Here is a 40,910-nt window from a genome sequence, read left to right as displayed (position 1 = left end):
TTATATAAATTTTATATTTATTTTTAAACGAGCATCGATTTTTATTGCACAGATGGACAGTTATGTGTAAAAAAGTGCAAAGTTTCGAGTGAATTACCACCAATTTAAGTTAAACTCCTTAAAAGTAACCTTCTTACATATTAAGGCAGGGAATAGGACCAATGAAAAAACTGCTTCCACTATTCATCAGCGCAGCATTAGGCAGCCTGAGTTCTTCAGTATGGGCGGATACTCTTACTGAAATCTATAATCAAGCCAAAGAAAATGATCCTCAGTTACTGAGCTCTGCAGCTCAACGTGATGCTGCATTTGAAGCGGTAACATCTAGCCGTGGCGATCTGTTACCACAAATCAACCTGACCGCTGGTTACAATATCAACCGCAGTGATATTGATGCACGCGAAAGTGATAAGCTCACAGCAGGCATCAGTTTCTCTCAGCAGCTTTATCAACGTTCAAGTTGGGTTTCTTTAGACACGGCAGAAAAGAATGCACGCAAAGCGGATTCTGCCTATGCGGCCACCCAGCAAGGTCTGATTTTACGCGTTGCACAAGCCTATTTTGAAGTGCTTCGCGCCAAAGATAACTTGGCATTTGTCCGTGCAGAAAAAGCGGCAGTGGCTCGTCAATTAGAGCAAACGAAACAACGTTTTGAAGTCGGTCTTTCTGCAATTACTGACGTGCATGACGCACAAGCGCAATACGATGGCGTGCTTGCTGATGAAGTTTTGGCAAAAAATAGCCTCACTAATAGTTATGAAACCTTGCGTGAAATTACCGGCCAAGAACATTCTGATTTAAGTGTGTTGGATACGAATCGCTTTTCAGCCAGCAAAACAACACAGCCGATTGATGCTCTGCTTGAAGAAGCCCAACAGAAAAATCTCTCTTTGCTGACCGCTCGTATTGCTCAAGATGTCGCGAAAGATAATATTTCATTAGCAAGTTCAGGGCACTTACCCTCACTGACTCTTGATGGCGGCTACAAGTACGGCGATGAAAGTAATAATAACAGCGGCTCTAAAGGCGATTATAACGATTTTAATGTCGGTATTAACCTTGCGGTGCCATTGTACACTGGCGGAAAAACCACTTCGCAAACCAAACAAGCTGAATTTGCGTACGTTGCTGCAAGCCAAGATTTAGAAAAAACGTATCGCAGCGTTGTGAAAGATGTACGCGCATTTAACAACAACATCAATGCCTCTATTGGCGCTTTACGTGCTTATGAGCAGTCAGTTATTTCAGCGAAATCAGCACTGGAAGCGACCGAAGCAGGGTTTGATGTCGGTACGCGAACTATTGTTGATGTGCTTGATTCAACGCGCCGTCTCTACGATGCGAATAAAAATCTCTCTAACGCACGTTATGACTATGTACTGAGCGTACTGCAATTGCGTCAAGCGGTAGGCACATTGAGCGAGCAAGATATTTTAGATATCAACGCTGGCTTAAAAGCAGACAGCTAAAAAAGTAAAAGCCGCTGAATTTTCAGCGGCTTTTTTGTAGCGATTGGCTCATTTGATACAATCAGCCAAAGGATGCGGCGCGATGTTAGCCTCTGCCGCCTTTAATCGCTTCAATAATTTCTGTGGTTGAGCAACCATCTTCAAAGTTCAACACTTTGACTTCTCCACCCGCCGCAATCACTTCTTCACCACCGGCGATATCTTCAGGTTTATAGTCACCACCTTTCACCAGTAAGTTAGGTAGTACAGCCGCTATCAAACGCTGTGGCGTATCTTCAGAAAAAGGAACCACCCAATCGACAGCGCCCAATGCAGCCAGTACCGCCATACGGCGATCCGTAGTATTGACTGGGCGACCTGGGCCTTTTAAACGCTTAACCGACTCATCCGTGTTAACGGCAACAATCAGGCGATCGCCCAATTTGGCTGCGTGGTTAAGATAAGAAACATGTCCTGCATGCAAAATATCAAAGCAACCATTGGTCATCACCACCTTTTCGCCCTGAGCTTGAGCTACTTTTACCGCATCAATTAAGGCTTGTTCACTGATGACACCATAATCAGTATCTTTGCTACCGTGAACCGCTTCCGCTAGTTCAATGGTTGAAACGGTTGAAGTGCCCAATTTCCCAACCACAACACCCGCCGCCGCATTGGCTAATGCACACGCTTCATCAAGTGGTTTACCTGCCGCAACTGATGCCGCCAGCACTGAAATCACCGTATCTCCCGCGCCCGTTACGTCATACACTTCTTTGGCTAATGTTGGTAAATGGAATGGCTTCTGATTGCGTTGTAATAGTGTCATGCCATGTTCGCTGCGAGTCACCAACAGCGCGCCAAGATCAAACTGTTCAATCAAGGCAAAGCCTTTTTCTACTAGCTCTTGCTCTGTTTTTACTTTGCCTACGACCTGTTCAAATTCAGACATGTTAGGTGTGAGCAATGTTGCGCCACGATAACGTTCGAAATCGGCTCCTTTAGGATCGATAAAAACGGGAACGTTGGCTGCACGTGCTTTTTGGATCAATTGCTGCACATGCTCTAATGCACCTTTAGCGTAATCGGACAAGATCACCGCTTTCACTTTCGGTAACGCCAGCTCCATGCGAGATAAAATCAGTTCTGGATCGGTGTTCTCAAACTTATCTTCGAAATCCAAACGGATCAGCTGCTGGCCTCGGCTTAGCACGCGTAATTTTGTAATGGTTGGATAATTTGGCAGAGCAACAAAATCACAACTCACTTTCAACGCTGTTAACGTTTCAGTCAGAACCTTCGCTGGCTCATCCACGCCAGTTAAACCAACAATGTGCGCATGACCGCCCAGCGAAGCAATGTTCATTGCAACGTTTGCCGCACCGCCTGGACGTTCTTCGCTATTCTCGACCTTTACTACAGGAACGGGGGCTTCTGGTGAGATGCGACCGGTTGGACCATACCAGTAGCGATCAAGCATCACATCGCCAATAATCAATACACCTGCATCATTGTAGTCAGGTAGGATTGGTTTCATTGTGGATCTCCAATTTTTGTTATTGCGCTGAGTGTAACACAGCTCATTGAGTCTCTAAAACACTCAACCTAGCCACTGCTGCCAAGCGTTTGTGACTCGTTTTCGCAGGTCAACAAACTTACTTTCGTCAACATCCGCATCCAAGTTAAGCAAGTTTCGATGATGGATCTGATTGCGCATTGAGGTATAGGCATCGGTGAGAGCCAGCGCTTGTTCTTCCTCCATAACGCCTTGGTTCAGCAGTGACTCAAAAATGCGTACGTTGTCTGACCAAAACGTCAATTTTGGCTTTTCATGGCTAAAACGCAGCACTAGATATTGAGCTAAAAACTCAATATCAGTGATGCCACCAGCATCTTGTTTAAGCATAAAACGGCCACTTTTCTTTCCCCCCAAATGATCGCGCATTTTTATCCGCATCGCGACTACATCCTGCTTGAGCTTGGTTTCATCTCTTGCCAATGACAAAATCTCATGGCGGGTGCGATGGAAAGCCTGTTGCAGTGGCTCATCACCATAAATCATTCGAGCTCGAACTAAGGCTTGGTGTTCCCACGTCCACGCTTCATTGCGCTGGTATTCATCAAACGCTTCAGCGGGGCTAACTAATAAACCGGACGCTCCAGACGGGCGCAAACGAGTATCAACTTCATACAAAATACCAGAAGCGGTACGAGTAGCAAAAATGTGGATCACGCGCTGGGCTAAGCGCAAATAAAACTGACGGCCATCAATCTCTTTTGCGCCATCGGTGTAACAATCCACCGGGCAGTCATGGAGAAACACGATATCAAGATCGGAATTGTAACCCAACTCCCAGCCCCCCACTTTGCCATAGCCAACGACTGCAAACCCTTTACCATCCCTCTCTTTTAAATGAGTGGGTTGGCCGTATTTTGCACTGACTTGCTGCCAAGCTTGGTTGATCACAGCTTCAACGATGGCTTCAGCAAGGTAGGTTAAGTGATCGCTCACTTTCATCACAGGCAACGCACCGGCAATATCAGCAGCAGCAATACGCAAAATGCAGATCTGCTTAAATTGGCGCAATCCTTCCATTTGCTGCTCCATATCCTCTTCGGGAATACGAGCAAGAAAATCACGCAGTTCAGTTTTATAAGCAGACAACTCGATTGGATTATAGAGATGCTGCGGGTCGATAAGTTCATCGAGTAAAATGGGGTAACGACTAAGCTGTTCCGAAATCATCGGGCTTGCGGTACATAAACGCACCAGCTGCGTCAATGCCGCAGGGTGTTCATCTAGCAGCTCAAGGTAAGTGGTTCGAGTCACAATTTTGTACATCAAATGCAGCACACGAGGTAAACCAAACTGCGCATCTGGGTGAATGAAAATCGCTTGGAACAGTTTTGGCATCAACCGGTTTAATACATCTCGTCCGCGTGGGCCCAGCGTTTTTTTCGCCAAATCCTCTTTAAATTGGATCAATACATGCGCCATGCCGGCAGGATCATCACAGGTAAGCTCTTGTTGAAAAATCGTTTCAAGCACATCTGGCTTGTGCGCCATATCCCACAGCTCGTGAAAATGTTTAGCAACGCAGTGGTCATCTTCTTCTTCATCATCGCCAATCAGAGTTGCAAATACTTGATGTACTTTGGTCATGTGTTGATGCGTTTCGTGAAGCAGCGTTACCCAGTCAGTGCATTGCATAGCAACAGCTAAGCGAAGTTGATCCAGTTCATTGTCTGGCAAGGTTTGCGTCTGCTTATCGGCCATCGCTTGCAATAGGTTCTCAAGGCGGCGTAAAAACAGATAAGCTTGTCGTAAATCGGCCACTTCTTGCGGTTTGAGCAGGGCAAGTTCTTCTATTGCAACCAGTGTTTCTAATAGTCCACGCTGACGTAAACTGGGTTCTCGTCCACCACGAATTAACTGAAATACTTGTGCGATGAATTCAATTTCGCGGATCCCGCCTGCGCCTAATTTGATGTTGTTATGCAGCCCTCTACGTCTCACTTCGCTGCTGATCATCGATTTCATACGGCGCAGAGATTGAATGGCGCTAAAATCGATGTAGCGGCGGAACACAAATGGTCGCAGCATTTGACGCAGCTCTTGATACTGCGGATACATTTCCCGCCCCATTACTCGAGCTTTGATCATCGCATAACGCTCCCAATCACGACCTTGCTCTTGGTAATAATCTTCGAGTGCCGCATAGCTCATCACCAGTGGGCCACTTTCACCAAAAGGACGCAAACGCATATCAACTCGGTAGCAAAAACCGTCAAAGGTATGTTGATCCAACGCTTTAATGATTCGCTGGCCTAAACGGGTAAAAAATTGCGCATTCGCGATGCTGCGGCGAGCGCCTTGTGTTTCACCGTTTTCAGGATAAGTAAAAATGAGGTCGATATCCGACGAGAAGTTCAACTCACCGCCACCTAATTTGCCCATACCGATGATCAGCATAGGTTGTGCTTCACCTTGGTCGTTAGTTGGCGTTCCCCACTCGAAGCAGCAAACAGCGTACTGCCACTGGTAAGTCTCAAAAATGAGTGCTTCCGCCAGTGCTGAAAGATGTGCAAGGCTCTCTTCTAACGTCCAACTGGCGGTGAAATCTCGCCAAGCGATGTATACCATTTCCCGGTTACGAAACTGACGCAAAATACGATGCCCTGACATTTCATCTTTGCACTCTTCTAGCTGTATAGCGAGATCGTCTCGGTAATGCTCTAGCCTTGACTCTCCCGCCAACATTTCCGGTAATTGCATACACAACCATTCATCTCGCAATAATGCTTCATTGATAAACTGGCTCATCCCGACCACATACAACAGCTGTTTTTTCAATGGCTCGGACCACTGTGCAATGCTCGGTTGTTGCTCTAGCAAATGTTGATAGGTTGTGTGCGCAAAAGCGTGAAGTGATGAAGGCAGTAACATGAGACATCCTTGTGAATTGAGACCAATGCAGTCGCTAGAAGGCTATTTATAGCAAACTTATATCAATAAAAAACGCCCAACAACAAGAATTGTGGGCGTTGATTGAAGGATCGAATTTCTACAGAGTTAGACTTTGAACATCGTGATTTTCCGATCTAACTCTTCAGCGTTGCTTTGCATGATCTCTGATGTTTCAAGCAACTCACCAACCACTGTTACTGAGGCTTCAACAAGCTCCCTCACATTGGTTAGATTTTGGTCCATTTCCTGAGCCACGCTAGTTTGCTGCCCAGCGGCCGTTGCGATTTGGATATTCATGTCATTGATCCGTTGCACTTGATTCACAATACCATCTAATTCAGTGCCCGCATTCGTAACCAGCTCAACTCCTTCAGCCGCTTCAACTACACTTTTTTCCATTAAATCAACAGCTGAATTGGCACTATTTTGTAATTGAGAAATCATCTCTTGGATCTCAATCGTCGCTTTTTGGGTGCGCTGCGCTAAGTTACGCACTTCATCGGCCACCACCGCAAAACCACGCCCAGCTTCACCAGCCCGAGCTGCTTCAATGGCAGCATTGAGCGCGAGTAGGTTGGTTTGCTCGGAAATACTTTGGATGGTTCCAACAACACTGCCAATCGCAACAACTCGTTCTTCAACTTGGTTGACGGCTTGCGCTGATGCCGCGATATCCTTCGATAGCTCACTCATCTTAGTGATGGTGCCTTTAACAAAACGCTGACCAGTTTCTGCTTGACCTGACGCTTGCTCGGTTAGTGCTGATGCATTTTGTGCATGCTCTGCGACCGTTTGCACCGTGGATGTCATTTCACTCATGGCGGTGGCCAATTGGTCAATTTCGTTAAACTCTTCTTGAGCCGAATCTTTGGTTTCTGACATGCTGATGGTCATGACTTCAGTAAGTGACGAAAGCTCTTGTGAGGCATCCACTTGCATCTTAATGACGTCTTGCAACTGGCGGCGGGTTTTCTCAAGCTCTCGCGCAACGTCGCCGTACTCATCTTTACATTCCATATTAATCGGTGTGGAAAGATCACGACTTGCCATCAACTTAATTGAATCACTTAAATATTGTGTTTGGCGCAGCATGACTTTGGCTGCGGCGAGTAAAAGCACAACAAAAACGATGATCATGAATGCCGTTTGCCATACTACTTGAGTCAAATAAGCATCATAGTGTTGCTGAGCGATTTCGGTATTCTGAGTTGCTGCAAGCAGTGATTCGTAAAAAGTACGAGCATCCCAAAGCTGCTTTGCGATGATCAATACTGTACTAAACACCATCAGCATAACCATTTTAGGAACGAGACGAATATCGGTAATCAAACGTTCCCATGGCTTAAATGCCATTGTTGCCATTGTCAGTTCTCCACTATGTCTTATATGTTGAAATTTCGGTAAGTAAGCAAACTCAAAAACTAAAAAAGCTATTTATTTTGAGCTTCGTATGAAAAAAGATGATATCAAAGATGAGACAAATCCAATGTGTTTATTGTTGCTGATCCACTCACTCATGGCATTATTTGTGATCTCAGGCTTGTTGTTCATCCCTGTCAATCATGATACCTGTTAGGTTTCTATCGACCCTGATTTTTTGAACTGTAGTCGTTTCGTTGTGCAACCTGTTGGAGATTTGATCTCATCCACAAATTAATTGCAATTAATGAAACTAAATGAGCAGAGATATAAAAAAGAGACACCGCAGTATCTCTTTTTCATTTTGGCTGTGAGCCATGTTGATTAGCGACTTTTACGCCAATAAGGCTCGGCTTCAATGCCAATTTGTCGCGTCTGCTCCATCGCATGAACAATGGAGTTTTGTTGGCGAATCAGCCATCGCTTGAGTTGTTCTTGTTCGTCTTCTTGCAACTTGTCGATCAAATTCTCTAGCGGCTTGAGCATTAATAAATCATCTATTCCTTGCAGTAAATCAGCCCAAGGGAGACGGAAGTTTTTGCGTTCTTCAATATCATAAAGGCTCGCAAAACCGATGCCAGTGTAGAGATTACGCATTAAACGATACTGCTGATCAATATACTCTTGAGGGCTTAGCTCAACTTTAGGAGGAAAAGCTTCCATTAACTCGGCCCATGTGCGATCCAACTGCTTCACCGAAAACGAACCGACGTTACGCGCCATTTTTTCTCTGGCTTTATCGTCCAAGAAGGGTTGCCATCCACGGCTCAAAATCCAACGACTGAGATCAAGCAGTAACCCAGTATACCGCGCCGAACTGAGCAGCTTTAAATTTTCTTCCCGATTAGGTAGTGCCTCTTGCTGCTCTTTTAACTCGGCGATGATAAATTTACGAGCGTCCAGTTTACGCAGTGCGTGGCCTTTATCTTCAAGCAGATTTGTTAGGTAGTCATGAGTTTTTAACCACGATAACTCTTGCTCCAACCATTTTAATTCCTGACGTAAAATAGCGCTGGCGCGACGTGGCACAATGCCGCCATAAATGCTCAAGATCTGGCGTAAAAAACTGGTGGCGTGGCTTATCTCATGTAACGCCGGAATTGAATCGCGCTCGGTGTAGATCTGTTCATGGTGATGCCAATGGGATAATGCATGCTCTAGCGAGTGAATAAAACACTCTTCCACGCTGTCAGTACTGATTGTATTGACCAAGGTTAAGGCGTGAACTTCATCACCTTGATAACCAGACGCAAGACGATAGCCTCGCGCCGCTTTACTCAAGTTACCCAGACGCATACCACCGTGCTCACAAAACTGGCGAGCTAACGTAAACAAAGCATCCGTTTGCCCCGATTTCAACTCCAGCTCCACTTCGCAGATAGGTTCTTGTTTTTCACCTGCAACGACAAAGCCTTGATCGAAAGCCACTTCAACTTGGCTGCCATCGGCCATGCCAATCAACCACTGCTCGCGTGTGAAGTTGGTCGAAAATAGAGGCATCAGTTCAGATTGTAAGGTCGTAATATCTTTACCTTGTGGCCAGATATCTTCCGGATGAAGCGTCAAGTTCGGTTCATTGCTGTTGTGCTCAGCATTGTATTCTGGTCTTTGGTGCAACCCTGCAACGACTCGACCCGCCGTTTTAACAGTTTGAACATACACATCATCAAAGCGACGAATACGAAGCCCTGTGTCGTGTTGACGCAACCAGTTGTCAGGTGTATCGAAGTAAGTGTTCCCTAACGCTCGACAACTGTGCTGAAGTACTTTGATTTCAGAGATCTTGTAGCGCAAAATTTCCGAAAATTCTGGTGAAACAAAAAACTTCAGTTCTATCTCGGTTTCCATAACTAACCCTTTCAAAGCAGATAGCGAAAGAATATGGCCTAATGCACAGTGGGGCAAGTAACAAATATCACCGGAATGATGATCTAAAACAGTTTTAATGAGAGATTTAATGGGTTAACATGCGCGCCTTTATAGCCATCGCTCAACATTTCGCCATGAATGGTATATGTTATTTTAAGGTTATATTTTTTAGGTTGAACGACCATGCCAGTAAATACAATTATGGGGTTATTTGCAAAGTCCCCTATAAAGCCTTTGCAGCGCCACGTTGTGTGTGTGAATGAATGTTGCTCTCACTTAGTCAATTTCTTTGAAGTTTGTTCAAAGGGTGACTGGGAGAAAGCAGGTGAAATTCGAGCCCAAATTTCTCATTTAGAGAAAGAAGCGGACGTACTCAAGCGTGAAATTCGTCTTAAACTACCACGCGGTTTATTTATGCCTGTCGATCGTACTGACATGCTAGAGCTGTTAACTCAGCAAGATAAACTAGCCAACCTTGCAAAAGATATTGCAGGCCGTGTCTACGGTCGTCAATTGATCATCCCTGAGCCTCTTCAAGAAAACTTCATTGCCTACGTAAAACGCTGCCTTGATGCAGCAAATCAAGCGCAAAAAGTGATCAATGAGCTCGATGAGTTATTGGAAACAGGATTTAAAGGTCGTGAAGTCACACTGGTGGCGGAAATGATCAATCAACTGGATGTGATTGAAGATGACACCGATGCGATGCAGGTTCGACTCCGCCAACAATTAATGGCTATTGAGTCGAAAATGAATCCGATCGATGTAATGTTCTTGTACAAAATTCTAGAATGGGTGGGCGGCATTGCCGATCAAGCTCAGCGCGTTGGCGCTCGTCTTGAACTAATGCTTTCTCGCTCTTAAATCAGTAAGTTAACCAAATAACGAAGAGCAAAACTTGATCCATCAGCTTAGGCGTTGATTATTTTCTCCGCTGATGGTTTTGACTCGCTTCAAGAAAATGAGTCCAGTTATGCTCCGCTTGTTATCAAAAGACTAGGTATTACGATGGATATCCTTGCGAACTACGGCACTGTCCTGATTCTTGTTGCAGCCGCTTTTGGCTTCATGATGGCGATTGGTATTGGTGCAAATGATGTTGCTAATGCAATGGGAACTTCAGTAGGCTCAAAAGCGCTAACCGTAAAACAAGCTATTATCATTGCGATGATTTTTGAATTCGCTGGTGCATATTTAGCGGGTGGTGAAGTAACCGAAACCATTCGTAACAGCGTCATCGAACCCGCACTTTTCGCTCACCAACCCGACGTTCTTGTTTATGGCATGATGTCTGCGCTTCTCGCCGCCGGAACATGGCTATTGCTGGCTTCATACATGGGTTGGCCTGTATCAACGACTCACTCTATCATCGGCGCCATTATCGGATTTGCCTGCATATCTGTCGGCCCAGAAGCGGTTGATTGGGCCTCAGTAAAAGGCATCGTAGGCAGTTGGATTGTCACCCCAGTCATTTCTGGTTTGTTCGCCTACTTAATCTTCGTCAGTGCTCAACGATTGATTTTCGATACTGAAAATCCACTGATGAATGCCAAACGCTTTGTTCCTATTTATATGTTCATCACCACTATGGTGATCGCACTGGTTACCATCAAAAAAGGCCTTAAACATATAGGCTTACACTTGAGTACCGGTGAAGCATGGTTATGTTCTGCGGCGTTATCAGGCCTTGTTATGGTCGGTGGTTACTACTATATCAAGAGAAAATTTGCTAACCGCGAAGAAGACCATGGGTTTTCCGGTGTTGAGAGCATCTTTAGCGTATTGATGGTGATCACTGCGTGCGCAATGGCTTTTGCGCATGGTTCAAATGATGTAGCGAACGCGATTGGTCCTCTGTCTGCGGTGGTTTCAACTGTTGAAAGCTTGGGTGCTGTCAGTGCTAAAAGCTCAATTGCTTGGTGGATTTTGCCGCTGGGTGGTTTTGGTATTGTGGTTGGCCTAGCTACCCTTGGTCACAAAGTGATGGCGACGGTCGGTACGGGTATCACTGAACTGACGCCAAGCCGTGGCTTTGCCGCTCAGTTGGCAACAGCGTCAACGGTCGTATTGGCATCAGGTACTGGCCTTCCAATCTCAACCACACAAACACTTGTTGGTGCGGTATTAGGGGTTGGTTTTGCTCGTGGAATTGCGGCATTGAATCTAGGTGTGGTGCGTAATATCGTTGCTTCATGGATTGTTACCTTGCCAGCAGGCGCTTTACTTGCGGTCATTTTCTTCTATGCCCTGCAAGCAATATTTGGCTAATACAATAAGTCAATAGATTGTAAGTGCAATGTCATTAATTGACTCAAACGCACAGAAAGGGAGGCTTAGCCTCCCTTCTTTGTTGCACCAATCAACGAAACTTCTTAATATTTGTCGAAAGCATTTTAATACCTCATTTGATAGCTAAAGGACTTATCGTGAAAAAACTGATCTGCATGGTTTTACTGACCATGTTGGCTGCGCCAACGTTTGCGCAAGACCGCTATATTGCGGACAAACTCTTTACTTATATGCATTCAGGTCCAAGTAACCAATTTCGCATTCTCGGTAGCATCGATGCAGGAGACAAAGTAAAGCTGCTTGATGTTAATAACGATACTGGTTATAGCCAGATTGCCGATGAGAAAGGCCGCACGGGTTGGGTTGAAAGCCGTTTTGTCACTCGCCAAGAAAGCATGGCGATGCGTTTGCCGAAATTGGAGAGTGAGCTGGCCGAAGTGAAAAGTAAATTGGCCAATGCAAAGCAAAATGCAGACAGTGAAAAAGCCGGATTGGCCAATTCATTAGAGGCTCGCAATCAACAAATTTCAGAGTTAGAACAAAACTACAGTGATATCAGCAAGCAGCTCACTGATTCACAAACTGAAATTCGCGAACTACGCGCTAAGCTGGATACTCAGAAAGAGGATCTACTGCTTAAATACTTTACTTACGGGGGCGGCGTAGCGGGTATTGGTCTGTTACTTGGACTAATTTTGCCACACATTATCCCACGCCGTAAGAAACACCCTTCTGGTTGGGCATAGTCTCCCTAACTGACTGGATCTATCACTTGAAAAACGGTCACCAGAGAAAGGTGACCGTTTTTTTATCCTTTCCAATCATAAAGAGCTGGGATTTCAATCAATTCACCATCGAAACGTATCAAGGTTGATTGCGGATTGATCTCGACTAATTGCACGCCATTCACCACATCATCGCCTACCTTTCGCTCTACGCCATTAATTTTTACCCATCGTTTATCTGTGCGACTTGAATAAACGTGAGTCTGGAAATTCAGCGCTGGGATACGTCCTGAAAAGGTATCAAGATGTTCTGTGAGCAGAAGATGACCTTTTGATGTGTCTCCTACCAGTACGACTTGATCTTTGCCTTGAATCGCCAACTCAACTCGTTGTACCAATTCCGGGGATAATTGACTTAAGTCGAGATCATTAAGGCCAAACTCCTGATCTGCGTTTTTATCTCGCGGCTCACGAGTCGTCAACTGGGTACCATGTAAAGGAGTAAATGGCGGCGTAGAGCTTGTCTCGGTAAGTGTTTTCACTCGTGGTGTATTGGTTTGTAACTCACCAAAGTCAGGGTATTCCAGAACTTGGTAAGCCCCCTCTTGTTGCACAACTTGTGGCGCATTGTGCTTCAATTGTTCTAGCTCATCGATTCGAGCTTGGTATGAATGATAAACAAGATAACCGCAACAAAGCAGCGATGGAGCAAACAACGCGGTAAGTGATGATTTCGAGCACCATGAAGATGGCAAGGATTGATTAAACACTGCTACATGAGAAGAGTGAGGCAAGCTTTTGCTCTGGTGGCTCAGCTCTGATTGCTCTAATGCTTTAAGCACTTGCGACATTATCCTTGCTCCTTAGTAATAAGAAGACGAGGTGCGTTGTGTTGAGTCAATAGCTCAAGCCGACTTATAGTGCGAGCCCCAGCAATACCATCGCTGTCCATTTTCTGCCAGCGCTGGAAAAACGCTACTTTGCGCTTTACCTCACCATCAAATTGTTGATGCCCTGTGGCTTGCTCTCCAAGTAACTGAGACAATTTTTGGTCAAGCAGTTCAACATCATCTCCTTGCATGCCCTGTTTCAACGTTCGAAGTAAATCGTGCTGCCAAATGTAGTGATATTCTCCTGTCCATACGTCATTGAGCTGACTTTGGTTAATTTGCACATGCTTTCCTGCCATTAACAATTGCACCTGCTCAGCATTGATCTGGTACAGCACCGCATAAGCTTGTGTTTGCTCCGCAGCTAAAGTGAGCACCACTGGCAAATTTAACTGCTTTAATTGGTTGAAATCACCCTGCATACGCTGACATTGAAAGCGTCCTTGTGCTTGAGCATCACAAAAACTATCGGCCAAAGATGCGCTGTAACCCCACACTTTATAAAGATCGCTAATGGCCGCTTCCAATGCCTTCGAGCGTTCTAGATCTTGTTCCAATTGAGCACTGATCACCACTTGAGTGATCGGTTTAGGTAATTCAGGGGAAGGCAACGCAAAGCGCATCATGCGATCAATCCATGGCGGGCTAAACCACGCAATGAACACAGCTAACACTAAGCCCGCAATGAGAGGAGAGCGATACGATATTGAAGACGGTACGAGGCGAGCATGAGGCGACTGATAGACCGAAGACTGAAAATTCATGACCTCTTGACCCGCGGTACGCACTAATTCAAATGAGAGCACTTTCACGCCCTGCTGATAGGCTAACTTGAAACTCGCATCGCATACTAAGTTAATTAAACGCGGAATACCGTGGGTCTGTTCCGCTATCCATTTGATACTTTTCTGATCAAACCAATCCTTGTGACCGCCGGCTAACGCTAAACGAAAGTGGATGTACTGCTCTGTCTCTTGAACATTGAGAGGCAGCAAGTGATAACGACCGGTAATACGTTGCGCAAGTTGGCGTAATTGAGGTAATTGCAATTTTTGTTGTAACTCAGGCTGACCAATCAATAAAACCTTAAGTAACTTACGGCTCTCCGTTTCAAGGTTAGTCAGTAGTCGCAACTGTTCCAGTACATCGGCGGCCAGATGCTGCGCCTCATCTATCACTAATAGCGTCTGTTTCCCTTGCGCGTGGTTATGCAGTAAATGATGATAAATTACTTGGCTAAGCGCCTTTAAACTCCCTGAAGATGGGTAAGACAGCGCAAACTCATCACAAATCGCTTCAAGCAACTCGATGTTCGAAAAAGTTGGATTTAAAATAAACCCCGCCTGAGTACTATCATCGAGTGCCGCAAGCATCGCTCTTGCGATGGTTGTTTTGCCAGTCCCCACTTCGCCAGTTAATAGCGCAAAACCACCACCATCACCCAGCCCTGCTTGTAAATGTTGCATCGCTTCACGATGACGATGGCTCAAAAATAGGTAACGAGAGCTCGGTACAATTGAAAATGGCGGCTCGGTAAATCCAAAAAATTCCTTATACATTCTCTCGTCTCTATCATTTCACTGTGATGAAAAGTACCATTACTAACATCAATCGCCAATGGCGTTTCAGCATATTTAAGGTAATCCGGTGCAAGTATACTTAGTTGGGGGCGCGGTACGCGATCAGTTGCTCCATATTGATATCTATGACAAAGATTGGGTTGTAGTAGGCAGCAGCCCAGAGCAAATGCTGGCCACTGGTTTTACTCCTGTAGGAAAAGATTTTCCCGTATTTCTTCACCCGAAAACGAAACAAGAGTATGCCCTTGCTCGCACTGAGCGCAAAACTGGCGCTGGCTACACAGGCTTTGCCTGCTACTACGCACCTGATGTGACTTTGGAAGAAGATCTCGCCCGCCGCGATCTGACTATTAACGCCATCGCACAAGATAACGCTGGTAAGCTTATTGACCCCTATGGCGGCCAGCGCGATCTGCACAATCGCCTACTGCGCCATGTTTCTGATGCCTTTATCGAAGATCCACTACGCGTCCTTCGCGTGGCTCGTTTTGCGGCCAAATTCGCACATTTAGATTTTACCATTGCCGATGAAACCATGGCACTGATGAAACAAATAACGCAATCAGGTGAGTTGCAACACTTAACCGCCGAGCGCGTATGGCAAGAGTGGCAGAAATCACTGGCCACTCAGCATCCAGAAATATTTCTTTCTGTTTTATATGAATGCGGTGCACTTAAAGTGGTATTACCCGAACTGGATCGCCTGTTTGGTGTTCCTCAACCGGAAAAATGGCATCCTGAAATTGATACCGGAGTACACACCTTGATGGTTGCAGCGCAAGCGGCGAAGCTCTCTTCATCGATAGCGGTTCGTTTTGCAGCGCAAGTGCATGACTTAGGCAAAGGAGTCACACCTAAAAGCGAATGGCCCAGCCATAAAATGCACTGTCACACAGGAATTAACATCATTAAAGCCTTGTGCGAGCGGGTGCGTATTCCAAATGAGTGTAAAGAGTTGGCACTGCTCGTCTGCGAGCAGCACACCAATATTCATCGAGCGGCAGAATTAAAACCCAGCACCAAACTCAAAATACTCGATAAACTCGATGCATGGCGCAAGCCTGAGCGCTTGCTGGACGTTTTACTTTGTTGTCAGGCCGATCATGCGGGTCGATTAGGCTGCGAAGAGACCCCTTATCCGCAACGCGATATTTTTCTCAAAGCTTATCAAGCGGCACTGAGTATCGATGTACAACAGGTGATCCGTGATGGCTTTCAAGGGAAAGCGATCAAAGAAGAACTGGATAAACGACGGATCGCAGCGATTAGCGCGGTGTAAATCTTTCTCTTCTCAACTCGCAATTCAAAATGCGAGTTGCGATAGCAGAAAAAACAAAACGCCCTGCATTGCAGGGCGTTCTTTAAAGTAATGATGCTAAGCTGTACCCCGTGGGATTAAGCTTGGCCTTTCACTTCTTTAAGACCGTTGAAAGGAGCACGACCAGCTAGCGCTTCTTCAATACGGATTAGTTGGTTGTACTTAGCAACACGGTCAGAACGGCTCATAGAACCCGTTTTGATTTGACCTGCAGCTGTACCTACTGCTAGATCAGCGATAGTTGCATCTTCAGTTTCGCCAGAACGGTGAGAGATTACCGCTGTGTAACCTGCGTCTTTAGCCATCTTAATTGCAGCTAGAGTCTCAGTTAGAGAACCGATTTGGTTGAACTTGATAAGGATTGAGTTAACGATACCTTTCTCAATACCTTCTTTAAGGATCTTAGTGTTAGTAACGAATAGATCGTCACCCACTAGCTGAATTTTGTCGCCTAGAAGTTCAGTTTGGTGTTTGAAACCAGTCCAATCAGACTCGTCCAAACCGTCTTCGATAGAAACGATTGGGAATTGCTCAACAAGGCCCGCTAGGTAGTGGTTGAACTCTTCTGAAGTGAACGTTTTGCCTTCACCTTTCATGTTGTAGATGCCAGCGTCTTTGTCGAAGAACTCAGATGCTGCACAGTCCATCGCTAGAGTGATGTCTTTGCCTAGCACGTAGCCAGCCGCTGCAACTGCTTCTGCAATAACTTCTAGCGCTTCAGCGTTAGATTTTAGGTTAGGAGCGAAACCACCTTCGTCACCAACGGCAGTGTTGTAGCCTTTAGACTTCAGAACTTTAGCTAGGTTATGGAATACTTCTGCACCCATACGTACTGCTTCTTTAAGAGTTTTTGCGCCAACAGGTTGGATCATGAACTCTTGGATGTCTACGTTGTTATCTGCGTGCTCGCCACCGTTGATGATGTTCATCATTGGTAGAGGCATAGAGAATTGGCCAGCAGTACCGTTTAGCTCAGCAATGTGCTCGTATAGAGGCATGCCTTTCGCAGCCGCAGCCGCTTTTGCGTTCGCTAGAGAAACCGCTAGGATTGCGTTCGCACCGAAGTTAGATTTGTTTTCAGTACCATCAAGGTCGATCATCACTTGGTCGATAGCTGCTTGATCTTTAGCATCTTTACCAACTAGAGCATCAGCAATTGGGCCGTTTACAGCTGCAATCGCTTTAAGAACACCTTTACCTAGGAAACGTGATTTGTCACCGTCACGTAGCTCAAGAGCTTCGCGAGAACCAGTAGATGCACCAGATGGCGCAGCTGCCATACCTACGAAACCGCCTTCTAGGTGAACTTCAGCTTCTACTGTTGGGTTACCACGTGAGTCGATGATTTCGCGACCTAGAACTTTAACGATCTTAGACATTAATGTTTCCTCTCGTTGAATTTAAATGTCAAAACTATAAAGGGCAGCAGCACAACAATTGCAACTGCCCGTATCCTTGTTACTTCTCTGATTCACCGCGTTGGAACTCACCTGCCGCTTTAATAAAGCCTGCAAATAGTGGGTGACCATCACGAGGGGTTGACGTGAACTCTGGGTGGAACTGAGCTGCTACAAACCATGGGTGAGCAGGGTTCTCAATCACTTCAACTAGCTTCTTATCAGCAGACAGACCTGATACTTTCAAGCCAGATTTTTCGATCTGCGGACGAAGTTTATTATTAACTTCATAACGGTGACGATGACGTTCATGAATGGTTGCACTACCGTAAAGCTCATACGCTTTGGTGCCTTTCTCTAAGTGGCATAGCTGCGAACCAAGGCGCATAGTACCACCAAGATCAGACTTTTCAGTACGCTCTTCTACGTTACCTTCGTCATCTACCCATTCGGTGATCAAGCCTACCACAGGGTATTGAGTCTCTTTGTTAAATTCTGTTGAATGCGCACCTTTCATACCCGCAACGTTACGTGCGTATTCGATCAGCGCCACTTGCATACCTAAACAAATCCCTAAGTAAGGAACTTTGTTTTCGCGGGCATATTGCGCAGCAAGAATTTTGCCTTCGATACCGCGATCACCAAAACCGCCAGGTACGAGGATTGCGTCCAAACCAGTCAGCACTTCCGCACCTTTGGTTTCAACGTCTTGAGAATCGATGTATTTGATTTTCACGCTCAAGCGGTTTTTCAAACCTGCGTGTTTCAGTGCTTCGTTAACCGATTTGTAAGCATCAGGCAATTCAATGTATTTACCGACCATCCCGATCACCACTTCAGCGGTTGGGTTAGCCTCTTCGTAAATCACTTGTTCCCATTCAGAAAGATCCGCTTCCGGTGCTTTAATACCAAAACGGTTACAAACGATATCATCCAAACCTTGAGCTTTGATCAGTTGAGGGATCTTGTAGATAGAATCAACATCTTTCATCGAGATAACGGCTTTTTCAGGCACGTTACAGAACAAAGCAATTTTCTTACGTTCGTTCGCTGGGATAACGCGATCGCTACGACAAACCAAAATATCAGGCTGAATGCCGATAGAAAGCAGCTCTTTAACTGAATGTTGAGTCGGTTTGGTTTTCACTTCACCAGCAGCGGCAAGGTAAGGAACTAAAGTCAGGTGCATAAACATCGCGTGTTCACGGCCCACTTCAATCGCAAGCTGACGAATCGCTTCCATAAATGGCAATGACTCGATATCACCAACGGTTCCGCCTACTTCAACGATAGCGACATCGTGACCTTCAGAGCCTGCGATAACGCGATCTTTAATCGCATTAGTGATGTGTGGAATAACCTGAATCGTTGCACCTAGGTAGTCACCGCGGCGCTCTTTACGCAATACATCGGCATAAACACGACCAGCAGTAAAGTTATTGCGCTTGGTCATTTTGGTACGAATAAAACGTTCGTAGTGACCAAGGTCAAGGTCAGTTTCAGCGCCATCTTCCGTGACAAACACTTCACCATGTTGAGTTGGGCTCATTGTGCCTGGGTCAACGTTGATGTAAGGGTCAAGCTTCATCATAGTCACTTTAAGACCACGAGCTTCTAAAATCGCCGCAAGAGATGCTGCCGCAATACCTTTACCTAGAGAGGATACAACCCCGCCAGTAACAAAAATGTAATTTGTCGTCATGTTTAACCTGAAATTGGTTGAATGAGGGAAATGGATTTCTTCTGGACGGGATAAAAATATACCAGAAGCCCTTATTCGCTACAACGTGAAATCTATCACACTGTCATTTTTTATTTTTTGCTTCAAATCAAAGAGCACCGCTTGATATGGCTTATCACACCACTCAAATGAGTCAAATTTGTCTCAATGGGTGGGTTTTATTGTGGATTGCCAACACAGGGTATTACTTCGACTCCAAGCGCTTCACTTCATTCCACATCGCATCCAATTCTTCGAGAGAAAAATCGGTCAAGGTTTTGTGCTGACGTGCCACCAGCATTTCAATGCCTTTAAATCGACGTGAAAACTTTCGATTTGCTTTATTTAACGCCACTTCTGGATCAATTTTTAAGTGCCGAGCAAAGTTAACGGTGGCAAATAATAGATCGCCCATTTCATCCTCTACTCGAACCGGATCAGGGTTAATTTGCAACGCCTCTTCCATGACTTCTTCGATCTCTTCTTGGACTTTATCAACCACTGGGCCGATAGAATCCCAATCAAAGCCATATTGGGCACACTTTTTTTGAATCTTTGTAGCACGTAAAAGAGACGGAAAAGCGTGTGGTATTGAGTCTAGAATACTTTGATCTTTTTTTCCTGCTTGTACCTTTTCTTTGGCTTTTTCAGCTTCCCAATTGGCGTTGATTTGCGCTTCATCCTCAAACTTGGCACCCGCAAAAACATGAGGATGGCGGCGCGTAAGTTTTTCATTCACCGTTTCAACAACTTGCGAGAAATCAAACAACCCTTGCTCTTTCGCCATTTGACTATAAAAAATAACTTGAAATAGCAAGTCACCTAATTCTTCTTTGAGATTAGGCCAATCTTGGTTGTGGATCGCTTCCACCACTTCATAGGTCTCTTCGATTGTGTAAGGAACAACCGTGTCAAAAGTTTGCTTGATATCCCAAGGACAACCTGTTTTTGTGTCACGCAACTGTGCCATGATCTGTTCCAGTTGTTCGATTGGGTGGCTCATTTATCCGCTCCTTACATCAATATTTAAAATAAAAAAGCGAGCAGTCATTGCCACTCGCCTTTGAAAACCCAAGGCGCTTGCGTCGCGATTTAATTGCGATTCACGCCAATAAGAGTGTTACTGTGATATGAAATTTAGCCTAGGCGTTTCACCAACATTACATCTTTGATCTGCTCTACTCGCATTGATACTCGTGACAGCGCTTCGATGTTGCTCACTTCAAGATCAAAATCCATGATGATCAACTGTCTTTTGTAGTCACTACGACTTTTCATGCTGATGACTTTCACTTTCTCATTCGCAAGCAGGGTAGTAATGTCTTTGAGTAACCCACCTCGCTCCATCGCTTCAACGCGCAAAGTCAAAATATAGGTTCCAACAAACCCGCGCCCCCAAACGGTATCAATGATGCGTTCAGGTGCGTGATGGCTCAGCTCTTCTAGCTGTTCACAGTCACTGCGATGGACTGAAATACCACGCCCTTGAGTAATGTAACCTTTGATCTCATCACCCGGGATAGGTTGGCAACAGCGCGCTAGGTGTGTCATGAGGTTATCTACCCCTTCCACTACAACGGCATCTTTGTGCGCTCGATGTGGCTGAGCTGGACGAGTTTGCGCATCTTGCAATTTTTGCAGTGCTTGTTGATCTTCTTGCTCAGCGGTCGGCTTATTCACCAAAGCATTGATGTGATTGACGATTTGGTTGATTCGCAAATCACCACTGCCAATGCCGACGTACAGCTCGTCAGGCGTATTGACGTTAAAACGTTTGAGCGCGTATTTATCGGCATCTTTTAATGTGGCACCGATTTTGGCCAATTCTGATTCGAGGATCTCTCGTCCGGCTTCAAGGTTTTTCTCGCGGCCTTGTTTACGGAACCAAGCGTTAATCTTGGCGCGCGCACGGCCTGAATGAACAAACCCCGTTGCTGGATTTAGCCAATCACGCGACGGATTCGGCTCTTTCTGAGTGATGATTTCGACTTGATCACCCATAGATAATTTATGAGTAAATGGAACAATACGACCCGCGACTTTGGCACCGATGCAGCGATGCCCCACTTCAGAGTGAATATGGTAGGCAAAATCGAGCGGCGTGGCTCCCATGGGTAAATCAACCACATCACCACGAGGTGTAAAGGCGTAAACGCGATCATCAAACACCTGGCTACGCAGCTCGTCGATCATCTCACCCGAATCAGACATCTCTTCTTGCCAATCAAGAAGCTTACGCAACCAAGTAATTTTCTCATCGTAACCGCTGCGGGCAACCGTTGCGCCCTCTTTATATTTCCAGTGCGCAGCAACCCCAAGTTCAGACTCTTCATGCATCTGCTTAGTACGAATTTGAATTTCGATGGTTTTGCCTTCTGGCCCTAAAATCACCGTATGAATGGATTGATAGCCATTCGGTTTCGGATTCGCAACGTAATCATCAAATTCGCTAGGCAGGTGTTTGTATTTGGTATGAACAACGCCCAAGGCGGCGTAACAGTCTTGCAGTTGATCAGCAATAATGCGAACTGCACGCACATCAAACAGTTCATCGAAAGCCAACCCTTTCTTCTGCATTTTGCGCCAGATGCTATAGATGTGTTTCGGACGGCCACTCACTTCGGCATTGATATGAGAAAGCTTCATCTCGGCGCGCAGATCTTCGACAAAATCGTGAATATATTGTTCACGCACGATGCGGCGCTCGGAAAGCTGCTTAGCAATTTGTTTGTAGGTATCGGACTGCTGGTAGCGAAATGCGTAATCTTCAATTTCCCATTTGAGCTGACCAATGCCCAAGCGGTTTGCTAAAGGGGCATAGATATTGGCGCACTCTTTAGCCGCTACACGGCGAATTTCGTCAGGTTCATCTTTTACTTCACGTAAATTACAAATGCGCTCCGCTAATTTGATCACCACGCAACGAAAATCATCTACCATCGCAAGCAGCATGCGGCGAACGTTATCCACCTGCTCTGAAGCTTCACTGCCTTGCAAGGTAACATTTAACTGACCGAGTGCCGCCATCTCTTCGACACCATCAATCAGCTTCACTATGCCTTTACCATAGGTCTCTTCTAATACTTCACGGTCAAAAAGCCCACTACTGACGATAGGAAAGAGCTGAGCCGCGACTAAAGTGGCGCGATCCATCGATAAGGTAATCAGGATTTCGATCATTTCACGGCCGCGCCACAGCAGTAGCGGTCCTTTGGCATGACCTTCTAATAACGTTTCACACTGACGATATACGTCCGTCAGTTTAGAAGCTGTGCTTTTATCTTGATGTAAACTCGCAATCCATTTATCTAGCTCAAACTGTTCGTCTGGATTCAAGTGTGCGCTTCGTACCGCAACCATCTGATTCGTCCTAGTTTTATAGTTTGTGGTATTCGACTAACTTCGACTGAGTTAGTTCTCTGTCTACCGACTTTTTACAAATAGCGCCATCGATTCTAAATGACTGGTGTGTGGAAACATATCCAACATGCCAAGTTTTACCAACTTATAACCTTGGCTGAGTAAACTTTGACTGTCTCTTGCCAGTGTTGCCGGGTTACAAGAAACGTACACCACGCGCTGAGCGCCGAGCTTAGCCAATTGGTCGACAATGCCTGCCGCCCCGGCTCGCGCTGGGTCGAGTAGTACTTTAGCAAATTTTTGCTTTGCCCACGCTTGCGTTGACATATCTTGTTCCAAATTTGCTTGGTAGAACGTGATATTGTCGATTTGATTGCGCTGCGCGTTTTGTGTCGCTTGCTCAACCATCTCATCCACACCTTCAATGCCCACCACCGATTGAGCGTATTGGGCCATCGGCAAACTAAAGTTCCCTACGCCACAAAATAGGTCCAACACTCGGTCATCCTCAGTCAAGGCTAACCATTCCAATGCTTGAGCCACCATTTTTTGGTTTACTTGACGATTGACTTGAATAAAGTTGGAGGGCAAAAATTCGATAACTGATCCGGTTTCACAGTAGCTTGCCATCTCTCCGTGAAGACGTTCGAGCTGATCGCTTTCTGGCATCACATACAAAGTGAGATGATGCTGCTGAGCAAACGCCAGCAGCGCCGCGTGATCTTCACTTGGCAGCGGCTGAAGATGGCGCAACACCATCATCGCGCCTTGATCACCCAGCACCAATTCAACATGGCCAATCGCTTGCTGAGATTTAAATTGCGTTAACAGCGCTTGGATAGGTGTAAGTAGCGTGTTGAGTTGTGGTTCTAGCACTGGGCAGTCCGTCACGTTAACGATTTGCTTGCTCTGCTTTTTGCGAAAGCCAAATTGCAGCTGTTGCTGCTTTTTGTCCCACAACACGCTGATGCGGGCGCGGCGGCGATAGCCTTTATTGGCGCAACTTATTGCGGGGCTCAATGCCAACGTTTGTCCGGCGAATTTACTCATCAATTGCGAGAGTGTTTGCTCTTTGTGCGCCACCTGCGCACTGTGCTCTAAATGCTGCAGATCGCAACCACCACATTGACCGTAATGGCGACAAAATGGCGTCACGCGTTGTTCACTGGCCGTTAAGACTTTAATCAACTGACCGCGAGAGTATTTACTTTTGCTTTCAGTTAGCTGCATCAGCACTTGCTCACCGGGCAGCGCGCCATCAACAAAAAGCAGTTTATTGTGTTGATAAGCGATACCAGAACCTTGATGATCAAGACGTTCAATCAATACCGTTTGATGTTTTGTTTCTAATTGCGCTTTCTTTTTCGGTTGGAAAAAACGTGCCATGCTCTGTGCCTAAGTAAAATTAAATCGATGTTTTTTGCCCTAGCGTCACTATTTAGTGCGGGGATGATTGTCGAACTTACTCGACTTGATTAAGCTAGCCGTCAATTAAACGATTTTCGTACAGGCTTGCTCATCAAATTGCGGGCTATTTTCCCATATCCACACCACGATGTTTAGACAATAATGACCAGATATGGCTTACGCGCGCGCGTTATTACTTTAACCTTAGCTCCAACCTTAATTATCGGCTTGTTGCTCAGTGCTTTTTTCTCATTCAATCGCTACCATGATCTGGAGAAACAGGTGATCAATGCGGGGGCAAGCATCATTGAGCCCTTGGCTATTGCTAGTGAAGACGCCTTAAAAAACCAAAGCCGTGAGTCGGTGCGCCGCATTATCAGCTACGCGCATCGGAAGAACTCTAAATTTGTCCGCAGTATTGCGGTGTTTGACGCCAACCACGAACTGTTTGTCACCTCGAACTTCCACCCTAACTTTGAAAGCTTAACTTATCCAAAAGAGAAACCCATTCCGATTTTAAGCAGCTCAAATCTCACCGAGAACACTTTAATACTGCGCACGCCAATTTTGGCTGAAAACCGTCTAACCGAAGGCATAAATGCCAATACATCAACGCCTGCGCTCGGCTATATCGCGATTGAGTTGGATCTCTCTTCATTGCGTTTACAACAATATCAAGAGGTCTTTTCCGCCTTTTTAGTGCTTGCGCTTGGGCTAGGTTTATCGGGAATGTTCGCATTCCGGCTCCTGCACGATGTGACTCGCCCTATCTCACACATGAAAAACATGGTGGATAGAATTCGTCGCGGCCACCTTGATGTGCGGATCGAAGGCAAAATGCACGGTGAGTTAGATTCGCTCAAAAAAGGGATCAACGCGATGGCGGTATCGCTATCGGAATATCACGTCGAAATGCAGCACAGTATCGACCAAGCCACCTCGGATTTGCGAGAAACCTTAGAGCAGTTGGAAATCCAAAACGTTGAATTGGACATTGCCAAAAAACGCGCCCAAGAAGCCGCGCGCATAAAATCAGAATTTCTTGCCAACATGTCCCATGAGTTGCGTACGCCGCTTAACGGTGTCATTGGCTTCACCCGCCAAATGCTCAAAACCCAGTTGACGAATAGCCAAGCAGATTACTTACAAACCATTGAAAAATCGGCCAATAACTTATTGAACATCATCAATGACATTTTGGATTTCTCCAAGCTAGAAGCCGGTAAGTTAGCGCTGGAAAATATTCCGTTCGAGTTTCAAGAAAGTTTGGAAGAGGTGGTTAACCTCCAAGCGACCAGTGCTCATGAAAAAGGATTGGAAATCACTCTTAAAGTGGATCAAAAAATCCCAGCAGGCTTGGTAGGTGACCCACTTCGTATCCAACAAGTGTTGACCAACCTTGTCGGTAACTCGATTAAGTTCACCGAACGTGGCAACATCGACATCAGTGTTGAATTGCGCTCACAACGCGACAATGTGGTTGAGCTGCAATTTATGGTGCGCGACACCGGCATTGGTATTTCAGAGCGCCAACAAGCACAGCTGTTCCAAGCCTTTAGCCAAGCCGATGCCAGTATTTCTCGTCGCTACGGCGGCACTGGACTTGGTTTGGTTATTACTCAGAAATTGGTCAGCCACATGGGCGGAGAAATTAGCCTCACCAGCCGCCTTCACCAAGGTTCCACCTTCTGGTTTACGCTGCGTCTTAATACCACTGAAATGCCGATGAGCGACTGGCTTGACCCACATATTTTGAGCAATAAACAGCTGTTGCTCGTTGAACCCAATATGCAAGCCGCCTCCATCATCCAGCAAATGTTGGTGCAGGCAGGGTTGAGCGTCACATATCGAGCGGTGATGCCAGAAGAAACGGATCGCTTCGATTATGTATTACTCAATTTAGCCCCAAGTAGAGAGACTGATTTGAATTTGGTTGAGCAGTGGGTCACAAAGGCTATTCAGCTTGCCGACAACGTGATTATCGGTACACCAAGTACCGAGCTCGCACTATCCGATTATTTAATGCAGCATCATCCAGTGCAATGCATTACCAAGCCACTGTCGCGTAAAAAATTGCTGCAACTGTTAATCGCGCACCAACCAGTACAGCCTGCCATTCAAGATCTACCGATCACACTCGATACACTGCCCCTGAAAGTAATGGCGGTGGATGATAACCCTGCCAACCTCAAACTGATCATGGCCCTGCTGCAAGAACGTGTTGAAACCGTCATCGCTTGTACGAATGGCCAAGAAGCGGTCGAACAAGCAAGCCGCCAGAAATTTGATATGATTTTGATGGACATCCAAATGCCACAGATGGATGGGGTCACCGCTTGCCAGGAAATTAAGAAAACGGTACTCAATCACCAAACGCCCGTGATTGCGGTAACGGCTCATGCAATGATCGGAGAGCGCGATCGTCTGCTGAAAGAAGGAATGGATGATTACCTCACTAAGCCGATTGAAGAGCACATCTTGCAGCAAGTGTTAGCACATTGGAACCCCTACGCCAACCGTAAACAGTTGGAGAAATTACAACTCACAGAACAAGTTATACCGTCGCCGTCACAGGAAGCTGAGCAGCCTAATCACACCATTATCATTGACTGGCAAAATGCACTCAAACAATCAGCCAACAAGGAAGATTTGGCCAAAGAGCTGTTACAGATGCTAGTTGATTCGATTCCACAGGTGAACCAAGTCGTCAGTATGGCGTTGGAAGACGATGAATACCCTACACAAGATCTACTGCACCATATTCATAAACTGCACGGCAGTTGCTCATACAGTGGCGTACCCCGCTTGAAAAAAGTGTGCGCGGCGCTTGAACAGGCATTGCGATCGGGCAAATCCATCAGCGATGTCGAACCGGAATTATTCGAGCTACAAGATGAGATGGACAAAGTGATCGCTACCGCTAAACCGTATTTAAGCGAATGACCAATTTAACCGAAGAGACAATTTAACCTAATGAAAAAAGGGGCTTGTGAAAAAAGGGGCTTGCCGCTCAGCCGTATTTGCTTGTCAGCAAGCAGAGAAGATCGACAGGTTAAGACTCTAAAATCACCGTCGCCACCGCATAATGACGCTCATCAGAAATGGTTAGGTGAATGTGATTCACACTGGCTGTGGCAGCCAACTGCTTAGCCTTACCTGATAGTGTTAGCACGGGTTTTCCGTTGGCGTCGTTGGTGACGGTAAAATCCTGAAAGCTAACGCCATGCGCAATACCCGTACCAAGCGCTTTAGATGCCGCTTCTTTAGCGGCAAAACGTTTCGCTAAATAGCGCCCTTTTTTCTTGAGCGAATAGAACACCGCCAATTCATCTTGGGTTAGCACCCGCTCGGCAAAAGCATCGCCACTGCGTGACAATGCTTTTTCTATGCGTTCAATTTCCGCAATATCAGTCCCTAAGCCGATAATCGCCATCGGTAGACCTTATTTGCGAGCCGCTTGCATGATGGCTTTCATATCGGCGACCGATTTTTCCAAACCATCAAATACAGCACGCCCGATAATCGAGTGACCAATGTTGAGTTCGTAAATTTCAGGCAGTGCAGCAATGGCAGCTACGTTGTGGTAAGTCAAACCGTGACCAGCGTTCACCGTAATGCCCAAATCACTCGCATAGCTCGCAGCCGCCGCAATTTTCTTTAACTCATCTTGCTGATCCGCTTCGGTTGTTGCATCGGCGTAATGACCAGTATGCAATTCAATAAACGGTGCACCGCAAGTTTTAGCTGCGTTAATCTGCTCACGATCAGCATCAATAAACAGAGAGACTTTGATGCCTGCAGCGGTCAGTTTTTCGGTTGCCGCTTTCACTTTGTCAAGCTGTCCTAATACGTCCAGCCCACCTTCCGTCGTTAGTTCTTCACGCTTTTCAGGCACTAAACACACAAATTCAGGTTGGGTTTGCAGAGCAATATCAATCATTTCGTCGGTAACGGCCATCTCGAGGTTCATTCGAGTTTGCAACGTCTCGCGTAAAATACGCACATCGCGATCCTTGATATGGCGTCGGTCTTCACGTAGGTGAATGGTAATGCCATCGGCTCCGGCACGCTCTGCCATTTCAGCAGCATGCACGGGATCTGGGTATTTAGTACCGCGGGCATTTCGTAACGTGGCGATGTGATCGATATTAACGCCTAAGTAAATTGCGCTCATTTTCCTATACTCCGTACTCTGGAAAAACTAGACATGGGCAGGAAAAGCTCCCTGCTTTTTAAAGGTTTGCCGCCAAGATACGGCTTTAACGCTATGCGTGTAAAGCGTTTTGCCGCTTGAAGCTGCTCTTTACTGACAAAGCGCCGCTCACTAATGGCAATCAACTCATCGCCCATAAACGTGAGGTTATCGCGCCTGACAGAAGCGATAAAACCTTTTTGCTCGCGATAGCGATAAGTCATGCGAGGATCGATGGCTTCTCCCGTTCCGGCGCAATGCAAGAAATCAACGCCATAACCCATTGAAGCTAGCAACGCGAGTTCAAAACGGCGCAGTGCTGGTTCTGGATTTTCACACTGAGCTAACTCGGTGAGTGCATGCAGATAATCATGGAACAGACCTGGGCAAGGCACTTCTTGCGCAAGCACGCGGCCAATCAGCTCATTGACGTACATGGCAGAATAGAGATGAATACCACTGAGTGGTAAGCCAAGGCTAATCGGTTCAGCTTGGCGTAAGGTTTTCATTGAACCGTTGCCTGACCATTTGAGCAATAAGGGGGTAAAAGGTTGCAGTGCACCTTTTAAGTTCGATCGTTTACTGCGTGCGCCTTTGGACATTAAGGTGACGCGGCCATACTCCTCACTAAACACATCAAGGATTAGGCTCGACTCGCTATAAGGACGTCGATGAAGGACAAAACAGCGCTGTAAACCGTCTGACATATCAGCACTCAAAGGTGAGCGATGTTCTCGCCCACCTCGAATAGAGGTTATAGATCGTCAATATAACCAAGGCTACGAAGGGCACGTTCATCATCTGCCCACCCGGATTTCACTTTCACCCAAGTTTCTAGGTAAACCTTGCGACCAAACAACTCTTCCATATCTAAACGCGCTTCACGGCCGATGGTTTTGATTTTTTCACCACCTTTGCCGATCACCATTTTTTTCTGACCGCTGCGTTCAACGAGGATCAACGCGTTAATATGAAAACCATCGGTTTCAGGGTTATAGTCAAAACGTTCAATTTCAACGGTTACTGAATACGGCAGCTCTTCACCAGTAAAGCGCATCAGTTTTTCACGCACAATCTCGGAAGCCATGAAGCGCTGTGAGCGATCAGTCACATACTCTTCAGGGAAGTGATGCGTGGCTTGAGGTAAATGCTCACGCACATGTTTGCGCAATACATCGACGTTTTTGCCATGTTTTGCCGCAATCGGCACGACATCAACAAATTCCATTTTCTTCGATAGCTCTAGCATATGCATCATTACATCGTTACGATCTTTCACGTTATCGACTTTATTGACACACAACACTACAGGGAAATTAGCATTGCGTAACTTGTTGAGCACCATTTCATCATCGGCGGTCCACTGAGTGCCATCGACTAAGAACAGCACTAAGTTAACATCACTGAGTGAACTACTTGCCGCACGGTTCATCAAGCGGTTAATCGCACGCTTTTCTTCGATGTGTAACCCCGGAGTATCAACGTAAATCGCTTGGTACGGCCCCTCTGTATCGACACCCATAATGCGGTGACGAGTGGTTTGAGGCTTGCGCGATGTGATGGATATCTTTTGTCCCAGTAAGTTATTCAGCAGGGTTGATTTCCCGACATTGGGGCGACCCACAATGGCGATAAAACCACAGTGCTGCTCACCACTTTCCGGAGTTGCTTCATTGCTGTTGGTGTTTGATGCGAAGTACGCATCCAAATCAAATTCGTTATCAGCCATTTGTCAGTTGCTCTAGTGCAATTTCAGCCGCCGATTGTTCAGCTTTACGACGACTGGTGCCTTTACCAATTACAGGAGTTCCCATTCCCGCTACATCACACGATACCGTAAACTCTTGGTTGTGTGCTTCACCTTTAATATTAGTCACTGTGTAGATAGGCAGTTGCTTTCTTCTACCTTGCAGAAACTCTTGTAGGCGAGTTTTTGGGTCTTTTTGCGATACGCCCGGCTCAATGGCGTCAAGGCGCTCTTGATACCAGCTCAAAATAATACGTCGTACTACTTCGGTATCGCTGTCTAAATAAATCGCACCAATGATGGCTTCTACGGCATCAGCAAGGATTGAATCACGGCGGAAACCACCACTTTTCAACTCACCTGGACCTAATTTTAAGTAATCTCCTAGGCAAAATTCTCTGCCCAGTTCAGCCAATGTATGACCACGCACAAGCGTAGCGCGCATACGACTCATATCCCCTTCGTTAATTTTAGGGAAACGGTGGTACAGCTCATCAGCGATGACAAAACTTAAAATTGAATCGCCCAGAAACTCAAGACGTTCATTGTGCTTACCATTTGCACTGCGATGTGTCAGTGCTAAGGAAATAAACTCGGGATCATTAAATGAATAACCGAGTTTAGTTTCTAATTTACTAATTGGAGAATTCATGCTCTCTCGATGTAGTGATGGCTAGCCAAAGCTAGCCTAGTTAATGCCACCAATGCGGTTAAAACGCACACCAGTTGGGATCCACGAAGGTAAAACGCTATCGGCACCACGTTCAAATTCAAAACTTATCCAAATACCGACCGCTTTACCGACTAAGTTTGCTTCTGGAACAAAGCCCCAGTAACGGCTATCAGCACTGTTGTCACGGTTATCACCCATCACAAAATACTGACCTTGAGGAACAACCCATTCATTAACGCCATGGCGTGGCTGATAAGCATCAACACGATCACGACGCAATGGATTGATCAAAATCTGGTGTTCAACCTGACCTAACTTTTCATTCACTTGAATTAAAGGGATGCCATTTTGGTTGAACTCACTCTCTTCAACATTGGACAGTTTGACCTGTTTACATTCTGTTGAACCTTGAGCTTGAATACAAATCTCTTTGTTGCTGCTATAACGAACTGTGTCACCCGGCATGCCGACCACGCGCTTGATGTAGTCAATGCTTGGTTGCGGTGGGTATTTAAAGACCACGACATCACCACGCTCTGGTTTACCAGTTTCGACCAGTTGAGTACGCCATACTGGGTCTTTCAAACCGTAAGCGTATTTCTCAACTAAGATGAAGTCGCCCACCAGCAACGTTGGCATCATTGAGCCAGATGGAATCTGAAAAGGTTCGTACACAAAAGAGCGTAGCACCAGCACAAAAGCAATCACAGGGAAGATGGAAACACTGTTTTCAATCCACCAAGGTTGCGCGGAAATTTTGGCGCTGAGTTTGTCATCCAAGCCGTTGGTTTGCGCTTCAATAGCGGCCATCTTCTGTTGACGTTTTTTCGCCCACACCAACTTCTCCAGCACCCAAACTATGCCGGTCACTAATGTGACGATCACCAAGATGAGTGAAAATGTATTCGCCATGGAGTTCCCTTATCTAAAAATACGAAAGTGAAAGAGCCGAAACTCTTTCACTTAAATGGTGACTGCTGCATGCATAAGAACAAAGCAATGCTTAATCTTTACCTACGTGCAAAATGGCAAGGAAGGCTTCTTGTGGCAACTCAACATTACCAATTTGCTTCATGCGCTTCTTACCTTCTTTCTGTTTCTTAAGCAGTTTTTTCTTACGGCTAATATCACCACCGTAACATTTCGCCAGTACGTTTTTACGCAGCTGCTTCACGGTTGAACGAGCAATAATGTGGTTACCGATCGCCGCTTGAATCGCAATATCAAACATTTGGCGAGGGATAAACTCTTTCATTTTCTCAACCACTTGACGACCACGCGTTTGCGAATTGTCTTTGTGAGTGATGATGGCTAGCGCATCCACTTTGTCACCATTTAGCAAGATATCCACACGGACCATGCTTGAAGCTTCAAAGCGTTGGAAACCATAATCAAGTGATGCATAACCACGAGAAGTTGACTTCAAGCGGTCAAAGAAATCAAGCACCACTTCGGCCATCGGCACATCATAAGTCAAGGCTACTTGGTTACCGTGATAGACCATATCAACCTGCACGCCACGTTTTTCAACGCACAACATAATGACGTTACCCAAATATTCAGAAGGGGTCAAAATGTTACAACGCGCAATCGGTTCACGAATCTCTTCAATGTCGTTCACCGCAGGCAATTTAGCCGGGCTATCAACATAAAGCATCGTGCCATCGGTCTTCTTCACTTCATAGACTACCGTTGGCGCAGTGGTGATAAGGTCAAGATCGTATTCGCGCTCTAAACGCTCTTGAATAATCTCCATGTGGAGCATACCCAAGAAACCACAACGGAAACCAAAACCAAGGGCGGCCGAACTTTCTGGCTCATAGAATAACGAGGCATCGTTTAGGCTCAGTTTACCTAACGCATCACGAAAGTTTTCGTAATCATCAGAAGAGACAGGGAAAAGCCCCGCATACACCTGCGGTTTCACTTTTTTAAAGCCTGGCAATGCTTTTTCACACGGATCTTTCGCGCTGGTCAGTGTATCACCCACAGGAGCGCCGAGAATGTCTTTAATACCACAAACCACCCAGCCCACTTCACCAGTGTTCAACATGGTTTTGTCGACTTGTTTTGGCGTAAAAATACCTAAACGGTCAATACCCCAAGTTTGGCCTGTGCTCATCACTTTAATCTTGTCATTTTTCTTCAGCGCACCATTTTTCACTCGCACTAAAGAGACAACACCTAAGTAGTTATCAAACCAAGAATCGATGATTAACGCTTGCAGCGGCGCAGCAGGATCGCCCTCAGGAGCCGGAATACCAGAAACGATTTTTTCTAGCACTTCATCCACGCCAAGGCCTGTTTTCGCAGAGCAGCGCACTGCGTCAATAGCATCGATGCCGACGATATCTTCAATTTCTTCCGCTACGCGTTCAGGCTCTGCGGCTGGCAAATCAATCTTATTTAGGATTGGGACAACTTCAAGGTCCATTTCAATGGCGGTATAACAGTTAGCCAATGTTTGCGCTTCAACGCCTTGACCAGCATCCACCACCAATAGAGCACCTTCACAGGCGGCTAAAGAACGGGAAACTTCATAAGAAAAGTCAACGTGTCCAGGAGTATCGATAAAGTTGAGCTGGTATGTCTCGCCATCGTTTGCTTTGTAATCGAGCGTCACACTCTGTGCTTTGATGGTGATGCCACGCTCACGCTCAAGGTCCATAGAGTCTAGAACTTGAGATTCCATTTCACGATCACTTAATCCACCACAAACTTGGATCAAACGGTCAGATAGGGTCGACTTACCATGGTCGATGTGGGCGATAATCGAAAAGTTACGAATGTGCTTCATAGATTTGGGATGACTAAACTCTTGAAAAAAGGGACATAAGAAAGCCACATCAAGCGGCGTTTCCATAAAGTTGGCCGATTCTACCCAATTTCGGTAGGGTTCGCATCATAAATTAGGCGATAGGTTCACCAAGGACTCGGACCAAAACCACCTCTTGCTGCGATCGTTTTTCAAGAACCACAGAACAACGTTTGGCAATTCCGATCCCCAGCACGATAAAAACAGCGGCCATGATGATCACGATGCCCTCACCTAAACCGAGCCAAGGGGCCAAGAGGCTCTCACCCAGCCAAGCGCCGAACATCATCATAAAAAGCGGCACCAAATACACTAAGGCTGCCGATTGAAGCAAGCTTTTTTCGGGGAAACCGATTTCAACCGTCTGGCCTTGCTTCACTGGTTTTTTCGTATCGAGTTGCCATAACAGCGCTTTGTTACCAATCGCTTTCGATACGATCCCAGTACCACAACTTTTGGAGGACGAACAACTGCTGCAACTGGTCTGCTGCTGACAACTGAGTTCAACGTGAAACCCTTTAGCATCAGGTTGAACAGCGGTGACTGTTGCTAACGCCGTCATCATGGTTTGGTTGCCTCTGTTGAGGGCGCCGCAGGCTGGACAAACGTCACCGATTGAGCAATGCGCTGCGCCGTTGCCGGTGGAATATCACCGACCACTGAGATTTCATTGTTTCCTTTCACCACACTATGCAGGGTACGGCGGCCTTGACGAACCAGTTGGCCTTTCAGCGAATGGTTGTCACTATCGGAAATATAGACAGAAAAACTAAATAGCCCATCACTGAACATCTGGCTCTCGACCAAACGCTCAGTAATCGCCATACGATAACGGTTAAGCTCTTTAGGTTCAAAACCTTCTGGTTTCCAACTCACTTGCCAAAAACTTTCGGTAAGGTTGCCTTTCGGTAACGTCAATACCTCGGGTAACTCAACGTCATTTAGCCCTTGCATCGCCTGCGCTAATTTGTCGCTAATGGCGTAAGAGATAGTGCGATATTGCTCAAGCACCTCGCCGTCGCGATCGACTAAATCAGCTCGCAATGGCAAGTTACTGGTTTCATCTACCCACAAAATATAGGAATAGCGTAAGCCATCTTTCGGCACCACTCGCACCACTTGGCAAGCCGTACCCGCTTCACGTGCACGGCCAACTTTGACGAAATCGTAGTAACGGCCTAATTCAGTGACATTGCTGGTTAGCATCGGAATCGTCGGCGCAACCATAGTGCTTGACTCAATGGTGAACGGTTCTACCCCAGGTTCAATGTAACTCACTTCATTGCCACGGCGAATCACTTCACGGATCGGGCCGCTGAGATAAACGAGATGCGCAAATTGCTGATCGCCTTGACTTGCATGACGATACAGCAGTGGATCGATGCTGTTTTTCTTAATCAGAATGTAAGACAGCTCATAATTTAAATGCTGACTGGCCTCGTTCATTTGAAGCAACAAAGCCTCTGCAGGTTGGTCTTCTGCAAAGGCTAATGTAGAGTTCAAACTGAACAGCGCCAGTGCACTGATCAGGAATTTATTCATTCAACTACCGATTCAAGTACATCGTTATGTGGGCTTGCACTTTCACTGTTCAGGCGAAGTTGCAGCTCGTAGTCTTGCAATAATGCGTTTACGCGGCGACGTTGTTCTTGCACGCGGCTTTCGCTGGTTTGGCGCTCTACTGAATCACGCGTTAAGCTCACTGGCTCTGCGCTGCCAGCCAACGGAATGGTTTGCAGTACGGGTAATTGGTCGTTTTGATTCACTCCTGAATCACGGCCACCGTATTGTTGAACACCTAAAATCACCACAAACGACACACACGCAGCAACCGCAACCTGGCCAAATTGGGAAAGCCAAGCCGGTAACTGCCGACGAGCTTGAGCTGGCGTCGGCTGAGACTCACGGCTTGCATCACGAAAATCAATAACCGAAGCAGATTGTAAACGACTGTGTGCGGGTTCGTCATCCAATGCTAATGCAACGCTCTGTGCAATATCCCACTCAGCTCGGACTGGGGCATCTCCACGCATCACATCACCAACCAAATGGTAATTTTTCCACGTTTGCAAACTTTCTTGGTCGAGCTCTAATTCTTGAATGAGCGCTTTATCGACCATTTCCCCATCCATGAGTGCTGAAAGTCTTTCTTTGTCAGCCATTATTTATTCACCATTTTCGTTACCAGTTTGAGCGCTATAAAAGAGGTTTAATCTTCTTTTCTACCGCTTCACGAGCACGGAAGATGCGAGAACGCACCGTTCCTACAGGACAATCCATGACTTCTGCTATTTCCTCGTAACTTAAACCATCCAGTTCACGCAAGGTCATCGCAGTTTTCAAATCTTCAGGCAACGCTTCTATCGCACCAAAAACGACCCGCTGCAATTCTTTCGACAACGTAATGTTCTCAGGGTTCGATATTTCTTTTAATGCGTTGCCACTTTCGTAATATTCAGCATCTTCAGCATCAACATCGCTAGCGGGCGGTCTACGACTTTGGGCTACAATGTGATTCTTAGCGGTATTAACAGCAATACGGTATAGCCAAGTGTAAAAGGCACTCTCTCCGCGAAAACTTGGGATAGCCCGATACGCTTTGATGAACGCTTCTTGTGCGACATCGGCTACATCTCCGGAATTGCTCACATACCGAGAAATAAGGTTGCAGACTTTATTTTGGTACCTTAAAACCAAAAGGTTAAATGCTTGCTTATCTCCACTCTGAACTCGCTCAATCAATACTTGATCGGTCAGCTGCTCGTTCATTCGAGCCTGTACTCCTATTGTTATTCCCCTTACCTTCTCAGATATGGGCATTCATTATGCAAAATGTAGTATTGACACCACCGCTTACATGAGCACTATTGTGACTCAAGGGAGAATAGAAAGTTCCATTCTGTCTAAAAATATTTGCCAAGCATTATTCAATAAATGTGATCTAATTTCACTATAGGGGATCCCCAATATAGTGAGGGTCGATAAGACGAAAGACAATGGCATTTACAAAGTATTGCATCAAATCTTTCTCTACTGCTATTGGCTTGAAGCCATAGCGATACCGTTAGTGGATAAACCTTGCGGCTGAATCACTTCAAGAGTATAGATACATGCAATGCATATTTAAAATGAGAGTTGGACAACTCTACTCTAGTTCGGGAATTTAAAAGTTTTATGAACGCAAACCGTGAACATCTATGCGATGTATTAGTCGTAGGCAGTGGCGCAGCGGGTTTATCGCTCGCACTACGCGTAGCAAAACACAGTAAAGTCATTGTACTGAGTAAGGGACCACGCAGTGAAGGTGCCACTTATTACGCCCAAGGGGGGATTGCCGCTGTTTTTGACGAATCAGACAGTATTGAGTCACACGTCGAAGACACTCAAATTGCGGGCGCAGGGATCTGTGAAGAGGATACTGTCCGTTTCATAGCCGAGCATGCTAAAGAGTGTGTTCAGTGGCTTATCGATGGCGGCGTTCCTTTTGACAGAGAAGAGAATGACAGTGATGAAGCACCTCGCTATCACTTAACTCGTGAAGGCGGCCATAGTCATCGCCGCATCTTGCACGCGGCTGATGCCACTGGCATGGCAATGCAAACCTCCTTGCAAGACAATGTTCATAATCACCCCAACATTACTATCCTTGAACGTCACAATGCACTGGATTTAATCACCGAAGATAAAATCGGTGGTGATAAAAAAAGAGTGGTTGGCGCTTATATTTGGAACCGCAATGAGGAACACGTTGAAACGATCCGCGCTAAGTTTGTCGTTTTAGCCACGGGCGGCGCCTCAAAAGTGTATCAATATACCTCTAACCCTGATGTTTCCTCAGGTGATGGTATCGCAATGGCGTGGCGTGCAGGATGCCGAGTGGCGAACCTTGAGTTCAATCAATTCCATCCAACTTGTCTTTTCCACCCTGAAGCACGTAATTTCCTACTGACAGAAGCACTACGTGGAGAAGGCGCTTTTTTAAGACGCCCAGACGGTTCACGATTCATGCTCGATTTTGATGAACGTGCCGAACTGGCTCCTCGTGATATCGTGGCTCGCGCCATCGACTATGAGATGAAGCGTTTAGGTGCTGATTGTATGTATCTGGACATCAGCCACAAACCGGCCGATTTTATTGAAAAACATTTCCCAACCATTTATACACGCTTGATGGATTTGGGCATTGATATGACCAAAGAGCCGATTCCGATTGTTCCTGCGGCGCACTACACTTGTGGTGGCGTTATTGTCAATAAACAAGGTAAAACGGATCTGCATAACCTGTATGCGATCGGAGAAGTTAGCTACACCGGTTTGCACGGTGCTAACCGAATGGCGTCGAACTCTCTATTAGAATGCGTCGTTTATGCCTGGTCAGCGGCAAAGGATATTTTAAAAGGATTACCAACGGCTCAGCTCCCACCAAGCTTACCCGGTTGGGATGAAAGTAAGGTCAATAACTCTGATGAAGAGGTCGTAATCCAACATAACTGGCATGAACTGCGCCTATTTATGTGGGATTACATGGGGATTGTCCGCACAGATAAGCGCTTAGAGCGAGCACTACGCCGCATTCAATTACTGCAACAAGAAACCCACGAATACTATAGTTATTTCCGCGTTTCAAATAACCTGCTTGAGCTGCGTAACTTACTGCAAGTGGCAGAGTTGATGGTGCGTTGTGCTATGCAACGCAAAGAGAGCCGCGGTTTGCACTACACGCTCGATTATCCAGAGTTAGCCGAAAATAGTGGCCCAACGATCCTAACGCCAGACGAGTAACCTCGCCAACGATCATCTGTTAGCGTCAAGTTGACCGAATGAATAAAGGAGCATTTATCGCTCCTTTATTGTTGGTGATTGGTTATGGGTAACCTGCCGAAGCTGCACCAATAAACGGCGATAATCCGCTTCCACACAACTGTCGCGCCACACTAGATAGCGCTTACCTTGTTGTGCATAAATGATCAACACCATAAACGCAAACTGTGTAGAAACCTTTTCAATGGACAGGTTCTGGTCGGCACATTGCCACTCACCGTGACTCGTGAGCTTGAATTGGCCGATTAAGCTAGGGACTAACAGTGAGGTACTCTTTTGCGCGGTGATAAGAGGTGCGTAAAATAAGGGGAGCGTTACAAGTGGAATCGGCGATATCAATAATGCCCACACGGCTATCATCAAAAAAATGAAGTTAGTAATGCGGGCAAAATGGGAAGGAAATAATACGAAATTAACGCACTTTGCTGAGGTTGTGGGCAACAATTTTATCCACCATGGCCGCATGCCCAAGATTTTCGCTACGACCATGCCCCATAATCCAAGTAAATAGATCAGGGTCGTCAGACTCAAGTAGGGAAACGAAATCTCGTTGCTCATTTTCATTCAGAGAATCAAAGCACTCTTCAAAGAACGGCATCACAACCACATCGAGCTCTAACATTCCACGACGGCATGCCCACTTGATTCTTGCTTTTTCTTCAGTGGTGTACATCGGTTTTCCTCACCTTATGTTTATTTGCGTTGAGTGTATCAACTGGATGAAGATACAACTAGTAGATGAGTCACAGTCCCTGTTCAAGCTGACAAAAAAAAATTTCCGGATTAACATGGGGCTCAAGATTCTCTTTAGGTAACGACTATGGACTGGCAAAACACATTGACACCTCTCGCAGTAACCGCCAATGACTCACTTCCACCACTGATGCTGACTCATCTTGCATCCTGGGGCGCTATCATCATTTCAGGCAATGATAAAAAAGCCTATTTGCAAGGCCAAGTGACCTGTAATGTCGTCACTCTTGAACCAACACAGTCAACCTTAGGCGCCCATTGTGATGCGAAAGGCAAAGTGTGGTCCGTCTTTCGACTGTTCCATCATCACGATGGTTATGCGATGTTCCAGCCTTTATCAGCGATAGAGGCTGAATTAAGAGAGCTGAAAAAATACGCTATTTTTTCTAAGGTCAATATCAGCCAGAGCCAAGACGTCGCACTGGGTGTTATGGGCGAACAAGCTGAGCAATATATCAACACATTAACGGCGGATGAAGGTGAGGTGCGTTTGATTGACGGTGGTAGCGCCATCAAAATTTCATCCCAACGTTGGCTATTACTTGTTTCAGAGCAAACCGCGCAACAGCTCATGACGCAAAGTGAAGCACTGAAAGTCACCGAGGAAACGTGGACTCGCTTTGATATCGAAGAAGCAGTCCCCGTCCTTGGTCAAGCGGATCAAAATGAGCACATACCGCAAGCCGTTAATCTTCAGGCCTTTAATGGTATCAGCTTTAATAAAGGGTGTTATACAGGCCAAGAAACCGTCGCTCGCGCTAAATATCGAGGTATTAATAAGCGTGCAATGTACATCCTTCAAGGCAACATTGAGCAACCGCTAAGTAATGATCAACCAATCATGATCGAACGCTCAGTTGGAGAAAACTGGCGTAGTGCTGGGCAATTAATGGTTCACTACACGTTTGCTGATAATACCGCTATCGGTTTAGTAGTCTTACCAAACAATCTCGAGCCAGAAACTGAGTTTCGTCTTGCAAGCCAACCAAACACTCGTTGGTTTATGCAAGCTCTCCCTTACTCTCTTACTGACGAATAAGCTTCTTCCTCATATTGACCATGCGCCTCTTTACGAGGCGTATGCTTTCTAACACTCGCCTATCTCGAATAAATTTCAGGAAAAAGAATGCAATAATGTAATCCATTACATTGATGCGTGATCGCTCTCTAAATCACACAACATTAGAGATGAATTTTTAGTCATCATTGAAACATAAATAGTCATTAGGTTTGTTTTGACGTACTCTTAACAATGCTGGTCAGGACAAACGAGAAGTTGCCCTGACCAGCAAAAAAGTGAATCCACTGATTGTTTCAGGACATCCACTTTTTGTGTAATGCATCTGTGACTATTCGCCCGCCTATTATTTAAGCGGGCTTTTTTTTAGGCTATTCTTAACCAAAATTTAACACTTTACATAAACAGCAGCTATTCTTTAAAGTGTAATATTTGTCGTGCTTAATATGCACCAAGTGAATGGTGCACTGAGCATTTTTTGTTAGCACTATTTTGAGGAGATAATCACGCAAACATGGGTATTTATCCAACATTTTGCCTACGGCAGCACAAATATCCAAAAGAGCCATCAATAACTGCATATTCCTCTATGGCAATCACACTATTAGAGGCGCAATTTATTTATAATTTGCAGTGTTAGAATAACAGAAGGATCGAAGTATGAGACTGTTTAAGCGCTATACGCCAGGTATGATAGCTAAACACGTAAGTCGGCTTTTTAAAGGAAGAATCTATATTTACGGGGTTGGAAAATTTGAATTCGATAATGGCAAACTGATCTTGCCAGAGCGCGCAGACAAGCGCCACTTTCAGACGGTGAAGGAAGTGAATCAGGAAATCATGAGACTACGCTGCGCCTACGCATAATACGAGTTTCATTAAAGAATTTTAAAAGGGTTGGCCATAAGCCCTGTCTCTTGATCACAAGTCTGGTGAATCAAGAGACTTAGCCAGTTCATACCCTTCAAGGATGGTTTGTAACCTAAACCATCCTTGAAGGG

The 40,910-nt window shown here is 45.8% G+C and carries 33 protein-coding genes; 9 read left to right on the top strand and 24 right to left on the bottom strand.

Features of this window, described 5'->3' with window-relative positions; all coding sequences use genetic code 11:
• Nucleotides 1-161 precede the first annotated feature (161 nt).
• On the top strand, nt 162-1,469 hold the full coding sequence (gene tolC, locus AACU59_RS06755) for an outer membrane channel protein TolC (protein ID WP_017046499.1): 1,308 nt from the start codon (nt 162-164) through the stop codon (nt 1,467-1,469).
• Nucleotides 1,470-1,554: 85 nt separating this feature from the next.
• Here tolC and hldE read toward each other — a convergent pair whose 3' ends face one another.
• From hldE to AACU59_RS06735, 4 genes are all read right to left on the bottom strand, one after another.
• Nucleotides 1,555-2,985 carry a bifunctional D-glycero-beta-D-manno-heptose-7-phosphate kinase/D-glycero-beta-D-manno-heptose 1-phosphate adenylyltransferase HldE gene (hldE, locus tag AACU59_RS06750; RefSeq protein WP_013856054.1) on the bottom strand — a complete coding sequence of 477 codons (1,431 nt, stop codon included), beginning with the start codon at nt 2,983-2,985 and terminating at the stop codon, nt 1,555-1,557.
• Nucleotides 2,986-3,048: 63 nt separating this feature from the next.
• A complete protein-coding gene (gene glnE, locus AACU59_RS06745; protein WP_094145168.1) occupies nt 3,049-5,895 on the bottom strand; it encodes a bifunctional [glutamate--ammonia ligase]-adenylyl-L-tyrosine phosphorylase/[glutamate--ammonia-ligase] adenylyltransferase in 2,847 nt (948 codons plus the stop codon).
• A 126-nt stretch (nt 5,896-6,021) separates the two neighbouring features.
• Nucleotides 6,022-7,278: a methyl-accepting chemotaxis protein gene (locus AACU59_RS06740; RefSeq protein WP_013856051.1), complete on the bottom strand. Its 1,257-nt coding sequence runs from the start codon at nt 7,276-7,278 to the stop codon at nt 6,022-6,024.
• A gap of 381 nt (nt 7,279-7,659) precedes the next feature.
• Nucleotides 7,660-9,183: a CYTH and CHAD domain-containing protein gene (locus AACU59_RS06735; protein ID WP_026027277.1), complete on the bottom strand. Its 1,524-nt coding sequence runs from the start codon at nt 9,181-9,183 to the stop codon at nt 7,660-7,662.
• A 204-nt stretch (nt 9,184-9,387) separates the two neighbouring features.
• On the opposite strand from AACU59_RS06735, the gene AACU59_RS06730 reads away from it, so the two are divergent.
• The 3 genes from AACU59_RS06730 to AACU59_RS06720 all read left to right on the top strand — a co-directional run bounded on the left by AACU59_RS06730 (nt 9,388) and on the right by AACU59_RS06720 (nt 12,239).
• Complete coding sequence (locus tag AACU59_RS06730; protein ID WP_013856047.1) at nt 9,388-10,068, top strand: TIGR00153 family protein; 681 nt, start codon at nt 9,388-9,390, stop codon at nt 10,066-10,068.
• 144 nt (nt 10,069-10,212) lie between these two features.
• Nucleotides 10,213-11,472, top strand: a complete 1,260-nt coding sequence (locus AACU59_RS06725; RefSeq protein WP_026027278.1) for an inorganic phosphate transporter — start codon at nt 10,213-10,215, stop codon at nt 11,470-11,472.
• 158 nt (nt 11,473-11,630) lie between these two features.
• Nucleotides 11,631-12,239, top strand: coding sequence for a TIGR04211 family SH3 domain-containing protein (locus AACU59_RS06720; RefSeq protein ID WP_094145830.1), 609 nt, complete (start codon nt 11,631-11,633; stop codon nt 12,237-12,239).
• 62 nt (nt 12,240-12,301) lie between these two features.
• On the opposite strand, the gene AACU59_RS06715 is transcribed toward AACU59_RS06720, so the two are convergent.
• A complete protein-coding gene (locus AACU59_RS06715; protein WP_094145831.1) occupies nt 12,302-13,069 on the bottom strand; it encodes a general secretion pathway protein GspB in 768 nt (255 codons plus the stop codon).
• On the bottom strand, nt 13,069-14,667 hold the full coding sequence (locus tag AACU59_RS06710; protein ID WP_094145832.1) for an ExeA family protein: 1,599 nt from the start codon (nt 14,665-14,667) through the stop codon (nt 13,069-13,071). Before AACU59_RS06710 ends, AACU59_RS06715 begins: the two co-directional genes overlap by 1 nt.
• An 88-nt stretch (nt 14,668-14,755) precedes the next feature.
• Here AACU59_RS06710 and AACU59_RS06705 point away from each other — a divergent pair, with 88 nt between their 5' ends.
• Complete coding sequence (locus tag AACU59_RS06705) at nt 14,756-15,967, top strand: multifunctional CCA addition/repair protein (protein WP_094145833.1); 1,212 nt, start codon at nt 14,756-14,758, stop codon at nt 15,965-15,967.
• 116 nt (nt 15,968-16,083) lie between these two features.
• On the opposite strand, the gene eno is transcribed toward AACU59_RS06705, so the two are convergent.
• The 5 genes from eno to rlmD all read right to left on the bottom strand — a co-directional run bounded on the left by eno (nt 16,084) and on the right by rlmD (nt 23,869).
• Entirely contained in the window at nt 16,084-17,385 is a 1,302-nt protein-coding gene (eno, locus tag AACU59_RS06700; protein WP_013856041.1) for a phosphopyruvate hydratase, read from the bottom strand.
• A gap of 79 nt (nt 17,386-17,464) precedes the next feature.
• Complete coding sequence (locus tag AACU59_RS06695; RefSeq protein WP_094145834.1) at nt 17,465-19,105, bottom strand: CTP synthase; 1,641 nt, start codon at nt 19,103-19,105, stop codon at nt 17,465-17,467.
• Nucleotides 19,106-19,328: 223 nt separating this feature from the next.
• Nucleotides 19,329-20,126 (bottom strand): nucleoside triphosphate pyrophosphohydrolase, encoded by a 798-nt coding sequence (mazG, locus tag AACU59_RS06690; protein ID WP_094143545.1) that lies wholly within the window; start codon nt 20,124-20,126, stop codon nt 19,329-19,331.
• Nucleotides 20,127-20,260: 134 nt separating this feature from the next.
• A complete protein-coding gene (gene relA, locus AACU59_RS06685; RefSeq protein ID WP_017046490.1) occupies nt 20,261-22,483 on the bottom strand; it encodes a GTP diphosphokinase in 2,223 nt (740 codons plus the stop codon).
• Between the two features lie 63 nt (nt 22,484-22,546).
• The gene (rlmD, locus tag AACU59_RS06680; protein WP_094145835.1) at nt 22,547-23,869 is read right to left on the bottom strand and encodes a 23S rRNA (uracil(1939)-C(5))-methyltransferase RlmD; all 1,323 of its coding nucleotides are present in this window, start codon (nt 23,867-23,869) and stop codon (nt 22,547-22,549) included.
• Between the two features lie 183 nt (nt 23,870-24,052).
• Between rlmD and barA the strand changes: the two genes are divergently transcribed.
• Nucleotides 24,053-26,833 carry a two-component sensor histidine kinase BarA gene (gene barA, locus AACU59_RS06675; RefSeq protein ID WP_094145836.1) on the top strand — a complete coding sequence of 927 codons (2,781 nt, stop codon included), beginning with the start codon at nt 24,053-24,055 and terminating at the stop codon, nt 26,831-26,833.
• 109 nt (nt 26,834-26,942) lie between these two features.
• On the opposite strand, the gene acpS is transcribed toward barA, so the two are convergent.
• From acpS to rpoE, 11 genes are all read right to left on the bottom strand, one after another.
• The gene (gene acpS / locus AACU59_RS06670) at nt 26,943-27,323 is read right to left on the bottom strand and encodes a holo-ACP synthase (RefSeq protein WP_013856035.1); all 381 of its coding nucleotides are present in this window, start codon (nt 27,321-27,323) and stop codon (nt 26,943-26,945) included.
• A gap of 9 nt (nt 27,324-27,332) precedes the next feature.
• Nucleotides 27,333-28,064, bottom strand: coding sequence for a pyridoxine 5'-phosphate synthase (pdxJ, locus tag AACU59_RS06665; protein ID WP_013856034.1), 732 nt, complete (start codon nt 28,062-28,064; stop codon nt 27,333-27,335).
• A complete protein-coding gene (gene recO / locus AACU59_RS06660) occupies nt 28,061-28,789 on the bottom strand; it encodes a DNA repair protein RecO (RefSeq protein WP_026027280.1) in 729 nt (242 codons plus the stop codon). The genes pdxJ and recO overlap by 4 nt, the downstream gene beginning before the upstream one ends.
• Nucleotides 28,790-28,836: 47 nt before the next feature.
• The gene (gene era / locus AACU59_RS06655) at nt 28,837-29,811 is read right to left on the bottom strand and encodes a GTPase Era (RefSeq protein ID WP_010319802.1); all 975 of its coding nucleotides are present in this window, start codon (nt 29,809-29,811) and stop codon (nt 28,837-28,839) included.
• Entirely contained in the window at nt 29,804-30,481 is a 678-nt protein-coding gene (rnc, locus tag AACU59_RS06650) for a ribonuclease III (protein ID WP_010319803.1), read from the bottom strand. Before rnc ends, era begins: the two co-directional genes overlap by 8 nt.
• 36 nt (nt 30,482-30,517) lie before the next feature.
• The gene (lepB, locus tag AACU59_RS06645; protein ID WP_013856032.1) at nt 30,518-31,414 is read right to left on the bottom strand and encodes a signal peptidase I; all 897 of its coding nucleotides are present in this window, start codon (nt 31,412-31,414) and stop codon (nt 30,518-30,520) included.
• Between the two features lie 91 nt (nt 31,415-31,505).
• On the bottom strand, nt 31,506-33,299 hold the full coding sequence (lepA, locus tag AACU59_RS06640) for a translation elongation factor 4 (RefSeq protein WP_026027281.1): 1,794 nt from the start codon (nt 33,297-33,299) through the stop codon (nt 31,506-31,508).
• A gap of 112 nt (nt 33,300-33,411) precedes the next feature.
• Nucleotides 33,412-33,882: a SoxR reducing system RseC family protein gene (locus tag AACU59_RS06635; protein ID WP_088729149.1), complete on the bottom strand. Its 471-nt coding sequence runs from the start codon at nt 33,880-33,882 to the stop codon at nt 33,412-33,414.
• Complete coding sequence (gene rseB / locus AACU59_RS06630; protein WP_017042688.1) at nt 33,879-34,859, bottom strand: sigma-E factor regulatory protein RseB; 981 nt, start codon at nt 34,857-34,859, stop codon at nt 33,879-33,881. Before rseB ends, AACU59_RS06635 begins: the two co-directional genes overlap by 4 nt.
• Nucleotides 34,856-35,479, bottom strand: a complete 624-nt coding sequence (locus tag AACU59_RS06625) for a sigma-E factor negative regulatory protein (RefSeq protein ID WP_017046484.1) — start codon at nt 35,477-35,479, stop codon at nt 34,856-34,858. The genes rseB and AACU59_RS06625 overlap by 4 nt, the downstream gene beginning before the upstream one ends.
• 34 nt (nt 35,480-35,513) lie before the next feature.
• On the bottom strand, nt 35,514-36,086 hold the full coding sequence (gene rpoE / locus AACU59_RS06620; protein WP_026027282.1) for an RNA polymerase sigma factor RpoE: 573 nt from the start codon (nt 36,084-36,086) through the stop codon (nt 35,514-35,516).
• Nucleotides 36,087-36,491: 405 nt separating this feature from the next.
• Between rpoE and nadB the strand changes: the two genes are divergently transcribed.
• On the top strand, nt 36,492-38,099 hold the full coding sequence (gene nadB, locus AACU59_RS06615; RefSeq protein WP_029189883.1) for an L-aspartate oxidase: 1,608 nt from the start codon (nt 36,492-36,494) through the stop codon (nt 38,097-38,099).
• 54 nt (nt 38,100-38,153) lie between these two features.
• On the opposite strand, the gene AACU59_RS06610 is transcribed toward nadB, so the two are convergent.
• Together AACU59_RS06610 and AACU59_RS06605 are read right to left on the bottom strand one after the other, a co-directional pair.
• Nucleotides 38,154-38,603, bottom strand: a complete 450-nt coding sequence (locus AACU59_RS06610; RefSeq protein ID WP_327790216.1) for a protein YgfX — start codon at nt 38,601-38,603, stop codon at nt 38,154-38,156.
• Entirely contained in the window at nt 38,551-38,811 is a 261-nt protein-coding gene (locus AACU59_RS06605; RefSeq protein WP_010319812.1) for an FAD assembly factor SdhE, read from the bottom strand. Before AACU59_RS06605 ends, AACU59_RS06610 begins: the two co-directional genes overlap by 53 nt.
• Before the next feature lie 147 nt (nt 38,812-38,958).
• Between AACU59_RS06605 and ygfZ the strand changes: the two genes are divergently transcribed.
• Nucleotides 38,959-39,930 carry a tRNA-modifying protein YgfZ gene (gene ygfZ / locus AACU59_RS06600; RefSeq protein ID WP_094145837.1) on the top strand — a complete coding sequence of 324 codons (972 nt, stop codon included), beginning with the start codon at nt 38,959-38,961 and terminating at the stop codon, nt 39,928-39,930.
• A gap of 639 nt (nt 39,931-40,569) precedes the next feature.
• A complete protein-coding gene (locus tag AACU59_RS06595) occupies nt 40,570-40,776 on the top strand; it encodes a DUF1107 domain-containing protein (protein ID WP_010319814.1) in 207 nt (68 codons plus the stop codon).
• Nucleotides 40,777-40,910: the final 134 nt, after the last annotated feature.

Source organism: Vibrio sp. V23_P3S9T160 (genome assembly GCF_963886625.1).
GTDB classification, from domain to species: Bacteria; Pseudomonadota; Gammaproteobacteria; order Enterobacterales; family Vibrionaceae; genus Vibrio; species Vibrio anguillarum.
Note: the sequence above shows the minus strand (reverse complement) of the source record. Positions and strands in the feature narration are given on the sequence as shown.

Excerpts from the sequence above, each read along its gene's own strand:
- AACU59_RS06625 (WP_017046484.1), bottom strand. The coding sequence starts at position 35,479 with ATGGCTGACAAAGAAAGACTTTCAGCACTCATGGATGGGGAAATGGTC.
- rlmD (WP_094145835.1), bottom strand. The coding sequence starts at position 23,869 with ATGGCACGTTTTTTCCAACCGAAAAAGAAAGCGCAATTAGAAACAAAA.
- lepA (WP_026027281.1), bottom strand. The coding sequence starts at position 33,299 with ATGAAGCACATTCGTAACTTTTCGATTATCGCCCACATCGACCATGGT.
- barA (WP_094145836.1), top strand. The coding sequence starts at position 24,053 with ATGACCAGATATGGCTTACGCGCGCGCGTTATTACTTTAACCTTAGCT.
- AACU59_RS06595 (WP_010319814.1), top strand. The coding sequence starts at position 40,570 with ATGAGACTGTTTAAGCGCTATACGCCAGGTATGATAGCTAAACACGTA.
- rnc (WP_010319803.1), bottom strand. The coding sequence starts at position 30,481 with ATGAATTCTCCAATTAGTAAATTAGAAACTAAACTCGGTTATTCATTT.
- era (WP_010319802.1), bottom strand. The coding sequence starts at position 29,811 with ATGGCTGATAACGAATTTGATTTGGATGCGTACTTCGCATCAAACACC.
- AACU59_RS06735 (WP_026027277.1), bottom strand. The coding sequence starts at position 9,183 with ATGGAAACCGAGATAGAACTGAAGTTTTTTGTTTCACCAGAATTTTCG.
- AACU59_RS06740 (WP_013856051.1), bottom strand. The coding sequence starts at position 7,278 with ATGGCAACAATGGCATTTAAGCCATGGGAACGTTTGATTACCGATATT.
- lepB (WP_013856032.1), bottom strand. The coding sequence starts at position 31,414 with ATGGCGAATACATTTTCACTCATCTTGGTGATCGTCACATTAGTGACC.
- relA (WP_017046490.1), bottom strand. The coding sequence starts at position 22,483 with ATGGTTGCGGTACGAAGCGCACACTTGAATCCAGACGAACAGTTTGAG.
- AACU59_RS06605 (WP_010319812.1), bottom strand. The coding sequence starts at position 38,811 with ATGTACACCACTGAAGAAAAAGCAAGAATCAAGTGGGCATGCCGTCGT.
- rseB (WP_017042688.1), bottom strand. The coding sequence starts at position 34,859 with ATGAATAAATTCCTGATCAGTGCACTGGCGCTGTTCAGTTTGAACTCT.
- ygfZ (WP_094145837.1), top strand. The coding sequence starts at position 38,959 with ATGGACTGGCAAAACACATTGACACCTCTCGCAGTAACCGCCAATGAC.
- mazG (WP_094143545.1), bottom strand. The coding sequence starts at position 20,126 with ATGAGCCACCCAATCGAACAACTGGAACAGATCATGGCACAGTTGCGT.
- AACU59_RS06635 (WP_088729149.1), bottom strand. The coding sequence starts at position 33,882 with ATGATGACGGCGTTAGCAACAGTCACCGCTGTTCAACCTGATGCTAAA.
- AACU59_RS06610 (WP_327790216.1), bottom strand. The coding sequence starts at position 38,603 with ATGCGGCCATGGTGGATAAAATTGTTGCCCACAACCTCAGCAAAGTGC.
- tolC (WP_017046499.1), top strand. The coding sequence starts at position 162 with ATGAAAAAACTGCTTCCACTATTCATCAGCGCAGCATTAGGCAGCCTG.
- AACU59_RS06725 (WP_026027278.1), top strand. The coding sequence starts at position 10,213 with ATGGATATCCTTGCGAACTACGGCACTGTCCTGATTCTTGTTGCAGCC.
- AACU59_RS06695 (WP_094145834.1), bottom strand. The coding sequence starts at position 19,105 with ATGACGACAAATTACATTTTTGTTACTGGCGGGGTTGTATCCTCTCTA.
- pdxJ (WP_013856034.1), bottom strand. The coding sequence starts at position 28,064 with ATGAGCGCAATTTACTTAGGCGTTAATATCGATCACATCGCCACGTTA.
- AACU59_RS06730 (WP_013856047.1), top strand. The coding sequence starts at position 9,388 with ATGCCAGTAAATACAATTATGGGGTTATTTGCAAAGTCCCCTATAAAG.
- glnE (WP_094145168.1), bottom strand. The coding sequence starts at position 5,895 with ATGTTACTGCCTTCATCACTTCACGCTTTTGCGCACACAACCTATCAA.
- acpS (WP_013856035.1), bottom strand. The coding sequence starts at position 27,323 with ATGGCGATTATCGGCTTAGGGACTGATATTGCGGAAATTGAACGCATA.
- nadB (WP_029189883.1), top strand. The coding sequence starts at position 36,492 with ATGAACGCAAACCGTGAACATCTATGCGATGTATTAGTCGTAGGCAGT.
- AACU59_RS06715 (WP_094145831.1), bottom strand. The coding sequence starts at position 13,069 with ATGTCGCAAGTGCTTAAAGCATTAGAGCAATCAGAGCTGAGCCACCAG.
- hldE (WP_013856054.1), bottom strand. The coding sequence starts at position 2,985 with ATGAAACCAATCCTACCTGACTACAATGATGCAGGTGTATTGATTATT.
- recO (WP_026027280.1), bottom strand. The coding sequence starts at position 28,789 with ATGTCAGACGGTTTACAGCGCTGTTTTGTCCTTCATCGACGTCCTTAT.
- AACU59_RS06710 (WP_094145832.1), bottom strand. The coding sequence starts at position 14,667 with ATGTATAAGGAATTTTTTGGATTTACCGAGCCGCCATTTTCAATTGTA.
- rpoE (WP_026027282.1), bottom strand. The coding sequence starts at position 36,086 with ATGAACGAGCAGCTGACCGATCAAGTATTGATTGAGCGAGTTCAGAGT.
- eno (WP_013856041.1), bottom strand. The coding sequence starts at position 17,385 with ATGTCTAAGATCGTTAAAGTTCTAGGTCGCGAAATCATCGACTCACGT.